At 74.1% G+C, this 56,692-nt stretch carries 48 protein-coding genes and 4 pseudogenes (1 of these 52 cut by a window edge); 30 read left to right on the forward strand and 22 right to left on the reverse strand.

The window, feature by feature from the left end:
- Positions 1 to 197, reverse strand: a pseudogene (locus ABZ340_RS22105) (aldehyde dehydrogenase); the annotation flags it as partial.
- A 430-nt stretch (positions 198 to 627) separates the two neighbouring features.
- On the opposite strand from ABZ340_RS22105, the gene ABZ340_RS22110 reads away from it, so the two are divergent.
- Positions 628 to 2,025, forward strand: coding sequence for an MFS transporter (locus ABZ340_RS22110; protein ID WP_358783511.1), 1,398 nt, complete (start codon positions 628 to 630; stop codon positions 2,023 to 2,025).
- Between the two features lie 92 nt (positions 2,026 to 2,117).
- Here ABZ340_RS22110 and ABZ340_RS22115 read toward each other — a convergent pair whose 3' ends face one another.
- Positions 2,118 to 3,410, reverse strand: coding sequence for an amidohydrolase (locus tag ABZ340_RS22115; RefSeq protein ID WP_358783512.1), 1,293 nt, complete (start codon positions 3,408 to 3,410; stop codon positions 2,118 to 2,120).
- Between the two features lie 265 nt (positions 3,411 to 3,675).
- Between ABZ340_RS22115 and ABZ340_RS22120 the strand changes: the two genes are divergently transcribed.
- Positions 3,676 to 3,990: an SMR family transporter gene (locus tag ABZ340_RS22120; protein WP_358783513.1), complete on the forward strand. Its 315-nt coding sequence runs from the start codon at positions 3,676 to 3,678 to the stop codon at positions 3,988 to 3,990.
- Positions 3,991 to 4,085: 95 nt separating this feature from the next.
- Here ABZ340_RS22120 and ABZ340_RS22125 read toward each other — a convergent pair whose 3' ends face one another.
- The 11 genes from ABZ340_RS22125 to ABZ340_RS22175 form a co-directional block, all read right to left on the reverse strand.
- On the reverse strand, positions 4,086 to 4,964 hold the full coding sequence (locus tag ABZ340_RS22125) for an SGNH/GDSL hydrolase family protein (protein ID WP_358783514.1): 879 nt from the start codon (positions 4,962 to 4,964) through the stop codon (positions 4,086 to 4,088).
- Positions 4,965 to 5,258: 294 nt separating this feature from the next.
- Entirely contained in the window at positions 5,259 to 6,164 is a 906-nt protein-coding gene (locus ABZ340_RS22130; protein WP_358783515.1) for a glutathione S-transferase C-terminal domain-containing protein, read from the reverse strand.
- A 420-nt stretch (positions 6,165 to 6,584) separates the two neighbouring features.
- On the reverse strand, positions 6,585 to 7,043 hold the full coding sequence (locus tag ABZ340_RS22135) for an Rrf2 family transcriptional regulator (protein WP_358783516.1): 459 nt from the start codon (positions 7,041 to 7,043) through the stop codon (positions 6,585 to 6,587).
- A gap of 79 nt (positions 7,044 to 7,122) precedes the next feature.
- On the reverse strand, positions 7,123 to 8,340 hold the full coding sequence (locus tag ABZ340_RS22140) for an acyl-CoA dehydrogenase family protein (protein ID WP_358783517.1): 1,218 nt from the start codon (positions 8,338 to 8,340) through the stop codon (positions 7,123 to 7,125).
- Positions 8,341 to 8,498: 158 nt separating this feature from the next.
- Positions 8,499 to 9,656 carry an LLM class flavin-dependent oxidoreductase gene (locus ABZ340_RS22145; protein WP_358783518.1) on the reverse strand — a complete coding sequence of 386 codons (1,158 nt, stop codon included), beginning with the start codon at positions 9,654 to 9,656 and terminating at the stop codon, positions 8,499 to 8,501.
- A 76-nt stretch (positions 9,657 to 9,732) separates the two neighbouring features.
- On the reverse strand, positions 9,733 to 10,290 hold the full coding sequence (ssuE, locus tag ABZ340_RS22150; RefSeq protein ID WP_358783519.1) for an NADPH-dependent FMN reductase: 558 nt from the start codon (positions 10,288 to 10,290) through the stop codon (positions 9,733 to 9,735).
- A 108-nt stretch (positions 10,291 to 10,398) separates the two neighbouring features.
- Positions 10,399 to 11,466: an LLM class flavin-dependent oxidoreductase gene (locus ABZ340_RS22155; RefSeq protein ID WP_358783520.1), complete on the reverse strand. Its 1,068-nt coding sequence runs from the start codon at positions 11,464 to 11,466 to the stop codon at positions 10,399 to 10,401.
- A gap of 225 nt (positions 11,467 to 11,691) precedes the next feature.
- Positions 11,692 to 12,456, reverse strand: a complete 765-nt coding sequence (locus ABZ340_RS22160) for an amino acid ABC transporter ATP-binding protein (protein WP_358783521.1) — start codon at positions 12,454 to 12,456, stop codon at positions 11,692 to 11,694.
- A 106-nt stretch (positions 12,457 to 12,562) separates the two neighbouring features.
- On the reverse strand, positions 12,563 to 13,537 hold the full coding sequence (locus ABZ340_RS22165; protein ID WP_358783522.1) for an ABC transporter substrate-binding protein: 975 nt from the start codon (positions 13,535 to 13,537) through the stop codon (positions 12,563 to 12,565).
- A complete protein-coding gene (locus ABZ340_RS22170) occupies positions 13,534 to 13,674 on the reverse strand; it encodes a hypothetical protein (protein WP_358783523.1) in 141 nt (46 codons plus the stop codon). Before ABZ340_RS22170 ends, ABZ340_RS22165 begins: the two co-directional genes overlap by 4 nt.
- Positions 13,671 to 14,798 carry an LLM class flavin-dependent oxidoreductase gene (locus tag ABZ340_RS22175; protein WP_358783524.1) on the reverse strand — a complete coding sequence of 376 codons (1,128 nt, stop codon included), beginning with the start codon at positions 14,796 to 14,798 and terminating at the stop codon, positions 13,671 to 13,673. Before ABZ340_RS22175 ends, ABZ340_RS22170 begins: the two co-directional genes overlap by 4 nt.
- Before the next feature lie 693 nt (positions 14,799 to 15,491).
- Between ABZ340_RS22175 and ABZ340_RS22180 the strand changes: the two genes are divergently transcribed.
- The 16 genes from ABZ340_RS22180 (at position 15,492) to ABZ340_RS22255 (ending at position 32,695) form a co-directional block, all read left to right on the forward strand.
- Positions 15,492 to 16,493, forward strand: coding sequence for an amino acid ABC transporter permease (locus ABZ340_RS22180; RefSeq protein ID WP_358783525.1), 1,002 nt, complete (start codon positions 15,492 to 15,494; stop codon positions 16,491 to 16,493).
- Positions 16,490 to 18,508 carry an FAD/NAD(P)-binding protein gene (locus tag ABZ340_RS22185; protein ID WP_358783526.1) on the forward strand — a complete coding sequence of 673 codons (2,019 nt, stop codon included), beginning with the start codon at positions 16,490 to 16,492 and terminating at the stop codon, positions 18,506 to 18,508. The genes ABZ340_RS22180 and ABZ340_RS22185 overlap by 4 nt, the downstream gene beginning before the upstream one ends.
- 646 nt (positions 18,509 to 19,154) lie before the next feature.
- Complete coding sequence (locus tag ABZ340_RS22190) at positions 19,155 to 19,313, forward strand: hypothetical protein (protein WP_358783527.1); 159 nt, start codon at positions 19,155 to 19,157, stop codon at positions 19,311 to 19,313.
- Between the two features lie 301 nt (positions 19,314 to 19,614).
- A complete protein-coding gene (locus tag ABZ340_RS22195; protein WP_358783528.1) occupies positions 19,615 to 20,124 on the forward strand; it encodes a DUF6624 domain-containing protein in 510 nt (169 codons plus the stop codon).
- 133 nt (positions 20,125 to 20,257) lie between these two features.
- Complete coding sequence (locus ABZ340_RS22200; protein WP_358783529.1) at positions 20,258 to 20,554, forward strand: GlsB/YeaQ/YmgE family stress response membrane protein; 297 nt, start codon at positions 20,258 to 20,260, stop codon at positions 20,552 to 20,554.
- Positions 20,555 to 21,351: 797 nt separating this feature from the next.
- Complete coding sequence (locus tag ABZ340_RS22205) at positions 21,352 to 22,824, forward strand: anthranilate synthase component I family protein (protein WP_358783530.1); 1,473 nt, start codon at positions 21,352 to 21,354, stop codon at positions 22,822 to 22,824.
- Positions 22,821 to 23,405 (forward strand): aminodeoxychorismate/anthranilate synthase component II, encoded by a 585-nt coding sequence (locus ABZ340_RS22210; RefSeq protein WP_358783531.1) that lies wholly within the window; start codon positions 22,821 to 22,823, stop codon positions 23,403 to 23,405. Before ABZ340_RS22205 ends, ABZ340_RS22210 begins: the two co-directional genes overlap by 4 nt.
- 43 nt (positions 23,406 to 23,448) lie before the next feature.
- Positions 23,449 to 24,168: an SDR family oxidoreductase gene (locus tag ABZ340_RS22215; RefSeq protein ID WP_358783532.1), complete on the forward strand. Its 720-nt coding sequence runs from the start codon at positions 23,449 to 23,451 to the stop codon at positions 24,166 to 24,168.
- Positions 24,169 to 24,499: 331 nt separating this feature from the next.
- On the forward strand, positions 24,500 to 25,921 hold the full coding sequence (locus ABZ340_RS22220; protein WP_358783533.1) for a phenylacetate--CoA ligase family protein: 1,422 nt from the start codon (positions 24,500 to 24,502) through the stop codon (positions 25,919 to 25,921).
- Positions 25,911 to 26,543: a hypothetical protein gene (locus tag ABZ340_RS22225; RefSeq protein ID WP_358783534.1), complete on the forward strand. Its 633-nt coding sequence runs from the start codon at positions 25,911 to 25,913 to the stop codon at positions 26,541 to 26,543. The genes ABZ340_RS22220 and ABZ340_RS22225 overlap by 11 nt, the downstream gene beginning before the upstream one ends.
- Positions 26,544 to 26,573: 30 nt before the next feature.
- On the forward strand, positions 26,574 to 27,860 hold the full coding sequence (locus ABZ340_RS22230; RefSeq protein WP_358783535.1) for an amidohydrolase family protein: 1,287 nt from the start codon (positions 26,574 to 26,576) through the stop codon (positions 27,858 to 27,860).
- A complete protein-coding gene (locus ABZ340_RS22235; RefSeq protein WP_358783536.1) occupies positions 27,857 to 29,056 on the forward strand; it encodes an MFS transporter in 1,200 nt (399 codons plus the stop codon). Before ABZ340_RS22230 ends, ABZ340_RS22235 begins: the two co-directional genes overlap by 4 nt.
- A gap of 24 nt (positions 29,057 to 29,080) precedes the next feature.
- On the forward strand, positions 29,081 to 29,740 hold the full coding sequence (locus tag ABZ340_RS22240) for a flavodoxin family protein (protein WP_358783537.1): 660 nt from the start codon (positions 29,081 to 29,083) through the stop codon (positions 29,738 to 29,740).
- A gap of 136 nt (positions 29,741 to 29,876) precedes the next feature.
- On the forward strand, positions 29,877 to 30,515 hold the full coding sequence (locus ABZ340_RS22245) for a hypothetical protein (RefSeq protein ID WP_358783538.1): 639 nt from the start codon (positions 29,877 to 29,879) through the stop codon (positions 30,513 to 30,515).
- Positions 30,512 to 31,201, forward strand: coding sequence for a hypothetical protein (locus ABZ340_RS22250; RefSeq protein WP_358783539.1), 690 nt, complete (start codon positions 30,512 to 30,514; stop codon positions 31,199 to 31,201). The genes ABZ340_RS22245 and ABZ340_RS22250 overlap by 4 nt, the downstream gene beginning before the upstream one ends.
- Before the next feature lie 150 nt (positions 31,202 to 31,351).
- Positions 31,352 to 32,695: a hypothetical protein gene (locus tag ABZ340_RS22255; RefSeq protein WP_358783540.1), complete on the forward strand. Its 1,344-nt coding sequence runs from the start codon at positions 31,352 to 31,354 to the stop codon at positions 32,693 to 32,695.
- Between the two features lie 57 nt (positions 32,696 to 32,752).
- Here ABZ340_RS22255 and ABZ340_RS22260 read toward each other — a convergent pair whose 3' ends face one another.
- On the reverse strand, positions 32,753 to 34,168 hold the full coding sequence (locus ABZ340_RS22260) for a PLP-dependent aminotransferase family protein (protein ID WP_358783541.1): 1,416 nt from the start codon (positions 34,166 to 34,168) through the stop codon (positions 32,753 to 32,755).
- 130 nt (positions 34,169 to 34,298) lie between these two features.
- Here ABZ340_RS22260 and trpD point away from each other — a divergent pair, with 130 nt between their 5' ends.
- From trpD to ABZ340_RS22300, 8 genes are all read left to right on the forward strand, one after another.
- The gene (gene trpD, locus ABZ340_RS22265) at positions 34,299 to 35,372 is read left to right on the forward strand and encodes an anthranilate phosphoribosyltransferase (RefSeq protein WP_358783542.1); all 1,074 of its coding nucleotides are present in this window, start codon (positions 34,299 to 34,301) and stop codon (positions 35,370 to 35,372) included.
- A gap of 67 nt (positions 35,373 to 35,439) precedes the next feature.
- Positions 35,440 to 36,696, forward strand: a complete 1,257-nt coding sequence (locus ABZ340_RS22270) for an ATP-grasp domain-containing protein (RefSeq protein WP_358783543.1) — start codon at positions 35,440 to 35,442, stop codon at positions 36,694 to 36,696.
- A gap of 2 nt (positions 36,697 to 36,698) precedes the next feature.
- Positions 36,699 to 37,952, forward strand: coding sequence for an MFS transporter (locus ABZ340_RS22275; RefSeq protein ID WP_358783544.1), 1,254 nt, complete (start codon positions 36,699 to 36,701; stop codon positions 37,950 to 37,952).
- Between the two features lie 6 nt (positions 37,953 to 37,958).
- Complete coding sequence (locus ABZ340_RS22280; protein WP_358783545.1) at positions 37,959 to 41,159, forward strand: amidohydrolase family protein; 3,201 nt, start codon at positions 37,959 to 37,961, stop codon at positions 41,157 to 41,159.
- Positions 41,160 to 41,166: 7 nt separating this feature from the next.
- Positions 41,167 to 41,475: a chorismate mutase gene (locus tag ABZ340_RS22285; protein WP_358783546.1), complete on the forward strand. Its 309-nt coding sequence runs from the start codon at positions 41,167 to 41,169 to the stop codon at positions 41,473 to 41,475.
- A gap of 212 nt (positions 41,476 to 41,687) precedes the next feature.
- Entirely contained in the window at positions 41,688 to 44,585 is a 2,898-nt protein-coding gene (locus ABZ340_RS22290) for a SpoIIE family protein phosphatase (RefSeq protein ID WP_358783547.1), read from the forward strand.
- 263 nt (positions 44,586 to 44,848) lie between these two features.
- A complete protein-coding gene (locus ABZ340_RS22295; protein WP_358783548.1) occupies positions 44,849 to 45,460 on the forward strand; it encodes a DinB family protein in 612 nt (203 codons plus the stop codon).
- Positions 45,461 to 45,555: 95 nt separating this feature from the next.
- Positions 45,556 to 46,134 (forward strand): DUF6328 family protein, encoded by a 579-nt coding sequence (locus ABZ340_RS22300; protein WP_358783549.1) that lies wholly within the window; start codon positions 45,556 to 45,558, stop codon positions 46,132 to 46,134.
- A gap of 259 nt (positions 46,135 to 46,393) precedes the next feature.
- Here ABZ340_RS22300 and ABZ340_RS22305 read toward each other — a convergent pair whose 3' ends face one another.
- The 4 genes and pseudogenes from ABZ340_RS22305 to ABZ340_RS22320 form a co-directional block, all read right to left on the reverse strand.
- A complete protein-coding gene (locus tag ABZ340_RS22305; protein WP_358783550.1) occupies positions 46,394 to 47,617 on the reverse strand; it encodes a PP2C family protein-serine/threonine phosphatase in 1,224 nt (407 codons plus the stop codon).
- A gap of 628 nt (positions 47,618 to 48,245) precedes the next feature.
- Complete coding sequence (locus tag ABZ340_RS22310) at positions 48,246 to 48,626, reverse strand: VOC family protein (protein ID WP_358783551.1); 381 nt, start codon at positions 48,624 to 48,626, stop codon at positions 48,246 to 48,248.
- Positions 48,627 to 48,800: 174 nt separating this feature from the next.
- Positions 48,801 to 48,932 (reverse strand): annotated as a pseudogene (locus ABZ340_RS22315) (LysE family translocator); the annotation flags it as partial.
- Entirely contained in the window at positions 48,926 to 50,098 is a 1,173-nt protein-coding gene (locus tag ABZ340_RS22320) for a diaminopropionate ammonia-lyase (protein ID WP_358783552.1), read from the reverse strand. The gene ABZ340_RS22320 and the pseudogene ABZ340_RS22315, both read right to left, overlap by 7 nt.
- A 109-nt stretch (positions 50,099 to 50,207) precedes the next feature.
- Here ABZ340_RS22320 and ABZ340_RS22325 point away from each other — a divergent pair.
- Positions 50,208 to 50,903 (forward strand): annotated as a pseudogene (locus tag ABZ340_RS22325) (LysR substrate-binding domain-containing protein); the annotation flags it as partial.
- A gap of 76 nt (positions 50,904 to 50,979) precedes the next feature.
- Here ABZ340_RS22325 and ABZ340_RS22330 read toward each other — a convergent pair.
- Both ABZ340_RS22330 and ABZ340_RS22335 read right to left on the reverse strand, forming a co-directional pair.
- A pseudogene (locus tag ABZ340_RS22330) lies at positions 50,980 to 51,477 on the reverse strand (helix-turn-helix domain-containing protein); the annotation flags it as partial.
- Between the two features lie 291 nt (positions 51,478 to 51,768).
- Positions 51,769 to 52,734: a pirin family protein gene (locus tag ABZ340_RS22335; RefSeq protein WP_358783553.1), complete on the reverse strand. Its 966-nt coding sequence runs from the start codon at positions 52,732 to 52,734 to the stop codon at positions 51,769 to 51,771.
- Positions 52,735 to 53,050: 316 nt separating this feature from the next.
- Here ABZ340_RS22335 and ABZ340_RS22340 point away from each other — a divergent pair, with 316 nt between their 5' ends.
- The gene (locus tag ABZ340_RS22340) at positions 53,051 to 53,725 is read left to right on the forward strand and encodes a peptide deformylase (protein ID WP_358783554.1); all 675 of its coding nucleotides are present in this window, start codon (positions 53,051 to 53,053) and stop codon (positions 53,723 to 53,725) included.
- Positions 53,726 to 53,872: 147 nt separating this feature from the next.
- Here ABZ340_RS22340 and ABZ340_RS22345 read toward each other — a convergent pair whose 3' ends face one another.
- Positions 53,873 to 55,306 carry an NAD(P)/FAD-dependent oxidoreductase gene (locus ABZ340_RS22345; RefSeq protein WP_358783555.1) on the reverse strand — a complete coding sequence of 478 codons (1,434 nt, stop codon included), beginning with the start codon at positions 55,304 to 55,306 and terminating at the stop codon, positions 53,873 to 53,875.
- Positions 55,307 to 55,425: 119 nt separating this feature from the next.
- Between ABZ340_RS22345 and trxA the strand changes: the two genes are divergently transcribed.
- Positions 55,426 to 55,854 carry a thioredoxin gene (gene trxA / locus ABZ340_RS22350; RefSeq protein WP_358783556.1) on the forward strand — a complete coding sequence of 143 codons (429 nt, stop codon included), beginning with the start codon at positions 55,426 to 55,428 and terminating at the stop codon, positions 55,852 to 55,854.
- Positions 55,855 to 55,893: 39 nt separating this feature from the next.
- On the opposite strand, the gene ABZ340_RS22355 is transcribed toward trxA, so the two are convergent.
- Positions 55,894 to 56,556, reverse strand: coding sequence for a helix-turn-helix domain-containing protein (locus ABZ340_RS22355; protein ID WP_358783557.1), 663 nt, complete (start codon positions 56,554 to 56,556; stop codon positions 55,894 to 55,896).
- Positions 56,557 to 56,675: 119 nt separating this feature from the next.
- Here ABZ340_RS22355 and ABZ340_RS22360 point away from each other — a divergent pair, with 119 nt between their 5' ends.
- Positions 56,676 to 56,692 carry the 5' portion of an NAD(P)H-dependent oxidoreductase gene (locus ABZ340_RS22360; RefSeq protein ID WP_358783558.1) on the forward strand. 547 nt of this gene lie beyond the right edge of the window, so 17 of the gene's 564 nt are visible here — the first part of the coding sequence; it begins with the start codon at positions 56,676 to 56,678; its stop codon lies off the right edge, out of view.

A 56,692-nucleotide genomic window follows, 5' to 3' on the forward strand; every position in this document is an offset into this window, starting at 1 on the left:
GCTTCGGGCAGGGCGGAGGCGGCGGCTTGGTGGGCGGCCGGGTCGGTGCGGGCCGCCTCGGCGACCTCCTCCGGGGTGACGGCGTGCACCGTGGCCAGGCAGCGGCCGGTGGCCGGGTCGGAGGTCTGCGCCGGGGCGCCGCCACCGCGCCGCCACCGGCCCGCAACGAGCGCTTCGTCCGGGGGAGTTCGGAGCATACGGGCCTCCTGAGCGGATCGCACGGGGGAACTGCTTGACTAAGCGCTAGAAATCTAAGGGCTTAAATATCTGCGGCGCAAGAGGCCGAACGCGCCCACTTCTCCGAGCAATCGCTGTTTCAGCCCTTGACGCGATCCTGTCGGTGGGAGATACAACTTAAGCGCTTAGAAGCCAAGCGCTTACCTGACGTTCCCCTCGCTTCCGGCCCGCCTCCTCTCCCCCGCTCCCCGCGCCCCATGCCCCGTCCGGGCCCTCGTCCCACCGCCCCGGCCGCCTCCGTCCCGCCGCCCCCGGCGGCCTCCGCCCCACCACCCCGGCGGCCTCCGCCCCACCGATCCCGGCGGCCTCCGCCCCACCACCCCGGCGGCCTCCGCCCCACCGATCCCGTGCTTCACGTCCCCCGCCCCCTGCGACCAGCGGAGTACCAGCATGACGACCGAAGCCGTACCCGACAGCTCCCTGCGAGCGTCCATAGCCGCCCGCTTCGAACGGCTGCCCCTGTCCCGCTGGCACGTCACCGTGCGGCTGGTCGTGGGCGCGGTGACGTTCTTCGAGGCGTTCGACCAGCTGCTGATCGCCTACGCCCTGCCCGGACTGCGCGGCGAATGGGGGCTGTCCACGTCCGCCTCGACGCTGCTGCTGACCGCCGGCTCGATCGGCATGCTCGTCGGCGCCCTGCTCTCGGGGCGTGTCGCCGACCGCATCGGACGCGTCCGGGTCATCGCCCTGTGCGTGGCCGTGTCCAGCCTCGCCAACCTGGGCCTGGCCTTCGCACCCTCGCCGGAGGTCTTCATGGCGCTGCGGTTCGTGCAGGGCCTGGCCATCGGCGGCGAGGTGCCGGTGGCGGCCACCTTCATCGCCGAGATCACCCGCAGCCACCGACGGGGCCGTTTCGTCCTCCTGTACGAGCTGGTCTTCCCGGCCGGCCTGACCGTGGGCGCCCTGGCCGCCGCCTGGCTGGTGCCGGTGCTCGGCTGGCGGTGGATGTACGCGCTGGCCGCCGTGCCCGGCGTCCTCGCCGTCGTCGTGCAGCGCGTGGTGCCCGAGTCGCCGCGCTGGCTCGCGGACCGCGGCCGGTCCACGGAGGCCGCCGCCGTGATGACGCGGATCGAGACCGCCGTCGAACGGGCGACGGGTGCCCCGCTGCCGCCCGCCCCCGCGGCACCGCCCGTCCCCGCGGCACCGCCCGAGCCTTCGGCCCCCGCCGCCCGCTCCGGCCTGCGCGGCCTGTTCGGCGGGCGCTACCGGCGCCGCACCCTGGTCGTCGGCGCCCTGTGGTTCACCGGATACTTCGTCAACTACGGCATCACCTCCTGGCTGCCGACCATCTACCAGAACCGGTACGGCCTCTCGCTGGCCGACGCCCTGCTGTACTCCACGGTCACCTCCTGCGCCGGACTGCTCGGCTGCCTCGTCGCCGCCCTCACCGTCGACCGCGCCGGCCGCCGCCGCGTGATCACCGGCTGCCTCGGCGGCGCGACGGCCGTCCTGCTGCTCCTCGCCTTCCTCGGGGCCGGCACGGCCCTCCAGGTGCTGGTCTGGACCTCGGTCGCCGCCGTGTTCTTCTTCGGCTCCAACATCTGCCTCTACGTCTACACGCCCGAGCTGTTCCCGACCCGGATGCGGGCCCTGGGCAGCAGCGTCGGCGGGGCGCTCAACCGGGCCGGGGTGATCCTGGGCCCCATCGTCGTCGGCGCGGTCTACACCGGCGGCGGCATCGGGACGGTGTTCCTGACCCTCGGCGCCGTCTCCCTCGCGGGCGCCGTCGTCGCGGGCGTCGGCGCGGAGGAGACCGCGGGGCGGCGGCTGGAGGAGGTGTCGCCGTAGTCCAGTAGCCCCGTGTCCCCGTGTCCCCGTGGCCCTCTGTCCCCGTGGCCCCGTGTCCCCGCAGCTCCCTACGGCAGGGGCGGCAGGGATGGTCAGCCGGTGGCGAGAATTCCGGCGAGGTGGTCCGCCGCGACGTGCGCGTGCAGGCGCACCCCCGTGACGAGGGTGTCGTCGTCGGCGTAGAAGCGGGGGTTGTGGTTGACGACGAGGCCCCGGCCGCCGGGGACGGGCACCGGGGCGCCGTCCGCGTCGAGGGTGACGTCCTGGACGCCGAGGACCACGTACAGCCCGCCGAAACGGTTCACGAACTCCGAGACGTCGTCGTAGGCGAGCGTGGCCGTCGTTTCCCGGACCCGCTCCTCGCCGACGACCCGCCGGAGCGTGGGCAGCGCGGCCTCCACCCACTCCCCCCTGTTGTGCACGGCGGGCACGTCCTGGAGGAAGTCCACGCTCGCGGCGCAGCCGTACGCCCGCGCGGTGTGCTCGGCCAGCGTCACGAGGTGGTCGCGCACCCCGTCCATGGCGGACTCGGCGGCGCAGCGGATGGTGCCCCACAGGGTCACCCGCTCGCCGATGACGTTGAAGCGGCCGACGTCCTCCAGGTGCCCGATGGTGACGGTGACCGGCTGGAAGGCGTCGGTCCTGCGGTAGAGCTGGCCGATGCCGGTGAGGACCGCGCCGGCGGCGGGCATCGGGTCCACGCCCTGCCACGGTGTGGAGCCGTGCACCTGCTCACCGCGGATCACGATCCGGATCAGGCAGGAGGCGCCGAACTGGTTGCCGGTCCGGTAGCCGACGTACCCCTTCGGATACGGCGTGACGTGCATGCCGAAGACCATGGTCGGCTCCGGATCGGCGAACACGCCCTGGCGGAGCATCTCCCGCGCGCCGCCCGGCTCGTCGACGGGTGGCCCCTCCTCGGCGGGCTGGAAGACGAACAGCACGGTGCCGGGCAGGTGCTCCCGCACCCCGGACAGGACGGTGGCGGCGCCCATCAGCATGGCGGTGTGGCAGTCGTGCCCGCAGGCGTGCGAGACGGGGAACGGTCCCCCGGGGTACTCCTCGTCGACCACCGTGGAGGCGAAGTCGACGCCGCTGTCGTCCGGTACGGGCAGCGCGTCGGTGTCGGCCCGCAGCGTGATCACCCGCGTGCCCGGCCCGCCGCCCCGCAGAACGCCGGCCACCCCGTGTCCGGCGATGCCGGTGCGCACCTCGTCCAGGCCCAGCGACCGCAGATGGCCGGCGACCAGCTCGGCGGTGCGGGCCTCCCGGTTGGACAGCTCGGGGTGGCGGTGGAGGTCCCGGCGCCAGGCGACCACCTGCCCGGCGACCTCGGCCGCGCGCCGGTCCAGTTCCGCGCGGAGCGCGTCGATGTCGGTGGTCATGTCGGCCCGCCTCTCCCTGTGCCGTGCGCGGACCCACCGTAAGCCGGGCCGCGCGCATTCTCCCGCCGGGTGCGGCGGGCGGGGGGCCGTAGCCCGGTCGGCGCAGGCCCAGGCGGGGAGGCCCGGGTCGCGGTGTTACGTTCGGAAGACGGCCGCCGCCGCACCGGCGGTCTCTCGGGGCCCGGCCCCGTGCCGCTCGCGCCGCCCGTGCCGGAGGAACGTCGGCGCGGCACCACTGCCGCAACTCTCCGCGGAGGTACGCCGCATGGCGTGGATCGTCCTGTTCGTCTCCGGGATCATGGAAACCGTCTGGGCGTCGGCCATGGACGCCTCCCACGGGTTCACCCGGCCGCGGCCGGTCGTCCTGTTCGTCGTCGCCCTGGCGCTGAGCATGCTCGGCCTGGCCTACGCCATGCGCTCCATCCCCATCGGCACGTCCTACGCCATCTGGGTCGGCATCGGAGCCGTGGGCACCGCCGTGTACGGCATGGTGTTCCACCACGACTCCGCCTCCGTCGCACGCCTGCTGTGCCTGGCCGCCATCATCGGCGGGGTGGTGGGGCTGAAGTTCCTGCACTGACCCCGGCCGGCGCGTCGGCGAGGAGGGGCAGGAGGCGGTGGGGGCACGGGGGGCCGCACCGTCCCACCGCCCCTTGCGTGTGGCATGTCCGGTGTTCAGCCGGCGGCGGCCAGGACGGCGTCGGCCATCGCCCGTTCACCGGCCGCGTTGGGGTGGAAGGCCGCGGCGGCGTTGCTGCCGAGCGGTTCCATCCAGCGCGTCCCGGCCGGCTTGCACACGTCGTGGCCGACGGACTTGGCGTAGGTGTCGACGTAGACGGCGCCGTGTGCGGCCGCCTGGCCGGCGATCATGGCGTTGAGGCGCTTGTGGGTGTCGCGCAGCCAGGGGGCGTCGCCCTTGGCGATCGAGACGACGGAGGGGCAGTTGGTGCCGTCGTCGGGGAGGATCGCGGGGTAGCCGGTGATCAGGACCTTGGCCTGGGGCGCGCGCTGCCGGATGCCGTCGAGGGTGGCGGCGATCCTGGGGGCGGTGGCGGCGATGGTGGCGGCGAGCTGGTCGGTGCCGTTGCGGGTGTAGCTGTTCTTGCAGGGCGAGCCGGAGGGGTTGAACAGGCCGAGGGTGACGCAGCGGACGATGATGCCGGCGAAACCGATGTCGTTGCCGCCGATGGTGACGGTGACCAGGCCGGTGTCCGCGGTCAGTGCGTCGAACTGCGGGGGCGCGCTCGCGTTCTGGGCGGTCGTCATGTGGACGGTGGTCGCGCCGCCGCAGGTGACGTCGCGGTGGGCGGCGGGGCCGAGGGCGGCGGTGACCAGGGAGGGGTAGTTGCGGTTCGAGCGCGCGCAGGCGGAGTCGGTCTGGTCGGGCACGCCGGCCGCCGAGGCGTAGGAGTCGCCCAGGGCGACGTACCGGCCGACCGCCCGGCCGTCGGCGGCGAGCGCGGGGCCGGCGCCGGCGGTGGCGGCCAGGGCGGCGGCGGTGACCGTGAGGACGAGGGCGGCTCTGGTGGTGCTGCTCGATACGACTGATCGCATGTCGGTGCCTCTCGTGGAGGAAGGGGGAGACGCCTGCCGCTGAGCATGCCGATCGCGGGGAGAGCCGGCAGGCGTGCGGGGACTGACGGCAGGCCGGTCCGACGGCCTGTCATCACACCGTTCTGATCGCGCAGTTACTGAGCAGTTCTACTGAAACGTAATATGCAAACGGCGCCTTGGAGCGTCAAGCCGTCCGGCAGAGATCGAGCACGTTCGCCCCTCCCCCCGAGCCCTCCCAAGCCCCCGGGCCCTCCCCAGGCCCCGCCAGGCGGCCCGGGGAGGGCCGGCCACCCCTCAGACTGCCTCGGCCCGGGCCCGGTCGCGGGTGTGTCCCGCCCAGTCCACGATCGCCAGGGCCGCTCCGGCCGCCTCCAGCCCCCGGCAGTGGGCGTGGTGCCTGCGGGCCATGCCGTCGAGGTCGAGGTGCGGCCCGAAGGCGGGGTGGGCCGCCAGCCGCCGCGCGTAGGCCCACAGGCGCGGATGAGCGGTGAGGCGGTGCACCGCGGCGGCGTCCAGGTGCAGGCGGTGCACGACGTCCAGCTGGACCAGGGTCACCCACAACCACACGTCGGCGGCGGTCATGTGGTCGCCCAGCACGTACTCCTGGGAGGCCAGCCGCCACTCCAGCGAGTGCAGGACGCGCAGCAGGGCGTCGAGGGCGGCCCCGCGCGCGGCGCCGTCGGCGCCGGCCTGCCCCGCGCGCTGGGCGGCCTCGTCGATGCCGTGCGCGCACAGGCGCGCGACGGCCTCGATCTCCGCTTCCGCGCCGCGCGGGTACAGCACCGGGCGTCCGCCGTCCCTCGCGCCGAAGCGCCGCGCCAGGTCGCACAGGATGTCCGGGGCGTGGTTGCTGACGATCCGTCCGGTCCACTCGTCGCTGAGGACGGGTGCCGCGGCCGGCCCGGGACGGCGGTGGGCGCCGGCCTCGTACAGCGGACGCAGCGCCGCGTGTCCGCCGCCGGGCTCGTCGGGCACGGCGGGCAGCCGCGTCACCGGCAGGACGCCGTCGAGGCCGAGCAGGCTGTGCGTGACGGCGAGGGCCAGACAGTGCGGGCCGGCCGGCGACAGGTGGAGGCGGTAGCGGCGGGGCACGGCGTAGTGACCGCTGCGGGCGTCGGGGCCGATCCTGCCCCGGAACGCGGGCGGCGGCGAGAGCGACGGCACGGCGGACGGCGGTGCGGCGGACGTGACGGACGACATGTGTCTCCCCGGGTGCGTTCTGGGTCTCGGACGGGTGACGGGCGGAGGAGGGCGGGCACGGCGCCGGGCGCACGGCCGGCGCCGGGCGACCGGCGGGTGGCGGGCGACCGGTCGGCGCCGGGCGACCGGCGGGCGGCGGCAAGGGCGCCGGGGCGGACGCCGGTTCAGCGCAGAGGGCCGGCGGCGCTGCAGACACGCAGCAGATCGATGTGGAGCCGGGACGTGAGAAGGGGAGACGGGCGAGGCGTGCGCGCCGCACGCTCGTCGGCCGGCTCCAGGCGTCCCATGTTTTCCCACCGATTCGCTAGGGATTCCGCTCCGAGTGTCGGCCGGGCTCCGGACTTCGTCAAGGGAGCGGGGCGTCCGGATCTCCCGGGCGGCGGGCGGGACAACCGGCGCGTCCCGCCCGCCGCCCAGGGCTCAGGGGTTCGTCCATGCCTCCGGGTCCGCGGCGAGGTCCACGACCTCGTCGGGCAGCTCGGCCGCGGCCACGTCGGCCAGGGTGACCTCGCCCAGGACCTTGCGGACGTTGGCGCGCACCGCGATCCACAGCGGCAGCAGCGACCGGGCCGGGCCGGTGTAGGACAGCTCGGGCGGGCGCACGCCCCGCACCGACACCAGCGGCCCGTCGGCCGCGCGGATCACGTCCGCGATCGCGATGGTGTCCGCCGGACGGGCCAGCCGGTAGCCGCCGTTGCCGCCGCGCCGGCTCACCACCAGTCCGCCCCGGCGCAGATCGCCGAGGATGCCCTCCAGGAACTTGTGCGGGATGCCCTGGGCCGAGGCGATCGTCTCGGCCTTGAGGGAGGTGTCGTCCCCCGCCGCCGCCAGCTCCAGCGCGGCGCGCACCGCATAATCCGCCTTGGCCGAGATTCGCATGCCGCGATTATCCGCCACGCCCCGCTCCGCCCGGCACCCGCGCCCACCGACCGCTGTCCGCTGTCCGCTGTCCGCCGCGTCAGCAGGGCAGGGTGAACGGAGGGTGGGCGCCGTCGAGGAAGTACTCCCCGAGCTCGCGCAGCCGGTGGGCGCCCGGCACCCGCAGCAGGTGCGTGCGGGCGTCGCGCCAGAAGCGGTCGAATCCGTGCCGGACGAAGGCGGCGCGCGGGCCGACGGCGTCCAGGGCGCCGGTGGTGACCTCCCGCACGGCGCGGAAGGCCGCGGCCTCGGCCGCGCTCGCCAGCACGGTGATCTCCGCGCACTCCTCGTCGTCGAGGTCCTCGCCCCGCGCGAGGCCGCGCTCCAGCGCCCGGACCGCCTGGTCGGCGAGGGCGGAGGCGGCGCGGGCGGCGACGACGAGCTCCCCGTAGGCGTTGAGCACGTACGGGTCCTGCGACGGGCCGCCCGGCCACGGCGGCCGGGGGCACGGCAGCCAGGGCGCGTGCGCGGCCCGGCGGTACTCGCGGGCCTCGGCGAGCAGTCCCTCGGCGACGCCCAGGCAGAACTGGACGGAGAACAGGCGCGCGGCGGGCGCGGCCAGGCAGGCGAAGGGCGACAGGACCCCCTCGTCCGGGGAGAGCGAGCCGAGCACGTCGTCGGCCGCGACCGGCACGGAGTCGAACTCCACGCTGTCCCCGGCCGCCAGCCGCTGGCCGAAGGTGTCGCCGTCGTTGCCGAACGCCACGCCGGGGCGGGCGGGGTCGACCAGGACGGCCAGGGGCTCGCCGGTACCGGCTCGGGCCGCGCGGACGACCAGCCGGTCGGCGACGCGGGCGGCCACGGTGGGGCCGCGGCGGCCGGCCAGCACATAGCCGTCCCGTACGGGGGTCAGCACGAGCGGCGGTTCGTGGGAGGCGAGGCCGCCGCCCCAGCACCACCGTCCCACCGCCGACTCCCGCGCCACGCGCGCGGCGACGGCGGGACCGGCGAAGAAGCGGGCGCTGGAGGACAGGAAGTAGTGGCTGCCGAGCAGGTGGCCGAGGGCGCCGTCGGCCGCCGCGATGGTGCGGACGACCGTGTACGCGGTCCGCCAGCCGGCGCCCGGCCCGCCGTGCTCGGCCGGCACCAGCAGGGTCAGCAGCCCCGCCTCGCGCAGCCGCGCGACCTCCTCCACCGGCGTCTTCCCGGCCTGTTCGCGCTCGACGGCGTCGGTGGCCAGGTCATCCGCCATCTCCTGGGCGATGAGCGGCCAGTCGGGCGGGGTCGCCCGGTCGTCGTCCTGCGGTGCGGTGGTCATGGCGGTCTTCCTTCGGGAGCCGTGGAGAACCCGGTCGACGGGCGTCATGCTCACGCAGTGCGCCGACCGGCGTCAACACTTTCCTAGTCAACCGATAGGAAAACTAGGGATGGTGGGGCACGTCGGCCGAATCACGCCGGTGGCGTGGCGCGTTGGCGTCAGCGGGAGACGTCCGCCGGGGTCCCGGACGCGACGGGCCCCTCGGCCGGTGTGCGGTACGGAGGCGCCCACAGGCCCCGTTCCCGGAGCCTGGGCAGGACTCCCTCGCCGAACCGGTACGCCTCCTCCAGATGCGGGTAGCCGGAGAGGACGAACTCGTCGATGCCGAGCCGGTGGTACTCGATGATCCGCTCGGCGACCTCGTCGTGGCTGCCGACCAGCGCCGTGCCCGCGCCGCCCCGCACCAGCCCGATGCCGGCCCACAGGTTGGGGTGGATCTCCAGGTCGTCCCGGCTTCCGCCGCCGTGCAGGGCGAGCATGCGCCGCTGCCCCTCCGACTCGCTGCGGGCCAGACGGGCCTGCACCGCCCGCACCGTCTCCGGGTCGAAGGCGTCGCGCAGCCGTCTCGCCTCGTCCCAGGCCTGCCCGGCGGTGTCCCGGGTGATGACGTGCAGCCGGACACCGAAGCGGAGCGTGCGGCCGTGCCCGGCGGCCAGGTCCCGGATCCAGGCGACCTTCCCGGCGACGGCCGCGGGCGGCTCGCCCCAGGTGAGGTAGACGTCGGCGTGGCGTGCGGCGACCTCGCCGGCGGCGGGTGAGGAGCCGCCGAAGTACACCCGCGGCACCGGGTCGGGCAGCCGGGCCAGCGCGGCCCGCTCGACCCGGAGGTGGTCGCCCCGCAGATCGACGGTCCCGCCCTCCCACAACCGCCGGACGATGTGCAGGAATTCGCCGGTACGGCGGTAGCGGGCGTCCTTGTCGAGGAAGTCGCCGTAGGCGCGCTGTTCCTGGCTCTCGCCGCCCGTGACCACGTTGAGCAGGAGCCGTCCGCCGGTCTGGCGCTGGAAGGTGGAGGCCATCTGCGCGGCGAGCGTGGGCGAGAGGAGGCCGGGGCGGAACGCGACGAGGAACTTCAGCCGTTCGGTGTTCCGGCTGACCATCGCGGTGGTCAGCCAGGCGTCCTCGCACCAGGCGCCGGTGGGTGTGAGTACGCCGGTGAAGCCGAGGTCCTCGGCGGCGCGGGCGACCTGGGAGAGGTAGGCGACCGTCGGCGGGCGGTCCCGTCCGGAGGCGGTGACCGCGGCACCGTGGCCGCCGCCGACGACGTCGCGGCTGTCGCCGTTGGTGGGCAGGAACCAGTGGAAGGTGAGGGACACGTCGGGTCTCCGATCGGCGGGGTTCGTCAGAGCGGGCCCGTGCTGCCGAGGGCACCGGCGGCCACGGTCACGGCGCTCATCCGGTGGCCGCCAGCAGGGCCGGCCGGCCGCCGAGGGCGAGGGAGAACCGGTCGGTGACCTCGGCCAGGGCCTCGGCGGAACCCGGCGCGACGGTCAGGGTGCCGTCGTCGGCCACCGTGATGTCCCGGTCGAGCGTGAACCAGCCCGGGACGATGTGCGCGGCGCCCATGGAACTCAGCACGGGACGCAGCGCGTAGTCGATGGCCAGGACGTGGGCGGTGGTGCCGCCGGTGGCCAGCGGCAGGACCGTCTTGCCCGCCAGCGCGTACTGCGGGAGCAGGTCGAGCAGCGCCTTCAGCAGGCCGGAGTAGGCGGCCTTGTAGACGGGGGTGCCGATCACGACGCCGTCGGCCCGGGCGAACAGGGCGGTGGCCTCGGTGATCGCCGGGTGCCGGACGTCGGCGGCGAGCAGTGCCTCGGCGGGGAGGGTGCGGACGTCCAGCGGCACCACCTCGTGCCCCTGCGCGGTGAGCCGGTGGTCGAGGTGGCGCAGCAGGCGCGCGGTGCGGGAGGTGGCGGAGGGGCTGCCGGAGACGGACAGGACACGGGCCATGGCGGAGACCTTTCGGCTACGGCGCGGACGGGGCGGGGGGTCGGGTGCGGACGGGGGGCGGGTACGGACGGGAGGTACGGGCTCGGGGGTGCCGGCCGGGCCGCCCGCTCACGGTTCCCGCCACAGCGTGGTGGGGGCCTCCCTCCGGACCACCGGGGCGATCTCCTCGGCGAAGCGGGCCAGCTGGTCGATCTGCTCCGGCAGGGACAGGCCCGAGGTGTCGACGGTGACGGACTGCAGGTCGTGCCCGTAGGAGGCGTGGAAGCCGAGGATCTTGTCGATGATCTGCTGCGGGCTGCCGATGAGGTGCGGGCCGTGCGCGACGGCGTCCTCGACGGTGCGGAACGGGGTGTTGTAGCCGGGCCTGCCCTCCAAGTGGGGCCGGTGGGTCTGGCGGACCCGTGCCTCGTAGTAGTCCTTGAACCGGGCCACCGCCTCCCGGGTGCTGTCCGCGACGAACAGCCCTCCGGACCCGGCGCCGACGTACGCGGTGCGCGGATCGTGGCCGTACGCCTCGAAACGCTCCCGGTAGTGGCCGATCAGCCGGGCGTACGCTTCGCGGGGCTGGACGGCGTTGGCGCTGAAGAGGGGATCGCCGTACCGGGCGGCCAGTTCCGGGGAGTTGAGGCTGGTGGCCGATCCGTGCCAGACGCGGGGCGGGCGTGGGCCGTACGGGCGGGGGACGACGGTGGCGTCCTTCAGCGGCGGGCGGAACCTGCCCTCCCAGGAGACCCCCTCCTCCCGCCAGAGCCGGCGCAGCAGCTCGTACTTCTCGGCCTGGTACTCCCATTGCAGGTCCTCGTCCAGGCCGAACAGGTCGAAGTGGCCCGCCTCCGCGCCCTTGCCGACGACCAGCTCGATACGGCCCCGGGAGAGCTGGTCGAGGGTCGCGTAGTCCTCGGCGACCCGCACCGGGTCGAGGATCGCGAGCACGGTGACGCCGGTCAGCAGCCGGATGCGGGTGGTCCGGGCGGCCACGGCGCCGAGCAGGACCGTGGGACTGGAGGACAGGAACGGGCCGGCGTGCCGCTCGCCGACGGCGTAGGCGTCGAAGCCCAGCCGCTCGGCGGCGACGGCGGTCTCCACGACCTCCGCGATCCGGTCGGCGGCGGAGCCGAGCTCCCCGGTCAGCGGGTGGGGTGCGTGGCCGACGATGGTCAGGACCTGGAATCTCATCGCTGTCTCCTCTGTCTCCTCGCTGTTTCCTCGGGCTCCCCCGCAGCGGTCGGGTGCCGGTCCTCGGCAGGCCGGGCGGGAGGGGGGCGGAGGCGGGGGTGCGCACGGTCGCGGTGCCGTGACGGACGGGGGGCGGGGCGGGACACGGTGGTTCTCCTTGCGTGGCGGGAAGGTGAGGAGTGGCCGGAGGAGTCAGTGCAGTCAGAGGAGGAGGAGTCAGAGGAGTCAGAGGACCTTGGAGAGGAAGGCGCGGGTGCGTTCGTGCCGGGGGGTGTCGAGGACGGCCGCGGGCGGCCCCTGTTCCACGACGACGCCGCCGTCCATGAACACCACCGTGTCGGCGGCCTCGCGGGCGAAGCCGATCTCGTGGGTGACGACGATCATGGTGGTCCCGGTGCGGGCCAGGTCCTTGATGACGTCGAGGACCTCGCCGACCAATTCCGGGTCGAGCGCCGAGGTGGGCTCGTCGAAGAGCAGCACCTTGGGTTCGAGGGCGAGCGCGCGGGCGATGGCGACACGCTGCTGCTGGCCGCCGGAGAGCTGCCGCGGATAGGCACCGGCCTTGTCGGCGAGGCCCACCCGGGCGAGGAGCCGGCGAGCCGCCGCCTCCGCCTCCTTGCGCGGCCGGCGCAGCGCGGAGACGGGCGCCTCGACGAGGTTGTCCAGCACGGTCAGATGGGGGAAGAGGTTGAAGTTCTGGAAGACGAACCCGATCCGGGTGCGCTGCCGCAGAACCTCCTTCTCCTTCAGCTCGTACAGCTTGCCGCCGGCGCGGCGGTAGCCGACGAGCTCCCCGTCGACGCCGATCCAGCCGCGGTCGACCTTCTCCAGGTGGTTGATGGTGCGCAGCAGCGTGGACTTCCCCGACCCGGACGGGCCGAGGACGACGGTGACCTCGCCGGCGCGGACCGTCAGGTCGACGCCGCGCAGCACCTGCAGCGGACCGAAGCTCTTGTGGACGCCGCGGACGTCCACCATCACCTGGCTCATCGGGGCTCTCCCAGCGGTTTCGGAGGGACGACGGCCGCCGCCCGGCGGGCGGGGACGGTGTCGGGTGGCGCGGTGGCGGCGGTGAGGCGCATCGGTGTGTTCCTGCTCAGGCGGCGGGGGCGTGCTCGGGCGGGTTGATCTCGGAGGCGTCGATCGCGGAGGCGGTGGTGCCCCACTTGGCGAGGATGCGGGCGTAGGTGCCGTCCTCGATCAGGTGGTTGACGGCGGCCTGGAACGCCTTGGTGAGCGGGGAGCCCTTCTTGAAGGCGAATCCGACGTCGAGGCGGTGGTACTCGCCGAGGAAGGTGGTGCGGGAGGCGGGCTGTGCGGCCTGGTGGCGCAGCCCGTTGATGGTCGACATGACCACGTCGACGCGGCCCTGCTGGAGCGCGGTGAGCGTCGCCCCGTTCTCCGAGTAGACCTTCACGTCGTACGGCTTCTTGCCCTCCTCGGCGCACTCCCCCTTCCGCGCGGTGAGGGTCGCCTCGAAGGTGGTGCCGGCGCCGGTGCCGATGGTCAGTCCGCACAGCTGGGTGAGGCGGGTGACCTTCGTGCCCAGCGCGGTGTTGCCCGTGCGCACCGCGAAGCCCTGGCCGTCGTTGATGTAGGTGACGAAGTCGATCGTCTTCAGGCGTTCGGTGGTGACGCCGAAGTTGCCGGTGCCGACGTCGTACTTGCCGCTGCCGAGGGCGGGCAGGATCGTCTCGAAGGAGGCGTCCTGGCGTTCCGGCTTCACTCCGAGGACCTTGGCGACCGCGTTCGCGAGGTCGATGTCCTGGCCGGCGGGCGCCTCGCCGGGGCCGTTCGGGTAGTAGGCCCCCGGTGGGGTCCCGATCGCGCTGCCGATCCGCAGCGTGCCCGCCGCCCGCACGTCGGCGGGCAGCAGGGCCGCGACGGAGTCCACCGTGCGGACGGCGGCGACCGGGTCGCCGGACGGCGCGGGCGAGGCGGCGGCACCGACCGCCGCCGTCCCGCCGCTCGCGCCAAAACCGCAGGCGGTCAGCGCGAGAAGCGGCAGCAGGGGCAGCAGCGTCCGGACGGCCGCGCGGCGCGGACGGGAGACGGGGGTGCTGGGGTTCACAGGTCCGTTGCCTTTCCGGTGGGTGCCGCCGCGGCGGGGAGGTGCTTCTCGAAGGGCAGCGGGCCGCTGGTCTGGGGGTCGGCCCGCGTGTCGGACAGGGGTGTGCAGCCGGTGGCCAGGTACAGGGCGGGGGTCATCCGTGCACCGCCGCGAGGGGCTCGCCGGCGCGCGCGGCCCGCTCGGCGTCGCGCTTGGCGACCTCTTCGCGGACGATCGGGATGACGTGGCGGCCGAAGTCGATGGCGTCGCCGAGCAGGTCGTAGCCGCGGGCGGAGAGGATGTCGACGCCGAGGTCGTAGTAGTCCAGCAGCGCCTGGGCGACCGTCTCCGGGGTGCCCACCAGGGCGTTGGAGTTGCCGGCGCCTCCGGTCGCGGCGGCGGTCGGGGTCCACAGGGCGCGGTCGTAGCGCTCCCCCGCCTCGGCGATGGCCAGCAGCCGCTGCGAGCCGGTGTTCTCCGGTGCCCCGGACCGGTGGTGCCGTACGAGCCCCTCCGTACGCCGTTCCCGGATGGCGCCGACCGTGCGGTGCGCCTTCTCCCAGGCCAGTTCCTCGGTCGGGGCGATGATGGGGCGGAAGGCGACCTGGATGCGCGGCACGTCGGTGCGGCCCGCGGCCCGCGCGGCGGCCTTCACGGCCTCGATCTGCTCGGCGGTCTTCTCCAGGGGCTCGCCCCACAGGCAGTAGATGTCGGCCTCGGCGCCTCCGGCGGCGTACGCGGCGGGGGACGAACCGCCGAACGAGACACCCGGGCGGGGCTGCTGGACGGGGAAGACGTCGCTGACGAAGTCGTGGAACCGGTAGTACGCGCCCTCGTGGTCGAAGGGCTCGTGGGTGGTCCAGATCTTCTTGACGATGCGGATGTACTCGCGGGTGCGGGCGTAGCGCTCGTCCTTGGTGAGGGTGTCGCCCTCGCGGCCCTGCTCGTGGTCGTTGCCGCCGGTGATGAAGTGGACGGTCAGCCGGCCCTCGCTGATCTGGTCGAGGGTGGCGAACGTCTTGGCGGCGAAGGTGGGATAGGAGACGTTGGGCCGGTGGGCGAGGAGGATCTGGAGGCGGTCCAGCCGGCTCGCGACGTACGCGGCGGCCGGGGCGGGGTCGGGCGAGCCGGAACCGTAGGCGAACAGCACCCGGTCCCAGCCGTGGTCCTCGTGGGCCCGGGCGAGCCGCAGGGTGTACTCCTTGTCGAAGGCGGGGCCGGAGCGGGGGGTGGTTTCGGAGCCGTCGTTGGTGGCGGCGATGCCGAGGAACTCCACGGGCATGGAAGGGCCTTTCCTCACGTCCTGATGGCTGCGGACGAGCGCGTCGCCGGTGAGTGGGCACGACGAACTGCCGCAGCAAAAAGGAGAGTTGACGTAACGTCAGACAGATGCCGATGGGCGAGGCAAGCGTGACGACGCCGGGGCGCCGGAAGAACAGGGGTGCGGCGGCAGCGCGCGGTGAGGACTCGGCCCGCGACGGGGTCACCGAGGGAGGGAAGGGCCGGTCAGACGGCCCGCTGCCGAGTCAGACGCGACACGCGGCGGACCACACCCGACCGAAGTCGATGTGGTCGCGCGAGACCAAGCGCTGCTGGGCGTTCATGCGAACAATTGAGCAGGACAACGGGCCCGCCGTCAACCAGTGCCCGTATGCCGGACCCCGACGCACGTGGTTCCGCCCGGTGCCGGTGACCCGGTTCTGTTCCCGGTTCCGCCCGGTGCCGGCACACCGGTCCCGCTCCCGATCCCGCCCGGTGTTGACAGACCGGTCCCGTGCCCGCCTACGATCGGCGCGGACGGGCTCCGCCGTGCGCGGCGCCCTCTTCGGCCGCGTTGAGGGACGCGGCAGCGTGTGACGACGCCGGAATCCCCGGGCCACCGCGTGTCCTCGCGGAGCACCTCAGCCGTGCTCGCGTGCGCATGCCGTCCCGGCGCTCACTCCACGCCCGCGACTCCCTCCCCCGGAGACCCCCGATGGTCACCTCTTCCGACACCGCCCCCGCCCCGCCCGCCCTGCGCCCGGAACCGGGCCCTTCGGACGCCCTGCCGCCGATCGTGCCCCGCCGGCGCGTCGGCCGCCTGCTGTCGGCCGCCGCCGGGCTGCTGTTCCTCGCGATGGCCGTCCACTCCGTCGTCCGCAACGACGCGTTCCAGTGGGACGTGGTCGGCCGGTACTTCACCACCGCCGCCGTCGTGGACGGCCTGCTGCTGACCCTGTGGCTGACCGCCGCGGTGATGGTCCTCGGCTTCCTGCTCGGCACGCCGCTCGCGGTGATGCGGCTGTCCGCCAACCCGGTGCTGCGCGCGCTCGCCTGGGGGTACGTGTGGATCTTCCGCTCGACCCCGCTGCTGGTGCAGCTGCTGTTCTGGTTCAACATCGGCGCCCTGTACCCGACGCTCGGGCTCGGCGTCCCGTTCGGCCCGCAGTTCGTCACCGTCCAGACGGTGAACCTGCTCGGCCCCACCCTCACCGCCGTCATCGGCCTGACCCTGCACGAGGCCGCCTACGCCGCCGAGGTGGTGCGCGGCGGCATCCTCTCGGTGGACGCCGGGCAGACCGAGGCCGCCCAGGCCCTCGGCCTGAGCCGGTCGCGCACCCTGCGCCGGATCGTCGTCCCCCAGGCGATGCGGTCCATCGTGCCGACCGCCGGCAACATGCTGATCGGCACGTTGAAGGGCACCAGCATCGTCAGCGTGCTGGCCGTGCACGACCTGCTCTACTCGGTGCAGTTGGTCTACAACCAGACCTACCAGGTCATCCCGCTGCTGATGGTGGCCACCCTGTGGTACGTCGCCGTCACCACCGTGCTGAGCGCGGGGCAGTTCTACGTGGAGCGGTACTACGCCCGCGGGACCTCGCGCGCCCTGCCGCCCACGCCCCTGCAGCGGCTGCGCGGGCACCTGGCCGCCGCGGGGACCCGGCTGCGTGCGGCGACCGCCGCCGACGCCCGTCCGACGATCGGCGGTGACCGGTGAGCGGTGCCACTCCCCCGGCCGTCCTGGTCGTCGTCGGTGCCGGTCCGCGCGCCACCGGCCTGCTGGAGCGCATCGCCGCCAATGCCCCCGAACTATGGGACGAGGACCGGGAGCTGGTGATCCACCTGGTGGATCCTCACCCGCCCGGCCCGGGACGGATCTGGCGGCACGACCAGTCGCCGCTGCTGCGCATGAACTCCATGGCGGAGGACGTCACCCTGTTCACCGACGAGTCCTCCACCCTGGAGGGCCCGGTACGGCCCGGCCCGTCGCTGGCCGAGTGGGCCGCCCAGTTCTCCGGCCGCGGCCCGCGCCACGAGCCGTACGAGGAGCCCGCCGACCCGGAGGTGCTCGCCGAGCTGCGGACGCTCACCGGGACCGACTTCCCCACCCGCCGCGCCCAGAGCGCCTACCTGGACTGGGTGTTCCGCAGAGTCCTGGCCGACCTGCCGCCTTCCGTCACCGTCGTCCGGCACCGCGCCACCGCAACCGCCGTCACCGGTCCCGCGGACGGTCCGCAGCGCGTGCGCCTGGCCGGCCGCGCCGCCCCGCTCACCGCCGACCTGGTGGTCCTCGCCCAGGGGCACCTGGGTTCCGCGCCCGCCCCCGGGCACCGGACCCTGGCCGCCTTCGCCCGCCGGCACGGCCGCTTCCATCTGCCGCCGGCGTTCACCGCCGACGCCGACCTGTCGGGCCTGCGGCCCGGCGAGCACGTCGTCGTGCGCGGCTTCGGGCTGGCCTTCGTCGATCTGATGGTGCTGCTCACCGAGGGCCGCGGCGGCACCTACCGCACGGAGCCCGACGGCGGCCTCACCTATCTGCCGTCCGGGCAAGAACCCGTCCTGCACGTCGGGTCGCGGCGCGGGGTGCCCTACCACGCCAAGACCGGTTACCGGCTCCGGGGCCCGCGGCCCTTGCTGCCGCGCCACTTCGGCCCCGCCGCCGTCGACGCGCTGCTCGCCGAGGACCGCCCGCTGGACCTGCGGCGCGACGTGTGGCCGCTGATGGCGAAGGAGATCGGGTTCGGGTACTACCACGAGCTGTTCCACGCCCATCCCGGGCGCACGGCCCTGTCCTGGCCGGAGTTCAGCGCCGCCTACGACCGTCTGGACTGGCACTCCGACGGCATGGCCGCCCTCGTCGCCGCGGCCGTGCCCGACCCGGCGGACCGGCTGGACCTCGCGGCCCTGGACCGTCCCCTGGACGGTCTCGTCTTCCCCGATGCGGACGCCTTCCAGGACCATCTGCGCGACCACATCGCGCGGGACGTCGCCCGCCGTGAGGACCCGCAGTTCAGCGCCGACCTCGGGGCGTTCCTCGCGCTGCTCTCCGTGTACGGCGTGCTGCCCCGCCTGGTCGCCGCGGGCCGGCTGACCGCACGCTCCGTCGCCGAGGACCTCGACGGCTGGTGGCACGGCTTCTTCGGCTTCCTCGCCTCCGGTCCGCCCGGGTTCCGCCTGCGCCGGCTGCTGGCGCTGTCCCGGGCCGGGGTCGTCCGCTTCACCGGGGCGGACCTCCGCATCGGCACGGACGAGGCCACCGGCACGTTCACCGCGACCAGTCCCACCGTCCCCGGCCACACCGTCCGCGCCACCGCCCTGATCGAGGCCTACGTCCCGGCCCCCTCCCTCGACCGCACGGAGGACCCTCTCCTGCGGCGCCTGCACCGGGCAGGCGCGCTCACCGAGGAGGTCGTCGCCGACGCCGCCCACACCCACCGCACCGGTCTGCTCGCCGTCTCCCCCGCCGACGGACGCGTCCTCGACCCGTCGCTCGGCGGCCCCCACCCCCGCCGTATCGCCCTCGGCGCCCCCACCAGCAGCCGGGCCGTCGCCGCCTTCGCCCGCCCCCGCACCGACGCCCCGGCCTTCCGCCAGAACGACGCGGTGGCCCGCGCCCTGCTGCGGGAACTGGCCGCGGCGGACCGGACGTCCGCTCCGGCCGGCGGCACCGGCCCGTCCGTCCCCGGGGCGCGGCGCGCGGCGTCACCGCCCGCCGCCGTGCCGGCTCCGTGATGTCCGGCACCCCGCGTACGGGGCAGGGAGACCAGCGGTCGAGGTGGTGCCGGTGAGCGTCTGTCCGGCACCCCGCGCACGGGCCGGGGCCCGTGCCGGGTGTCACCGCCGGCGGCTGTCCCGCGGTGCCGGCCGGGCGCGGGGCGTCCACCGGGAGAACCGCCGAAGACCGTACAGGAGCGGGACCTCCGGGTGAACCTGCTGGTGACCACCGTGCCGGGGACGACGGTGTGGCTGCCGACGGTGGGCAGCTCGGCGGCCCGGCACTCGGCCACCGCGAAGGCGTCCCCAAGCAGCCGGGGCAGCCCGGAGAGCCCGAACGGTTTCCACGGCACCGTCACGAACCGGTCGGCTACCGGGGTGGCGAAGGTCTCGGCGGCGTCCCGGGCTCAGGCGTGCAGCAGGTCCACCGCGAAACCGCCACCTGCGCGCGGCTGTTCTGGCTGATGTGCACCCCGGCCGACAAGAACAAGACGTACTGCATGCCGCCCGCCCGCGACATGACCGCGCCGCAAGCACGGCTCCTGCCGGCCTGCCTGCGGCAGGACGAGGCCGGCCGCCGGCCGGCACGTGCCCCGGCGCGATCACCACGCGCGTCCGGCTCCACGAGGCCCCGAGGGAGGCGGCTGCCGTCGCACTCGCCGTCATGCTCCCGTACCTGTACGCCGGGTGGTCGATCCCGCTGTACGGCGCGGGCCGGGAGCTGGTGCGGCGCGGGGAGTGGACCGCGCGGCGGCTCCGCCTGGCGTGCGGGGACGGCGGCGAGACCCTCGTCAACGGCATCCGCGGCAGCCGCACGGCCTGAGCCCGGACCTCGCCGGGGACGCCGGCGGCCCGCCCCGCTCCGGGACGACGGGCGGCCGTACCCGTACCAGTCGCTCAGCGACCTGTACACGGGGGTCCGGGCGGGCATCGCCACGGTGCCCGCCCTCTTCCCGGCGCGGAGGCGGCCGGCCGCCGGGCGAAGGCCATCGGTGCGGGACGGATCCATTATCCCGGTGCGCGAAGGCCCCTGTCACCGTTCTCCGGGATGATCTTGGATCCGGTTCGCGCCTTTAGTGTTGACGCCCGGTGGCTCAACGCACGTATGGACCAGGGAGTCGAGAGTGACGCATGACGACGTCGCCGCGCTGGCGGCGGAACTCGTGGACATGGCCGCGGCCGATCACCGGTGCGCGGTCCACGCGAACAGCGACGATCCCGCCGAGCAGTTGGCGTGGCGCCGGCTGACCGCACGGCACGGTGACCGGCTCGGCGAGATCATGGAGGAGTACGGCTGGCCGACGGCGGACCTGGTCGGCGAGGAGGCCGCGCGTGCGGCATGGCTCATCGCCCAGCACGCCGACCGGCAGCTCGACGTCCAGCGACGCGCCCTCCATCTGATGCAGCAGGCGGTGTCCGCGGGCACGGCCGACCCACGCGCGCTGGCCTTCCTGCGTGACCGCACGCTGGTCAACGAGGGCCGCAAGCAGGTCTACGGCACACAGATCGCCGGCGTGAAGGACGGGGCGCCCGTTCCGTGGCCCTGCGAAGAGCCGGAGCGCGTGGACGCCTTGCGCGCGGAGGTCGGCATCGAGCCCTTCGACGAGTACGTCGCCAAGTTCTCGACGACCTGACGCCCCGGCCCGGCGGTCGTTCCGCTGCCGGGTCCGCCGGTGCCGGTTCGGGTCCGGCCGGCCGGGACCGCAGTTTGGCGACGCGTTCCTTGGAAACACGTCCGGCGAACCGACAGCAAGGAGAAACTCTGCCATGGGCATCATCGCTTGGATAGTGATCGGTCTGCTCGCCGGGGCCATCGCCAAGGCCCTCATGCCGGGTAAGGACCCGGGCGGAATCATCGTCACCATGCTCATCGGTATCGCCGGAGGTCTCCTCGGCGGCTTCCTCGGCAAGGTGATCTTCGGAGTCGACTCGATCGACGGCTTCTTCGATCTGTCCACCTGGATCGCGGCCATCGTCGGGTCCGTCATCCTCCTGGCCCTGTACCGGCTGGTCACCGGCCGCCGCCACGGACACGGTCACCGGCGCGGGCACGCCCACGCATGACCGGCCGGAGCAGCCGGCGCGGCCGGGTGCGCGGCACCGTGAAGTGAACGAGACCTGCGTGTGCCCCCGCCTTCGGGCGGGGGCACACGCAGGTCTCGGCGCTGAACGCCTTCCGCCCTTCTCCCGTCGGCCGGCCGACCATGCCGTTCGGGCTCGACCGAGCGAAGGGCGGGGAGCATCCCCGCGACGTGGGCGGCCGTCCCCCCGCCGACGCGGGTCGTGACCGGCGGGTCGGCGCTGCTCGGCGGGCGGGCGCGGCGGGCGTGCGGATTCCGGCCGGCGGCCGGTCACGGGCGAGGTGCGGGCGCGTCGTCCCGGGCCGTCGCCGCCGGCGTTCCCGCCCCGTAGCCGCTGAGGCATGGCGCGCGGGTCCGATGCCTGTGCCGGGATCCACGAGTCGCGCTCGGGTCGTACCCCGTTCGCCGGCCCCGGGACGTCCTCGCGGATCCGGGCACGCCAGGTGAAGTGGTGCCCCGTGGAACACGGTTGCGGACGGCGCACGGGAGCGGGGACCGGTCCGGCGGCCCCGCCGGCGGGGAACCGGTCCGCACGAGGCGCGTCCGCGCCGGAACCCGCCCTTCCGCCCCGCCCCCGGATGCCAAGAATGGTCCCCTCCCCAGCCACCCAAGTGGTATGGACCGTGACGTGCCCGGTTTGGTGAAGTCCCTCGTAGGAAATTCCGCCCGCCGCGGTCATGGCGGGCACAGGGGGAAAGGCTCTCTTCGGTGTCCTTGTTGTCAGTACCGCGTACGACCGGGCGTGGGGAAACCCAGCAAGCCGGGGGTCTCAGGGTCCGGGTGGAGTCCACCGCCCACGGTCCCAGCAACCCCCTGCACGTCTACGAGGCGTTGTCCCGCACCCGCCCGCAGGGCGACGTGTACCTGCTGGAGAGCCTGGACGGGCCGGAGCAGGACCGGCTCTCGGCCGCCGTCGGCTGGGGCCTTCTGGCGGAAGTGCGCGTCTACGCCGACCGGGTGGAGCTCACCGCGGGTCCGGAACTCACCGACGTCCTCACCGGCGCCCTGGCGGCCGGCCCGGGGCGCCCCGCGGCCGACGGGTCCGGTACCCGGGTGTGGGACGTGACCGGACCGGACGAGGTCTGGCGGTTCCTGCGCCGGGTGCAGGGCGCCTTCGACGTGGACACCGACGTGCCCGCCGACACCTTCGCCTTCGGCTTCCTCACCACGCTGTCCTACGAGGCCGCGTGGAGCATGGAGCGGTTGCCGCAGAGCCAGGACGAGGCCGGCCTGCCGCGCTGCACCCTCGGCCTCTTCCGGGAGACCCTCTGGTACGACGTGCCCGCCGGCACGGTCCGGCACCTCGCCGCACGGTCCGCCGCATGGCGGCCGGACACCGGCAGGCCCCTGGCGGACGTCCTCGCCGAGGCCGCGGCCGCACCCGCCGGTGAGGCGGATGTGCCCCCGGCGCCGGTACCGCGGTCCGTGCGCGACACCGTGGACGAGGAGACCTTCGCCAAGCGGGTGGACCGCTGCCTGCGCCACATCCGGGTCGGCGACAGCTACCAGATCCAGATCGGCCACCGCATCGACGTCGAGACCGACCTGACGCCCGGTCAGGTCTACCGCAGACTGCGCCACCGCAACCCCTCCCCGTACATGTACCTGGTGCCGTGGGCCGGCCGCACCGTGATCGGGGCGAGCCCCGAGCTGTTCGTCCGGATCGAGAACGACACCCTCTCCATGCGCCCGATCGCGGGCACCGCGCCGCGCGCCGCCGACCCGGCCGAGGACGCCCGGCGCGTCGCCGGGCTGCGGGCCAGCGTCAAGGAGCAGGCGGAGCACGTCATGCTCGTCGACCTGTGCCGCAACGACATCGGACGGGTCTGCGTGCCCGGCACGCTCGACGTCACCTCGATGATGGAGGTGGAGCCGTTCGCCTACGTGCACCACCTGGTGTCGACCGTGACCGGACGGATCACCGGTGCCACGGACGTCTGGTCGGCCGTCTGTGCCACCTTCCCGGCGGGCACCATGACCGGCGCGCCCAAGCTGCGCGCCATGGAGATCATCAACGAGATCGAGGACGACACCCGGGGCATCTACGCCGGAGCGCTCGGAGTCGTCGACGTGCGCGGCTTCGCGATGCTCGCCCTGTGCATCCGCACCGCCGTCCACGACGGCCGGCGCTACTCCACCCAGGCGTCGGCCGGTATCGTCGCCGACTCCACCCCCGCCGGGGAATGGCGGGAGACCCTGGCCAAGATGAGCGCCACCTACTGGGCGTTGACCGGTGAGGAACTGCTGCCGTGAAAATCCTGCTCGTCGACGCCTACGACAGCTTCAGCCACATCATCGACCAGTACCTGCTGATGCTCGGCGCGCAGACCGAGGTGGTCCGCTCGCGGACCCGCTCGGTCGAGGAGCTCCGGGCGACCGCGCCCGACGCCGTGGTGCTCGGCCCGGGCCCCGGCCACCCGGCCGACTCCGGGCACGTGGAACTGGTGCACGCCTTCGCGGGCAGAGTGCCCCTGCTCGGCGTGTGCCTGGGCCACCAGGCGATCGGCCTGGCCTACGGCGGGAGGATCGCCGTCGCGCAGAACCTGATGCACGGCAAGACCAGCCCGGTGACGCACGACGGGGCGGGAGTCTTCACCGGGGTGGCGGCACCGCTGACGGTGACCCGCTACCACTCGCTGATCGTCACCGACCCGCCGCCGGCGGACCTGCTGGTGTCGGCGACCTCGCTCGACGACGGCTACGTCATGGGGCTGCGGCACCGCACCCTGCCGGTCGAGGGGGTGCAGTTCCATCCCGAGAGTGTGATGACCGAGGACGGGCTGCGGCTCTTCGGCAACTTCCTGGACCAGGCACGCACCACGGCGGTCCACTGACCGCCGGCACCGCACACGGCAGTATCCACGGGGGGAAACGGAAGTGAGCACGACCAGGGGAACACCGCCGCCGGTGGCCGTCGTCACCGGCGGCGCGGGAGGCATAGGACGCGCGGTCACGGCCGCGCTGGCCGGCGCGGGGCACCGGGTGGTGTCCGTGGACCGGACCGCCGAGGCCGATCCCACGGCCCACGCGGCGCTCGTCGCCGACCTCGGCGACCCGGAGGCGGTCGCCGCGCTCTTCCGGCGGATCGAGGAGACGTACGGGCTGCCCGGCACGCTGGTCAACAACGCCGGAATCTACGAGGCCAGGGACTTCCTGGACTACACGCCGGAGCACTACCGGCGCGTCCTCGACGTCAACGTCGGCGCCGCCTTCTTCGCCACGCAGGCGCTGGCCCGCGCGCTGATCGCGGCCGGCCGCCCCGGCAGCGTGGTCAACGTCGCCTCCATCAGCGGCCAGTCGGGCAGCCCCGACACGGCCTACGGAACCTCCAAGGGCGCGCTGATCGCGCTGACCCGCAGTCTCGGCCGGTCCCTCGCTCCGCACGGCATCCGCGTCAACGCCGTGGCGCCCGGCCTGGTCGACACCCCGATGGCCGCCCGCGTGCCCGCCGAGCGCGCCGCGGAGTACCGTGCCCGCATCCCGCTGGGCAGATTCGGCGCCGTCGGCGAGGTGGCCTCCGCGATCCGCTACCTGGCCGGCGCGGACGCCGGTTACGTCACCGCGAGCGTCCTGGACGTCAACGGCGGACTGCGCTGAGCGTCCGTCCCTGAGCGCACGGCGCCGGACACCGTTGTCCGGCCCTGAGCACACAGCACCGGACACCGTTGTCCGGCCCTGAGCGCACAACACCGGACACCGTTGTCCGGCCGCGGCGCTCCCGTCATCCCGCACACGGCTCGCACCGCCCCGCGGCACGTCCGCGCCGGGAACCCGCCGAGCCGCCCATCACCAATGCCGCCGGGCCGTCCGCCGGGAAAGCCCTCCCGCCGTACACGGCCGTACACGGCCGCCGCGCGGCCCCGCACCCGGCCCGGCCGCCCCTCGTCTCCACGGCACGTGCGTGAAGCGACAGAAAGGACCCCTGCCCATGTGGCTGCCCACCCAGGGCCCCGCAGCCGAGTTCACCACTCGCTACCTCGCCCTCCACCAGGCCTTCTACGCCCGCACCCTCACCCAGCGGGAACTCGACGACTGGCGCTCCCGCCAGCTGCGCACCGTCCTGGCCCAGGTCCTGGACGGATCGCCCTTCTACGCCCGCCACCTGAGCGGAGTGGACCTGGACGCCGTGACCCCGGCGACCCTGGCCCGCCTGCCCTTCACCACCAAGGCCCATCTGCGCAGCGAGATGCTCGACGTGCTCAGCCGCCCGCTGGCCGAGGCGGTCTTCTTCTACGAGACCACCGGCACCACCGGTCCCGCCACCCCCTGCCCCCGCGACGGCCGCGAGGTCGTCGCGAGCAACGCCCACGTCACCGAGTCCTGGGCGTCGATCTTCCGGCACCACTTCGGCGACCACCGGCCGCGCATCGGGCTGATGGGGCCCACCGAGGTCCACTCCTTCGGCGACACCCTCGGCGACGTCGCCCGCAACACCGGTTCGATGAACGCCAAGATATGGCCCTACTCCCCCGTGATCGGTTTCCCCAAGGCCCTCCAGCTGATGAGGGATCTCGAACTGGAGGTCGTCTGCTGCACGCCCGGGGTCGCGCTGACCCTGGCCAAGGCCGCCGAGCACTACGGCTACGACCTGCGCCGCGACTTCGCGCTCAAGCTGCTCTTCGTGACCGGCGAGATGTGCACCCCCGCGCTGGCCCGCAATCTGGAGTCCGTGTGGGGAGCCGACGTCTACAACATCCTCTACGGCTCCCAGGAGGCGTTCGTCATCGCGACGGCCTGCCGGAACAAGCGGATGCACCTGTCCCAGACGAACTACCTCGTCGAGGTCGTGGATCCGGAGACCGGCGACTCCCACGGCCCGCACGGCAGCGGCGAACTGACCGTGACCATGCTGGTGGACGGGGTCAAGCCGCTCGTGCGGTACCGCACCGGCGACGCCGTCGTCGTCGAACCCTCCGACTGCGGCTGCGAGATGCCCGGCGACGTCGTACGCGTCGTCGGCCGCACCCTGGACCGGCTGGAGCTGGGAGGCCGGCTGTTCACCGCGGGACAGGTCGAGACCGCCGTGCTGACCGGGGTGACCGGCTCCGCCGGGTACCAGGTCGTCATCGACCGGGACGACGACGGGCGCGACCGGCTCACCGTCCGCCTCGAACTGCTCGAGGACCTGGTGGAGGACCCGGCCGCGCTCGCCGCCCAGGTTCGCGAGCGGGCCGCCGAGGCGCTCGGGGTACCGGTGAGGACCGAACTCAGCGACGGCCTCGACCCGATCGTCAGCACGGGCGCCTTCGTCAGCTGGAAGGCCGCCCGGATCGTCGACCGGCGCACCGCGCCCGACCACGAGACCGAGGTCGCCCGGAAGATGGCGGCACACCGCGGCTATGAGCGCTGACACCGCACGGCGGCTCGCCGAGGAGTACGGCGCGCGCTGGAACAGCCTGACCGAGCGCTGGTCCCGCCGGCCCGGCAGCACCCTGGGCACGCTCGGCCCGTCCGGCACCTCCAGCCACCTCGCCGCGGGCCCGCTCGTGGAGCGCCACGGCCTGCGCGTCCAGCTCTTCGACACCTTCGACGACGTCCTGGCGGCGCTGGTCGGCCGGAAGGTCGAGTACGCGCTCGTCCCCAGCGCCTACCAGGGCCTGACCCGGTTCCACTGGCACCGCGACCTGCGGCTGGTGGCGTTCTTCCCGCAGGCGACCCCCGAGTACGGGATCGCGGCCCCGCCGGACACCGCGCCGCCGCAGGGCGGCGGGCCGGTCAGCGTGGCGGCCATGTGGGAGGTCCGGCGGATCTACGCCGAGGTCGTGCCCGCCGCGCTGAGCGAGCGGGAGGTCCGCTGGATCGACGCCGACTCCACTCAGCACGCCGCCGAGATCCTGGCCGCGGGCGGCGCCGACCTGGCCGTCACCAACGCGCCGGGCGTCCGCGCCCACGGCCTGAGCTGGGTCGCCCGCAGGCCCGGCGCCGAAATCGTCTGGACGGTCTTCGGCCACGCCGAACCGTCCTTCCGGTGAAGCACCGAAGAAGGAACGGAAGGTTCATCCATGCCCCGCAAGACACTGCTGCACCGCGCCACCGTCCAGGAGGGACTGGGCAAGGCGTCGGTGCCCCGCCGCAGCGTGCTGATCGACGGCGACCGCATCGAGGCGGTGCTGCCCGAGGACCTCGCCCCGCTGCACTCACCCGACGTGGACGTCGTCGACCTCGACGGCCGCACCGTGATGCCCGGCATGACGCTCGGGCACACGCACATCGCCTACCTGGACGTCCTCGACGGACGGGAGATGCTGTTCAAGTACTCCGTGCCCGAGGTCACCCTCGGCGCCGCCGAGAACGCCACGCGCCTGCTCTCCCTCGGCTACACGGCCTTCGTGGGCGCCGGCTCGGTCGCCGGCATCGACATGGCACTGCGCAAGGCCGTCGACTCCGGCCGGCTGCGCGGCCCCCGGATCACCCCGTGCAGCCGGGACCTGATGGTGTCCGGGCCGCCCGAGCGGCGCAACCCGGAGGTGAAGAAGCGCATCCCGACCGACCTGATGCGGCTCGCCGACACCCCCGAGGAGATGGCCGAGTACGTGGCCACGGAGATCGCCCAGGGTGCCGAGATCGTCAAGGTCTTCTCCTCGGGCGACGACACCTTCCCCAACGGGCGCTCCCACGAACTGCTGTTCACCCCGGAGGAGCTGAAGATCGCCAGCCGCACCGCGCACGAGCACGGCGCCCGCATCCGCGCCCACTCGCGCGGTCTGGCCGGCATCCGCAACGCCATCGCCGCCGACGTCGACGTGATCGACCACGCCACGTACGCGGACGACGCGGCGCTGGAGGCCATCGCCGAGCGCGGCATCTTCGTCGTACCGAGCCTGTTCCAGCCGCACAAGCTGCTGACCACCGGGACCCGGCACGGCAAGACCACCGACTACCTGGAGTCCCTGGAGTTCCAGGCGGAGATCGACAACACCCTGCGGATCCTGCCGCTGATGGTCGAGATGGGCATTCCGGTCGTGGCGGGCGACGACTTCGGTTTCGCGTGGACCCCGCACGGCACCTACGCGGAGGAGCTGGAGCTGTACGTGACCATGGCGGGCATCCCCGCCCCCACGGTGCTCACCTGGGCCACCGCCAACGGCGCGCGCCTGGCGGGCCGGGGGGACGACGCGGGCACCGTCCAGGCCGGCCGTCTGGCGGACCTCGTCATCACCGGCGACGACCCGGCCGAGGACATCACGGTGCTCAGCCGGCCGGGCGGCATCGAGGCGGTCCTGCTCGGCGGCGACACCGTCGCGGGCAGCCTCGACGCCTGCCGCGCCCCGGCGGAAGCGGTCCGGTGACCGGCGCCCGGAACCGGCTGCCCGTCCTGCCGCTGCTCGCCGTCGGAGCCTTCGCCATCGGCACGGACACCTTCGTGGTCGCCGGCGTGCTCCCGGAGGTCGCCGGCGACCTGCGGGTCAGCCCCGCCGACGCCGGCTGGATCAGCACCCTGTTCGCCCTCGCCTACGCCGTCTTCGCGCCGGTGCTCGGCGCGTTCACCGGCGCCTGGGAGCGGCGCGCCGTCCTCGTGGTGTCCCTGACCGGCTTCGCCGTGGGCAACGCCGCCTCCGCCCTGGCCCCCGGCCTCGGCTGGCTGCTGGCCGCCCGGGTGTTCACCGCCGCCTGCGCCGCGCTCTACGTTCCCGCGGCCTCCGCCTCCGCCGGCGCGCTGTCGGCACCCGAACAGCGGGGGAAGGCCCTCGCGGTCGTCCTCGGCGGGCTGTCCGCCGCGACCGTCGCCGGTGTGCCCTTCGGTACCTGGGTCGCCGCCGACCTGGGCTGGCGCTCCACGTTCTGGCTGCTCGCCGGGCTGGGCGTGCTGTGCGCGGCCGCCGTGGCCGCGGGCCTGCCCCAGGTGCGGCTGCCCGCGGCCCCGGGTCTGGCCGCGCGGCTCGCCCCGGTGCGGGACCCGCGCGTGCTGCTCACGGTGGGCACCACGCTGCTGTTCATGACCGGCGGTTACCTGGCGCTGACCTACATCGGGCTGGTCCTCGGTCCCGTCACCGACGGCGACGGTTCGGCCCTCGCCCTGCTCCTGCTGGCGTTCGGCGTCACCGCCGTCGCGGGCACGGCGCTGGGCGGCCGCGCCACGGACCGGTACGGCGCGGGCCCCGTGCTCGCCGTCTCCGTCGCCGGACTCGCCGCGGTCCTTCTCACCCTGCCGCTGACCCGTACCACGGGCGTCGGCGCCGTCGTGGCGATGGCGCTGTGGGGGCTGACCGCGATGGCGACCCAGCCGCCCCAGCAGCACCGCCTGTTCGGCATCGCGCCGACGTCCGGACCGCTGCTGCTGTCGCTGAACTCCTCGGCCACCTTCCTCGGCATCTCGCTGGGCGGCTTCCTCGGCGGGCAGGTGGTGCGCACCGGCGGCACCGGCGGGCCGGACGCCCTCGGGGTGGCCGGCGGCTGCCTGGCCGCGCTCTCCCTGGTGACCGCCTTCGCCGTGGCCCGCGTCCGGACCCCCGAGGAGCCGGTGCTCGTCGCCGACACCCGCTGACCCGCCGACACGCTGGGGGACACCTTGCAGGAACAACGACCCGTCGTCCTGGGCATATGCGGCTCCGAGCGGGCCGGCGGGAACACCGATCTGGCACTGGAGCACGCGGCCGGGCTGGTGGAGTCCCGGGGCGCCGCGTTCCGGACGATCCACCTGCGCGACCACCGCATCTCACCGTGCAGCCCGTGCGGTGACTGCAACTACCGCGACGACCCGTGCGCGCTGCCCGACGCGATGCCGCGGATCGTCGAGGAGATGAAGCGCGCCGACGGCATCATCTACGCGACCCCCGTGCACGGCTTCGGTCTCGCCCACCTCATGCAGATCTTCATCGAGCGGGCGGGGGTCGGGTTCCTGCGCTTCGACCGGCCGCTCGCCAACAAGGTGGGCGGGATCATCGTCACGGGCCGCCGCTACAGCGAGGGTTCCGTGCACAACCAGCTCGTGGACAACCTGCTGCTGAACCGGATGATCCTGGTCGGCAGCGGCTTCCCCGCGCTGCTGCGCAACACCGCCCGGGCGCCCGGACTGGCCGACGCGGAGGGCCTGGAGGCGGTGGAACGGATGGTGGAGCGGATGCTCGACATGATCCTGCTGCTGCGGCGCCACGAGGACGTCACCGGGGAACCCGTGCTGCCGCCGCACGACCGCAACGAACGCGCCGGGCGGGTGCGTACCCACTGAGGGGCCGGCACCGTCCGCTTCGTGAGAGTGGTACGGGTCCCCCGGCCGTCAGTGGCCTTGGGACGCGGCCGACCCGCCTGCTGGAATCACCGACCGGAACACGCACGGCAAGGAAAAACAGGAGAACGCCTTGAACATGCCGGCCTTGAGCGCGGGCACCAAACCGTCCGGAGCGGAGGACCTCACCCGCTTCGCCGCCGTCGCCGCAGCGGTCGACCCCGCTGCCCTCACCGACCGGCTCGCCCGGCGGCGCCGAGAGCTCGCGGAGGACCCCGGGGACGCCTACGACCGCGCGGCGCGGGTCGCGCAGGTCTATGCCCGGTGGTTCGGCGCGCACGGCCTCACCTGTCCTCTGCCGGGCCAGATCGCCTCGGCCCGCCGCAAGGGCCTGCCCGCGATCGGCCCCGCCGTCGACGCCCTGCTGTACGGCGAGCTGACCACGGGTGTGCTGATGGGGGTCCAGGACGCCGACGCCGTCGACGGCGGACTGCACTTCGACTGGGCCGCGCAGGGCGAGACCTTCGCGGGGTTCCGCTCCACCGTCGTCTGCTCCCAGGACGAGCCCGTGGTCCGCGACGGCACCGCCATCGTCGCCTCGGTGCTGCGGGGCCCCGACCGCCGCACCAGCGTCACCGGCTCCTCCCGCCACCTGGTGTTCACCGTCTACGACGCGCCCGGGCTGGACGCCGAGGACTTCGAGGCCGGGGTGCGGGTCCTGACCGGCCTCCTCCGGGAAGCCGGATCGGTCCCCGAAGTACAGGAGGTGGCACTGTGAACACACCGGCCGGCCGCACGGCGTCCTCACCCTGCCCGGACCCGTCCCGCGGTCCCCTGCCCAGCAGGCATCAGCGCCGCATCCTCGTCTGCGCCGGGCCCTCCCCCACCGGACGGTCCGGCCTGCACCGGGCCACGGCCCGCTGGCAGCGCCAGTACATCGGCGGGGTCTTCGTCCGGGTCCCCGCGACCACCGCGGAACAGCACCGTGTCGTCGCCGAGTTCACCGCCGCCGGCTGCTCGCCGCAGACCACGCACTTCTACCGCCCCGCCGACCTGACGGCCCTGCGCCCGCTGGCCCACCGGATCGCCGCCCTGCCCGCCGGGAGCACCGGCGACCCGGTCGCCACCGCCGAGCTGCTCGTCCTGGGCGCGACCGACGTCGTCGGCCCGTACCCGGCGCGGGATCTGGCGGCGGCGCGTGCCGTGGCCGGATTCGTCAACGTCCGCCTCGGCGAGGACTGGCTGGTCCGGCCCGAGGCGACCCCGGTCCCGGTGACGGCCCGGCCGGCCGGTGAGCAGGCCCACCGGGCCCTCGCGCCGGACGAGCTGGACGACCACTTCGCCGACACGGCGCGGGCGCTGGCGGCCGAGGCCGAAAGCCGCCTGGAGATACTCGACCGGCTGCCGTACGACGCCGACGCCGACGCCGGGCCCTACGCGGTCGCCGGTCCGTGCCGCGGGTGAGCGCGGCGACCGTACCCGTCACGGGCCCGGAAAGATCCGTCCGACCGTACCCGTCATCGACCCGAACCGGGGACCCGGCCGACCGAGCCGACCACAGGATCCAGTGATACGGACAGGGGCGCCCCCGGGGCGCCCGGGGGGACTTCTGCCATGCGCACCACCGCCATACTGCGTGCCGTACTCGACTTCGACATAGCGCACTACATCGACCACGCGCGCGGCGTGGGCCGCGACCGGCTCGACCCCGCGCTGCGGGCCTGGATGGCCGAGGCATACGAGGACGTGACCCTTGTCCTCGCACTCGACGGGGACCGGCTCGGCAGCCAGGAGCGCGCGGTGCTGCGCCTGGCCGAACTCGTCTTCCAGGCGGAGTGGAAACTCGCCCTCCCCGAGGGGGAGAGCCCCCAGCAGGTGGAGGCCCGGGGCGGCGGGCCGCTGGACCGGCGCGGCAAGCGCTACCAGCCCTACGGCAACGTCCGGCTGCTCAACCACGTGCTCGGCACCCGCCGGCACGCCCCGGACAGCGCCGTGGAGCGCGCCTGCTGGCAGGCGGTGCGGGCCATCGCGTCCGGCTGGCGGGCCTACGAGCAGCGCACCCTGGACGGCACCGAGACGTGGGCGCAGGACGCCCTGCCCGATCCGGCGCAGCTGGCCGAGCGCGTCGAACGGCTCGGCTCGCTGGTGTCGCTGACCGCCGGCCACGCGCCGGCGCTGCGGCCCGCCTCGGCCACCCCGCCCCGCCACTGGCACGACTACCTGCCGCCCCACGGGAGCGCGGACGTCCTGGAGCACCTGACCGTACTGCCGCAGACCACCCAGCACGACGAGGTCACCTTCCTGCGCGTGATCCACCTCGTCGAAGCCACCACCTGGGGCGTGCTGGCCCGGGTGATGTCCGCGGCCGAGTGGCTGCGCGCCACACGGTGGGAGTACGCGGCCGAGTGCCTCGACCGGGCCGCGGCCCTGGCCGCCGCGCAGACGCAGGCCCTGCTCACGATGCGCCGGACCATGCCCGTGGAGCACTTCCACGGCTTCCGGGCCGCGACCGGCGACGCCAGCGCCGTCCAGGCATTTCCCACCCAGCTGCTCCACATCCACCTGCTGGGCGTCCACCCCGAAAAGGTCGAGGCCCTGCACGAGGCCACCGAGAACGCCTACGTCCTGCTGCACCAGAACCCGGACTTCGAGCCGCTGCGGGATCTGCTGCACCGGGTGCCCGGCGAGGCGGCGGGCCGGCGGGTGCTGGACGCCGCCCACCGCCTCGACCAGGAGCTCTACGCCTGGCGGAAGATCCACTACGGGGTGGCCGTGCGCTACCTGCCGCAGCAGGCCACCGGCTCGGGCGGCACCGCGGGCGCCCCCTACCTGCGCAGCTTCTACCAGGACCGCCTGTTCGACGCCGACCGCACCCTGCTGCCGCAGCACCGCAGCGCCCCGACGGCCGCGCCCAGCGCCTGGGTCCGGGCCCGCCCGGCCCTGTCCCCGTTCAATTGAGTTCGATTGAGTCCGATCGAATCGGCCGAGTCCGACCGACCGGGAGGCCACCCGTGCTCAGGAGGCCCGGCAGGCTCCGCCGTGCTGCTGTTCGTAGGCCTGCCCGATCCTGCTGATCGCCTCCTCGATGCCCGACCGGCCCAGGGCCGTGTACCCCAGTACCAGCCCGGGCCGGGCGGTGTGCGGCCGGTCGTGGAAGATCCGGCCGCCCTTGATCAGGACGGACAGCCGCAGCGCACGCTCCACCAGCGCCTCCTCGTCGACGTCCTCCGGCAGTACCGCGTACGCGTGCAGCCCGGCGACCGGGCCGACCAGGGTGGCGGCGGGCAGACAGCGCTCCACGGCACGCATCAACGCGCCGTGCTGCGCGCGGTAACGGGTCCGCATCCTGCGCAGGTGCGCGTCCAGCATCCCGCTGCTCAGGAAGTCCGCGAACGCCAGCTGCATCAGGCCGTCGCAGCCCAGGTCCCGGCGCACCCGCACCCGTTCCATCAGCGCGGTCAGCCGTGGCGGCAGCACCATCCAGCCCAGCCGCAGCCCCGGCGCGAGGAGTTTGCTCGCCGTCCCCGCGTAGATGACCCGGTCCGGTCCGGTCGGCTGCAGCGCGAGGTGCCGGCCCCGCTGTTCCAGCCACAGCCCGCCGTCGTAGTCGTCCTCGATGATCCAGCCGCCGGTGTCCCGGGCCCAGCGCACCAGCTCCTCCCGGCGCTGCGACGACATGGGCACCCCCAGCGGGAACTGGTGCGAGGGCGTCACCAGGACGGCCCGCACCCCGCTCGCGTACAGCGGCTCGATCTCCAGCCCGTCCGGCCCCACCGGCACCGCCACCGTCCGGACGCCGTTCTCCTCGATGAACTGCCGTTGCCGGTCGTGACTGGGGTCCTCCACCGCGAGCCGGTCGATCTCCAGTTCGCGCAGCGCGGCGCAGACGAGTCCCAGGGCGTGCGCGAACCCGCCGGTCACCATGGTGTCGTCGGGACTGCCGAGTACTCCCCGCACCCGCCCGAGATAGGAGACCAGCTCGGTGCGCAGCCGGTCGACGCCGAGCAGCGGCGGATAGCCGAGTCCCTGCCAGCGGGCCGACTCCACCGCCCGCTGGTAGGAGGCGGTCCACTCGCGGTGGGGGAACGTCGCCGGGTTCGGCGTGCCCGGCAGCAGGTTGAAGCGCACCCGCGGGATCGCCCGGTCGACCAGTACCACGGGCTTCCTGATCCGGGTGTCCGCGTGCGCCGCCACCCTGGTCCCCGAGCCGCGCACCGACTCCAGCAGCCCCTCACCGGTGAGTTTCTCGTAGGCCTCCACCACCACGCTGCGCGAGACCCGCAGGTCCTTCGCCAGCTGACGGCTGGACGGCAGCCTGGTGCCCGGGGTCAGCAGCCCTCGTTCCACCTGCTGCCGCAGCTGGTCGGCGATCTGCGCACCGAGCGGCACCGGACCGTCCCGCACCACTTCGAGCATGACGTGCCACGTCATATCCTCCCCCTTGTCCCGCTGTTCCGCAGTCCTCGCGCGCCGCCAATGTACAAGCGGTTCCGGATTGGTCCGGTGCCGGACTTCTCAACTGGTCTGGTGCCCCTTCTCCCGGCTCGGAAGACTACGGGCCGTGACAGTCCGCGAAACCACGAGAACCTGGCCGGACCTGCTCGGCGCGCTGCTGGAGGGGCACGACCTGGAGTCGTCCGACACCGCCTGGGCGATGGAACAGGTGATGACCGGGGCCGCCACCTCCGTCCAGCTGGCGGGGCTCCTCGTCGCCCTGCGCGCCAAGGGCGAGACGGCCGCCGAGGTGCTCGGCCTGACCGAGGCCATGCGCGCCCTCGCCCTGCCCGTCGACATACCCGGCCACACCGTCGACGTGGTGGGGACCGGCGGCGACCGGGCCGGCACGGTCAACATCTCCACCATGGCCGCCGTCGTGGCCGCCGCGGCCGGGGCACGGGTCGTCAAGCACGGCAACCGGGCCGCCTCCTCCGCCTCCGGCTCCGCCGACGTCCTGGAAGCGCTCGGCGTCCGGCTGGACCTGACGCCCGATCAGGTCGCCCAGGTCGGCACCGAACTCGGCATCACCTTCTGCTTCGCCCAGCAGTTCCACCCCGCGCTGCGGCACGCCGCGCCGGCCCGGCGTGAACTGGGCGTCCCCACGGTGCTCAACCTGCTCGGTCCGCTGACCAACCCGGCCCGGCCGGCCGCCCTCGCCGTCGGCGTGGCCTTCCCCGACCGTGCCCCGCTGCTCGCCCGCGTCTTCGCGCGGCGCGGCGACAGCGCACTCGTCTTCCACGGCGAGGACGGACTCGACGAACTCACCGTCACCACCACCTCCCGCGTGTGGAGCGTGCACGGCGGCGAGGTGCGCGAAAGCGTCTTCGACCCGCGGGACGTCGGGATCGGCCTCGCCCCGGTCGACGCGCTGCGCGGCGGCGACGCCCGGCACAACGCGCAGGTCGCCCGCGCCGTGTTCGCCGGCCAGAGCGGCCCCGTCCGGGACGTGGTGCTGCTCTCGGCTGCCGCGGCGCTCACGGCACTCGCCGCCGTGACCGACCCGGAGGTGGCCCGCCGTCCCCTGGCCGAGCGGATCGCAGGAGAGCTGGACCGGGCGGCCACGGCCATCGACTCCGGGGCGGCCACCGACCTGATCGGCCGCTGGGCCGAGATCTCCGCCAAGCTGGCGGCGGCCTGACCGCACGGCCGCCACCGGCCCGCCGCCCCTTCCGGCCCGCAGCCCCACCCACCGAAAGGCGCCGCCGATGCCCTCCCTCTCCCTGCCTTCGCCCTCCGCCCCGCTGCTGGTCCTGATCAGCCCCATGGACCAGGAGACCCGCGGCCACCTGCTGGAGTCCGTGGCCCGCGAGTACCGGATCTGGCTGTTCTCCGACCGCGAGGCCGGCTGGGAGTCGCCGTTCATCACCGGCCACACCCGGGTGGACACACTGGACGCCGAGGCCATGATCCGCGCCGCCCGCCCCGTCAGCGCCGACGCGATCCTGTGCTGGGACGAGACCCGTATCCTGCCCGCCGCCCGGGTCGCCCGCGCCCTGGGTCTGCCCGGCCTGTCCCCGGAAGCGGTGCTGACGTGCCGGGACAAGCACCTGACCCGGCTCGCAGTCGCGAAGGCCGGCGGGCCGCAGGCCCGCTCCACCGCCGTGTCCACCCTGGGGGAGGCGTACGCGGCGGCGGCCGCGACGGGCTACCCCGTGGTGGTCAAGCCGCGCGCGCTGGTCGGCAGCACGGGGACCCGGATGGCCCGCACCCGTGAGGAACTCGCCGGGATCTTCCCCGAGATCCGCGGCACGACCATGTCCGAGGTCCGCGAGCGTTTCGAGCGGCCCGTCCTGATCGAGGAGTATCTCGACGGACCGGAGATCAGCGTCGACTCCCTGATCTGGGACGGCGAGGTCACCCCGCTCTTCGTCGCCCGCAAGGAGCTCAGCCCTCCGCCCAGTTTCGAGGAGGTCGGCCACAGCGTCGCGGCGGCCGACCCCCTGCTCACGGACGCGGCGCTGCTGCGCGCGCTGACCACGGTGCACGCGGCCGTCGGCATCACCCGCGGCTGGACCCACTCGGAGTGGCGCCTGACCGCCCGCGGCCCGGCCCTGATCGAGGTCAACGCGCGCAGCGGCGGCGACTTCATCTCCTACCTCGGCCTGCTCGCCACCGGCTGGGACGCCGGCTCCGCCGCCGCCCGCCTGGCCCTCGGGCAGCGCCCCCAGCCGGGCACCGCCCTGCACGGCGCCGCCGCCGTCCGCTTCCTGTACCCCGAGGTGGAGACCGTCGTCGGGCAGGTCACCATCGACCGGGACCGGCTGCCCGCCGGCATCGCCGTCGCCCGTGTCATGGCCCGGCCCGGCCATGTCCTGGAGCTGCCGCCCGCCTCGCACACCGGCCGCTACGCCATGCTGGTCGCCACCGCCGACACCGCCGACGCCTGCCGGCGGATCCTGGACGCCGCCGAGCCGGCCGTCCGCCTGGAACCGGCGGCGGCACCGGTCGTCGTACCGCGGTGAGTGTGGAGGAGACGGCCCGCAGCACCGGTGACGAGGCGGCCGGTATAGCGCTGACCTGGCGGGAAGCGCCGCTCCCGGTGAAGGCGGTGATCGCCGGGATCATGGTGAACCGGCTCGGCGGCTTCCTCCAGGTCTTCCTCGTGCTCTTCATGGTCGCGCGCGGGTTCCCCGAGGTGCAGGCCGGGTTCGCGCTCGCCGCGCACGGCGCGGGCGCGGTCGCGGGCATCCTCCTCGGCGGCTGGCTCATCGGCCGGATCGGCGTCCGCCTGTCCATCGTGGCGTCGATGGCGCTCAACGCGGCGCTCACGGCCGCGGTGCTGTACGCGTCGTCGTACCCGGTGATGCTGCTGCTGGCGGCGGGCACGGGGGCGGCGAGCCAGGTCTACCGGCCCGCGTCGGCGGAACTCGTCAGCAGGATGACCGGCGAGCAGCGCCGTGTCATGGTGTTCGCGATGTACCGGCTCGCCACCAACATCGGCACCACCGCGGCCCCGCTCGTCGGCGCCGCGCTCCTCACTCACTCGTACGCGCTGCTCTTCTGGGGGGAGGCCGTGGCCGCTCTCGCCGTCGCCGTCCTCGGGCGCCTGCTGCTGCCGGCCGACCGCCCCGCGGCCCCGCCCCGGGCGGCCGGGACGCCGCCGCCCCGCCCGAAGAGGGCGACCGGTTACCGCGCGGTGCTGCACGACCGTTCCTTCGTGCTGTTCCTCGCCGCCATCCTCGGCTTCTCCGCCGTCTACACCCAGTACCTGTCGACCCTGCCGCTCGCGGTGCGCGCGCACGGCTTCGACACCTTCGTGTACGGCGGTCTGGTCGCCGTCAACGGCGTCATCGTCATCCTGTGCGAGCTGGCGGTGACCCGGAAGGTACAGCGCTGGCCCGCCCGGACGGCCGCCATCGCCGGCATCCTGGCCGTCGGCGCCGGCCTCACCGCCTACGCGCTGCCGCTGGGCGTCGCCGGTCTCGTCGCCGCGACGGTCGTGTGGTCCGTCGGCGAGATCGTCGGTTCCCCGACCATGACCGCCTATCCCGCGCTGGCCGCCGCCCCCGAGAACCGCAGCCGGTACCTCGGTGCCTCCCAGGCCATGTTCGGCGTCGGCTCGGCCGTGGGCCCCGCCGCGGGCGTCGCGGCCTGGGCCCTGATGGGCGACGCCGTCTGGCTGCTGTGCGGAGCCGTCGCCGCCGTCGCCGCCGTCGCCGCCTACCACGGGATGCCCGCGCCTGCGGAGCAGGCCCCCCGCCCCGACCAGGAGAAGTGAGTTTCCATGCCCCCAGCTCTGCCCCGCAGACAGTTCCTGAAGGCCACCTCGGGAACGGCTCTGTCCGGCGCGCTGCTCGCCGACGGGCTCGCCGCGTCCGCCGCCGCGGCGCCCCGCCCGTCGGACCCGGCCGCCGCGGTCCCCGGCGAAACGGTGCGCCTGCGGTTCACCGACGCCACCAACGGCGCCGCCACCGCCGCCCCGGGAGGCGACCGGGTCGTCGCCGAGGTGCAGGGCGTGCTGTGGTCGGTGCCCGGGGACGGCTCGGCCGCCACCGCGCTCACCCCGCCCGACCTGGAGCCCAGCCGGCCGGTGTTCTCGCCCGACGGGCGGCAGCTCGCGATGAGCGCCTACCGTGACGGCGCGTTCCACCTGTGGGTCATGCTCGCGGACGGCTCGGGGCTGCGGCGCCTCACCGACGGCCCCTTCGACGACCGCGCGCCCGCCTGGTCCCCCGACGGCCGGACCCTCGCCTTCTGCTCCGAACGCGGGGGCGATCCGGTCCACGGCAGCCCGTACCGGATCTGGACGGTCTCCGTCCGCGACGGCGCCCTGCGCCAGGTCACCGGGCTCCCCGGGCAGGACGGGCCCGTCCAGGACGGCCCCTGGGAGGACTTCGACCCGGTCTGGTCCGCCGACGGCTCCCGGCTGCTGTTCGTCCGCGCCGGATACAGCCCTCCCGCGCTCACCGCGCGAACGATTCTCTCGGTCGCCCTCGACGGCACCGGGACGCGGACGGAACACACCGCCGCCGAGGGCAACCTGCTGGCTCCCGCCGTCTCCCCGGCCGGGCGCCTGGCGTGGCTGCGCAGCATCCCCGGTCCGCCCAAGACCGAGGCCATCGCGCTGTTCGTGGACGGCCGGCAGGTCGCCCTCGACGACGAGCTGGCGCCCGCGCCGCCGCGCTGGATCGACGACGAACAGCTGCTCGTCACCGTGGGCGGCCGGTTCCGGGTGATCCGCCCGCACCGCGACGGCACGGGCCGGGAACTCCCCTTCCACGCGGCCCTGGAGATCTCCCGGCCCGGCTACACGGTCAAGACGTACGCGCTGGAGGCCGAGCGGTCCCGGCCGGTGCGCGGCATCCACCTGCCCAGCCCCTCCCCCGACGGCCGCAGCGTGGCCTTCGCCGCGCTGAACGCCCTGTGGGTGGTGGGCATCGAGGGCGGCACCCCGCGCAAGATCCGGCAGAACGCGCCCACCTCGTACGTCCAGGGCCCGGTGTGGACCCCGGACGGCCGGGCCCTCGTCTACACCGACGACCGGGAGGGGCTGAACACCGTACGCCGGCGTGATCTGGCCGACGGCACCGAGAGCGTCCTCGCCCCGGGCGGCCGGGTCCACGCGGTGGTCTCCCCCGACGGCGGCCGGCTGGCCTGCCTGGACATGGCGGGCAACCTTCTGCTGCGCGACCTGGCCACCGGCGAGGAGCGGACGCTCGCCGCCCCGCTCGGCGGCGGCGGTCTGCCCGGGCGCCCCAGCTGGTCGCCGGACGGCCGCTACCTCGCCCTGTGCGACCGCAACCGGCTCAACCTCCGCTTCCGCGAGGGCCACAACATCATCCGCGTCGTCGACACCCGTACCGGCGCGGACCGCCGGTACGGGCTCGCCCCGCACGCCTCGCTCTCCGACCGCTACGCCTCCGGTCCCGTCTGGTCACCCGACGGCCGGGCCATGGCCTGCGTCGGCGAGTCCGCGCTGTGGCTGCTGCCGGTCACCCCCGACGGCACCCCCGACGGCGAGGCCCGCCGCCTGACCGACGAGCCCGCCGACCACCCTGCCTGGTGCGGCGACTCCCGTACCCTGCTCTACCAGTCCAGCGGCCGGCTGCGGCTGCTGACCCTGGCCGACGACGGCACACCGGCCGGGCCCGCGCGCACCGTGCCCGTCACCCTCCACTACCGCCGTCCCACCCCCGTCGACACCGTCGTCCACGCCGGCCTGCTGTGGGACGGCACCGGCTCCGCGCCCCGCGCGGACGTGGACATCCTCATCCGCGACGGCCGGATCACCGGGGTCGAACCGCACCGGCCGGGCCGCGCCGCCGCGCGTACGGTGGACGCCTCCGCCGGTACCGTGCTGCCCGGCCTGTGGGACGCGCACGTCCACCCCTGGCAGTACACCTACGGCGCCCGGCAGGGCGCCCTCCAGCTCGCGTACGGCATCACCACCGCCGTCTCGCTGGGCGGCTTCGCCTACGAACAGGTCCGGCTGCGCGAGGACATCGCGGCCGGCCGGCTCGCCGCGCCCCGTCTGCTGGCCACCGGCGAGCTGCTCGACGGCTCCCGCGTCGGTTACAGCATGGGCCGCGCCCACCGCACCGACGAGGGGTTCACCCGCTCGCTGGCCCGCGCCCGGGAACTGGACTGGGACTTCGTCAAGACGTACGTCCGGGCCCCCTTCCGGCACATGGCCCAGGCCGCCCGCCACGCGCACGAACGGCTCGGCGTGCCGAGCGGCAGCCACCTGTGCGCCGCCGGCATCCACGCCGGGCAGGACCTCACCACCCACCTGCTGTCCACCGACCGCGCCGAGTACGGCCACGGTGCGAGCGCCGAGGGCTACACCCACCAGGACACGCTGGAGATCTACAACCGGGGCCGCTTCCACCTGATCGCCACCCCGTTCACCGCCATGCCGCTGATCGGCGCGCACCCGGAGGTGGCCGAGGACGGCCGGGTGACCGGGATGATGCCCCCCTGGGACGTGTCCCTCGTCCGGGGCATCGCGGACCGGCCCCCGACCGCCCTGGAACTGGCCGTCCTGGAACGGGAGATCGACGCCTACCGCCGGGTCGTGCGCGGCGGCGGGCAGCTGCTCCTGGGGACCGACGCCCCGCTGTCCCCGGTGGGCCTCCAGCTCCACCTGGCCCTGCGCGCCCTGCACCGCTACGGTCTGACGCCCGCCGAGGCCCTGACCACGGTGACCCGCACCCCGGCCCGGGTCTTCGGGGTGGACCGCCACCTCGGCACGGTGGAGGCGGGCAAGCTGGCCGACCTGACGCTCGTCGACGGCGACCCCTTCGAGGACTTCGGCGCCCTGATCCGCACCAGCGGCGTCGTCCGGGGCGGGGTGCTGCACGAACGGCGCGCTCTCGAAGCGGCGTTCAGCCCTCCGGCGGCACGGACGGCGCCGGAGCGGGGCTGGAGCGCGGTCACCGAGCAGATGGTCAGGGACGGCTGCTGCGAGGACCACCGCGTGGAATGATGACGGCATGCCGAGCCCCACACCTCCCTCACTCGCCGACATCCGTGCCCTGATCGACACGCTCGACGGGGAGCTGGTCGACCTGCTCGCCCGGCGGCAGAGGCTGGTGCGTGCGGCGGCGGCCCTCAAGACGGACGAACAGGCCGTGCGGGCCCCGGACCGGGCCGAGCGCGTCATCGCCGCGGCCCGGCTGCGGGCGGAGTCCGCCGGCCTGGCGCCCGAGGTCGCCGAGGCCGTGTGGCGGGCCATGGTCGGGGCGTTCATCGAGCTGGAGCTGACCGAGCACCGCCGGACCACGGCCGCCGACCGCGCCTGAGCCACGCCGCCCGGCCACGGCCCGGGAAACCGGGCGGGCGCCGCTCGCGCCGTTCACCGTGGCCGCGCCCGCCGGCCGGTGCCGGCTGCGGCCCCGCGGCCCGTCCGCCGTGGTGCCTCCGGAGACGGGCCGGGCCCCTCCGTTCCCGAAACGCTCGCGGCCGAGCGCCCACACCGGAGCGGATGTCCTATTTGCCCGATTATCCTGGTTCCGTGGAGTCGTATCCAACATCTTCGGGCAGCGATCACGGCGACCGGACGCTGCCGGTCACCGGAGTGCGCCCGGAGATCCTCGCGTCCTGGCAGCGCTCGCAGTCCCTCGGCATCGACCGCGAGCAGGCGGCCCTGCCGATCGAGGACGACCTGGACGCCGACTCCCCGCTGGTCAGGGCCGCCGCGCCGGTGCTGGACCGCCTGTACGAACGGTTCTCGGGCATACCGGTGACCGTGGCGCTGGCCGACTCACGGGCGCACATCGTGGACCGGTGGGGCGACCCGGCGGGACTGAGGCTGATGGACGCCGCCTCCCTGGTGCCGGGCGCCAATGTCGACGAGCAGTACATGGGGACCAGCAGCGTCAGCATGGCGCTGAGCACCAGGTCGCCGTTTGTGGTCGTCGGCCACGAACACTTCCTGCACGATCTCAAGCAGCTGACCTGCATGGCCGCGCCGGTGCGCGACCCGGTGGGCGGCACCGTGCGGGGCGCGGTCAACCTCTCCGTGCCCCGGGAGCTGGCCGACCCCGGCATGGCCCTGGTCCTGCAGGACGCCACCGAACGCATCGAGGAGCGCCTGCTGGAGCTGAGCACGGCCCGCGAGCTCGAGCTCATGCGCTCCTTCCGCCAGGCCAGGGAGCGCGGTGGGCATGCCGAGCTGGAGCTCGGCTCGGGAGAGCTGTCCCGGTTCGGCGGACCGGCGCCCCGCCTGGCCGCGCAGGAGCGGCTGATCCTGCTGGAGCGTGCCGTCGAGCTGATCTCCTCACCGGATGAGACCTTCGCCGAGGTGCCCCTCGCGGGCAGCCGCACGGCCGTGCTGCGCCGCCGGGAGCTGCACCACGGCGACGCGGACGGCGCGGCGGTCGAGGTCAGCTTCGAGGAGACCCGCGGCGCGGGCGCACCGGGCCCGGCCACCGCGATCGCCCCCGACGGCCGTCATGTGCCGCTCCTGAGACGTCCCGCCGAGACGGCGCAGACGGACGCCCCCGGCACGACGTCCCAGGCGCAGGCGGACGCCCCCGGCACGACGTCCCAGGCGCAGGCGGACGCCCCCGGCACGACGTCCCAGGCGCAGCCGCGCCCCGCCGGACCGGCCGACGCGTGGCTGCTGCTGGTGGGCGAGCCCGGCGTCGGCCGGCTCGCCGCCGAGGCGCGTGGGCGGCTGTCCCTGCTGAACGAGGCGGGCATCCGGCTCGGCACCACCCTGGACATGCGGCGCACCGCCGAGGAACTGGCCCGGATCGCCGTGCCGCGCTTCGCCGACCTGGTCGTCGTCGACCTGGTGGAGGGCGTCCTGGCGGGCGAAGAGCCACCGCCCGGACGGCTGCCCCCCGACGCGGCACTGCGCCGGGTGGCCGCCTGGGCGGGCGAGGACTCCCGCGACGCCCCGGCCGGCGGCGTGGACGAGCCGGCCGGCTACCCCGCCGGCACGCCCCAGGCCCGGTGCCTGGAGACCGGGCAGCCGGTCACGGACTCGGTGGTGACCGCCGCCCTGGCCGGGCACCCGGCCGGCCGGGTGCACCCCGTCGGCCTGCTCGGCGAGGGCGTGCACTCCTACCTGGGCGCCCCGCTGTCCGCGCGGGGATCCGTCCTCGGCCTGGCGGGGTTCTACCGCCGCGGCAGGGCGAGGCCGTACGAGCAGGACGACCTGACGCTGGCGGGCGAGCTGGCGGCCCGTGCCGCGATCAGTGTGGACAACGCCCGCCGCTACCGCCGGGAGCACCGCGCCTCCCTCACCCTGCAGCGCAGCCTGCTGCCGCACGCCCTGCCCCGGCTGAGCACCGTCGAACTCGCCTCCCGCTACCTGCCCGCGGACGTCAGGGCGGGGGTGGGCGGGGACTGGTTCGACGCGATCCCGCTGTCCGGCCTGCGCGTGGCGCTGGTCGTCGGGGACGTGCCCGGGAACGGCCTGCAGGCGGCGGCCACCATGGGCCGGCTGCGTACGGCGGTGCGGACGCTGGCCGGGCTGGACCTGCTGCCCGAGGAGGTGCTGGCCCATCTGGACGACCTGGTCAGCCGCGGCCCCGACGAATCGGCCGACGAGCAGGACCCCGCGACCGGGGCGACCTGCCTGTACGCGATCTACGATCCGGTCTCCTGCCGGTGCACGGCCGCCCGGGCCGGTCACCCGCCGCCCGCTGTGCTGAAGCCGGGCGGGGAGGCGGAGCTGATCGACCTCCCCGCCGGCCCACCGCTCGGGCTCGGCGGGATCCAGCCGTACGAGTCCGCCGCCGTCGACCTGCCCGCGGGCAGCCTGCTGACGATGTACACCGACGGGCTGCTCAAGGAGAGCCGCGGCTACGGGGACACCGACGCGCGCACCGGGCAGCTGCTGGCCTCGCTGAACCGCGCCGGTCCCGCGCTGGAGGACATCTGCGACCGGGTCGCGGACACCCTCCCGTCCGGCGGCCCGCACGACGACGTGGCTCTCCTGCTGGCCCGTGTGCGCGCGCTGCCCGAGGACCGGGTGGCGTCCTGGGAGTTCCCGTCCGATCCCTCGGCCGTGGCGCGGGCCAGGGCGCTCACCCGTGCGCAGCTCGCCGCTTGGGGCATGCCGGAGCTGGATTTCAGCACCGGGCTGGTGGTCAGCGAACTGGTCACCAACGCCGTGCGGTACGGCGGCCAGGGGCCGGTGGGCCTGCGGTTGCTGCGCGACGACTCGCTGATCTGCGAGGTCTCCGACCGCAGCAACACCTCTCCGCGCATCCGGCGGGCGGCCACGACCGAGGAGGGCGGGCGCGGCCTGTTCCTCGTGGCGCAGTACACCAAGAGCTGGGGTGCCCGCTACATGCCGCAGGGCAAGACGGTGTGGGCCGAGCAGATTCCTCAGCCGGAGCAGCCTGCGCCGGAGACGGACGAGCAGGCACTGCTGGCCATGTTCGACGACTCCGGCTGACCCACCGGCCGGCACCACGGCCGGGACCGCTCGGCACACGCCGGCGTACGGATCACCGCCGGCCGCCGCGCCTGCCCGAACCGGCTGCCCCAGCCGCTGATCGGCACCCGCCCGTCTGCGCCGCCTCCTCGGCGCAGCTCGCACCCGCGCCCCGTCGCCTCCGTGGCCGGCGGGCGGTACGCAGCAGTGGTGGGCGGCGTCGGCAGAGGATCTGATGCGCCGCCCGTGGTGGACAGAGATCACACGAACGGCAGACTGTCCCCATGACCTCACCGGATCCCAAGGCTGATCTCCGTTTTTACCTGCAGTCCGCCCGTGACGCCCTGCTGTGGAAGCTCGAAGGGCTCTCGGAGTACGACATCCGCCGCCCGTCGACGCCGACCGGCACCAACCTTCTCGGCCTGGTGAAGCACGCGGCCGGCGTGGAGCTGGGCTATCTCGGCGACACCTTCGGACGGCCGTCCGGCGAACCGTTGCCCTGGCTGGAGGACGGTGCCGAGCCCAACGCGGACATGTGGGCCACCGCCGACGAGTCACGCGCGTACATCGTGGGGCTCTACCACCGGGCGTGGGCCCACGCGGACGCGACGCTCGACGCGCTGGCGCTGGACACGGTCGGCAGGGTGCCGTGGTGGCCCGACGGCAAGGACGAGGTGACGTTGCAACATGCGGTGGTGCGTGTGATCGCCGACACGCACCGGCACGCCGGCCACGCCGACATCATCCGGGAACTCATGGACGGTGCCGTGGGGATGAACAAGGGCAACGACAGCATGGCGCCGGGCGACTCGGCATGGTGGGAGGACCACCGGAACCGGCTGGAGCAGGCAGCTCGGGAAGCCGGCCGACGCGCGGCTTCGGACCAGGCCGGCTGAGACAGCCCGGGACGGGATGGCCCTCCCTCCGTTCCGGACCTGCATGGAAGGGACCCGGACGGGGCAATCGGTCTGCCTGGGATGCGGAGGATGCCATGACGATGACGGAGCAACCGGTCGAGCCGGCGGAAAAGGACAACGCCCGCTGCACGCGTCACGACAGCCCCAGCCCGCAAACGGGTGCCGAAACACCGGAGACAGCGCGTGAGCGGGTCAACCGCCGCTGGAACGAGGTCCTGCAGGAGACACGCGTCACCCAGACGGGCGTGCAGATCCTCTTCGGATTCCTGCTCAGTGTGGCCTTCACCCCGCTGTTCCGGGAGCTGGAGACGTTCGACCGCGTCGTCTACGTGACCACCGTGGTGCTCGGCGCGGCGGCCACGGGATCGCTCATCGCACCCGTCTCCCTCCACCGCTTCCTGTCCGGTCAGCGCATGAAGGACGAGGTGGTGGAGGCAGCCTGCCGCTTGATGATGTGCGGCATGGTCCTCCTGGCGCTGACCATCGGCTGCACACTCCTGCTGATCCTCCGTGTCGTGATCCCCGGCGTCCTCGCCGAAGTGCTCGTCGGCGGGGTCATGCTGTGGTTCGGCCTCTGCTGGTACGCGCTGCCGCTGCGCCTGCGACGCCGCGCCGCCCGGCGCTCCGGCACCGATGACGCGCAGCGCACCTGAGCGCGAGAGGGACAAGGCGCCGTGACCGGAACGCCACGGCCGCGCACCCCTCCACGGCACAGCGCGCGGTCGGGCGGTCCGCACCTGACGCACCTCCGGCCGGGGAAGGGCCGTCACTTCCGGACATCGCCGGGAAGGCGAACCGCGTGGGAGGGCGGCTGCCTCGAAGCGGCCGTCGCTTGTCACCGGCCCGTGGGCCGGACCGGCCGGTGGCCGCCACCGGTCCGGCCCACGCGTGCCGGTCCACTCGTGCCGCGGGTCATGGGGTCAGCTCCTGCTGGTGGCCGCCGCGCCACTCGGTGAGCAGGACGGTGGCGTCGTCGTCGAGTCCGCCCTCGTGGTGCTCCAGTACGGCGGCCATCAGCCGGCGCAGGGTCTCGTGCAGGGTGTGCCGGCCGGAGTGGTGGCGGAGGATGAAGTCGACGAACCGGTCCCGGCCGAACTGTCTGCCGCGAAAGTCGCGGGCCTCGACGGCGCCGTCGGTGTACAGCAGCAGACGGTCCCCGGGTTCCAGCTGCTCGGTGCACTCGGTCACCGGCAGGCCGAGGTCGGTGCCCATCGGGCCCGCCGGCGGGCAGGCCAGCTCGGTGGTCCACCGGTTGCCGCGGATGAGGAGCGGCAGGTGGTGGCCGCGGTTGATCCACGTCAGCCGTCCGCTCGCCATGTCCAGGCTGGCCAGGACGCCGGTGACGTAGCGGCTGGTGCCGAACTGCTGGACCAGGACGTCCTCCACCTGCCGGCTGGTCTGTGTCAGCGACGCGCCCTGGCGGCGGGCGTTGCGGCAGGCGGCCACGGCGACGTTGGCGGTGATGCCGGCGGTGGTGTCGTGCCCCATGGCGTCGAAGACGCTCAGGTGCAGGGTGCTGCCGGCCACGGCGTAGTCGAAGGCGTCACCGCCGACCTGGTAGGCGGGTTCCATCACCGCGCCCACGGTGACGTCGTGTCCGGCGTAGGCGGGCGGAGGCATGAGGTTCCACTGCATCTCCGCGGCCACGTTCATCGGCTCGGTGCGCACCAGGCGGGCGTAGGAGTCGCTGAAAGAGCGTTTGCTCAGCAGAAGCAGGGCCGTCATGGACGCCAGCTCGCGCAGCACCTGACGGGTCGGTTCGTCGTCGGTGTCGGTATCGGCCCGCAGCACCCCCAGGCGCTCCACGCCGTCGGTGACGGCCACCCACCACCGTCGCCGGCCGGCACGATCGCCTGGCGTGCCGGGTTCGGCGAGCAGGTCCACCCGCTGATAGGCCTGGCCGGGCAGGCTGCCCTGAACCGTGAACTCCAGGCCGCCGTCCTTCGCGTCCGGCTCCTCGTCCGGGAGCCGGCGCAGCACCCTCTCGCGGATGTCCACGACGAAGACAGCCGTGTCGTGCACCCCCGCCGAGGCGGCGTGCCGGGCGATCAGACCGGAAAGCTGCTCGAACGTGGCGGTATGGCTGTCCTGCATCAGCGCGACAAGCCCCAGCGACGCCGTGACCTTCTCAGCCACGGCCGGCGTCCCTCACCGGACAGGCCCACGGCAGCCCGGCGCTCGGCACGGTGGCACATCTCGGAAGCGGATTCCTCGGCACCGTGTGACAGACCATCGTCACGGCAGGCCCCTTTCCCGGACCATCACCGTCTACCCGTCTGCGGGCCTCGTACACGGCTCGGCGTGCGGCCGGAGCCTCGGGGCCGCACCGCGGGCCCCGGCCAGGCACAGCGCCATGGTCGCCGCCACCAGCCACCCCGCGCGCCCTCGCCCTCACCGGCGGCGTCCTCGCCCTCGCCCTCCTGCCCGCCGCCACCGCCCACCGCCGGTGAACCCCGGACCCCGAGGTCCCCGCGCCCGGTATCACCGCCGAGGTCAGGAGCCAGTCGTCGCCGGCGGTGAGGCGGAGGACGGCTTCGTATCGTCCCGTCGACGAGCTGCCGTCTCGTCCACGCCGGCCGCTCTTCGGTCAGGTCGAGCCGCCTCGTCACCGCCAGGGCGGCCACGAGGTCTCCGGTGTCCGGGTTCTTCCTGGCCGATGAACCCTTTGCCGGAGACATCGTTCGCTCCACGTCACGGCACGTCCGTCACCCTGGGCTCCGAAGCAGACCCTGGGCATCTGGTGCCGTGGCGTGACCGATGAGCATCACAGGGGGTTGAGACGGGCCTTGAGCAGGCAGAACTCATTGCCTTCGGGGTCGGCCAGGACATGCCACTGCTCCTCCCCCGTCTGGCCGATGTCGGCCGGGCGCGCGCCAAGCTTCAGAAGGCGTTCGAGCTCGGCGTCCTGATCGCGGTCGGTGGGGTTGACATCGATGTGCAGCCGGGCCTTCCCCGGCTCCGGCTCGTCCCTGCGGCTGAGGATGATCGTCGGCTGCGGACCACCGAACCCTTCGCGCGGCCCGATCTCCACCGCGTCGTCACCCTCGCGATCGAGCACGACGAAGTCCAGGACCTCGCACCAGAACCGCGCCAGCGCCTCAGGGTCGCGGCACCCGAGCACGAGCTCACTGATACGACATGCCATAACGAAACCTGCTCTCAGCCTGGGAACCGCTGGGGAGGCCCCACACGAACCTCATGGGCTCCCAGCAGCGAAAACGACCCCGTGACCGTACCGGACGAGGCGAGCGCCGTCGAAGTGTTTTCAGGGCCGCCCCCGTTCGGGCAACCGGGCAAGGCGGCTCCGGGTTCTCCTTGTCCCGCCCACGGTCCGCAGCGCGTCCGCGCGGCCGGCCTCGAGGGCGCGTCTGGTCACCACCGCCATGTCCGGGCCCGGCACGAGGGTGAGCAGGCCCAGGACGCCGGTCGCGGCGGCGAGGTGGGTCACCATGCCGCCGGCCTCCGCCCGGTCGCCGGAGACCGGCCCGGCGGCGGGCGGTGACCGGTGGTGGCGTGCGGGTTGGCCGCGGTGCCCTCGGTGCTCAGCAGCACGACCACCGAGGAGGGCCCCAGCCGCAGAGCGGCGCGCCTTCCGTCGGCGCCGGTGCCGGTGAGTGCCGCGCGGAGACCCGCGAGTGCCGCGGCCCCGCAGGGCCCCGAGGAAACCCCCAGAGCGGCGAGGTCGGTGGCGGCCCGGGCACTGGCGTCGTCGTCGACGGCGACCGCGGCGTCCAGACCACCCTGGAGGCAGGGCCAGGCGATGCTCGACGGGGTGCCGCAGTTCAGCCCGGCCATGATGGTCTTCCCCGTGGTGACGCTCACGGGTTCACCGGCCTTGAGGCTCTCCAGCAGACAGGCGGCGGACTCCGGCTCCACCGACAGCAGCGCCGGGGCGCGGCCGGAGGGGCGGCTGCGGTAGTGGGTGACGACGGCCTGGGCCAAGGACCCCACTCCGACGGGTACGGCGACGAGATCGGGGCCTGCGCCGGTGCCTTCGGCGGCCAGCTGCTCGTCGAGCTCGCCGCAGAGGGTGGAGTAGCCCTCGACGATCCACCCGGGGATCCGTTCGTAGCCCGGCCAGGCGGTGTCCTGCACCAGCACGGCGTCCGGCGCGGCGGCCTCTTGCGCCGCCAGCCCCACGGCCTCGTCGTACGGTCCCCGGACCTCGGTGACCCGCGCCCCCTCGCCGACGATGGCGGCCACGGCTTCGGGGTGCACGCCCCGCGGGACGAAGACATGGGCCCGCTGCCCGAGCCGGCGAGCCATACGGGCCACCGCGCGGCCGTGGTTGCCGTCGGTCGCGGTCACCAGGGTGAGCGGGCCCCGCTCCCCGCCGTTCGCGGCCCGGCCGGCAAGGATGCGGTGGATCGCCCAGGACGCACCCAGCGCCTTGAACGCGGGCAGGCCGAGACGGTTCGACTCGTCCTTGGCGAACACCTTGCCGACGCCCAACTCCTCCGCCAACGAGGGGAGTTCCAGCAGCGGACTGGGCGCGTAGCCGGGCAGCGCGGAGTGGAAGTCCCGCACCGCGCGCGGCGGCGGATCACACCGCCAGAGGCGGGCATCGGGGCGCACGGACCACGGCAACGGACGGAGGGAAGAGGCGTTCTCGGACACACGGCCAGCCTCCACCGCCTCCATCGGATCGGTCCAGCGAAAGTTTCCGACCTTTACTCGTCGGAAAAACCGACCATTCCGCTCCATGCCGCCAGGGAGAGCTCCGGGCATGTTCGACCTGCACCGACTGCGGCTGCTGCGGGAACTGAAGCACCGCGGCACGCTCGCCGCCGTCGCCGCCGCCCTGTCGTACGCTCCCTCCTCCGTCTCCCAGCAGCTCTCCCGGCTCGAAGCGGAGGTCGGCGTCCCGCTGCTGGAACCGGTGGGGCGCCGGGTACGGCTGACCGAGCAGGCCGAGATCCTCGTCGCCCACACCGAAGCGGTCCTGGAGCGCCTGGAGCACGCCGAGGCGGAGATCGCCGCCTCCCTCACCGATCTGACGGGCACACTGCGCATCGCCTCGTTCCAGACCGCCGCGCTGACCCTGATCCCCACCGCGCTCACCCTGCTGCGCGACCTGCACCCGCGCCTGCGCGTCCACGTCACGCACATGGAACCGGAAAAGGCGCTCCCCGCCCTGCAGGGCCGCGACTTCGACCTCGTCCTCGCCGAGGAGTACCCCGGCACTCCCAGCCCCCGGCCCGCCGGCCTCGAAGCGGAGGACCTGCTCGACGACCCCCTCCACCTCGCCCTGCCGGCACCGGCCGGCGGGCCGGACGCCGAGTCCCCCATGGCGGCGCTGCGCTCCCTGGCGGACCACCCGTGGGTCATGGAGCCCGAAGGCACAGCCGCACGGCAGTGGGCCACGGCCCTCTGCCGCACCGCCGGCTTCGAACCGGACGTGCGGTTCGAGACCACGGACCTGCTGCTCCACCTCCGCCTCGTCGAGCAGCGGCACGCCGCCGCCTTCCTGCCCGGCCTCGTCCAGGGCGTAGGTCGTCGTGGCCGTGGGCCGCGCGGGGCGCTTCGAGGGCGAAGTGGGCCAGGGCGGTACAGAGGGGATCGTCAGCTCGCAGGCCGCTCTCCTCAGCGATGGCTTGAGCCAGGGCGGCTGTATGGCGCAGCCACATGCTTTGTCCGTAGTCACGCAGGGCCGGCGTGCTGTTCACGAGGTCGAGGAACGCGGTGAAGCGGGCGTCGCTGTCGGCCGCGGCCATGCGGTGGCGCAGCGCGTGCTCGCACAGGGCCGCGGGAATCGACTGGCCTTCGCGACGCTCGCGTACGGCGGCGAGCAGGCGGGCCTCCTGGCCGGTGTCCTCGTCGAAGACGAGGGCCTCCTTGACCGGGAAATGCTTGAACAGCGTGGTGGTGGACACGTCGGCGGCATCGGCGATCTCGCGGATGCCGACGTCGTCGTAGCCGCGCTCCAGGAACAGGCGCATCGCGGCGTCGGCGATCGCCCGGCGGGTGGCGGCCTTCTTGCGTTCGCGGCGCCCCACCGGCGCGGTGCCGGCCCGCGGGCTCAGGCGAGGGCGGCGGCCAGCAGGGCGAAGGCGGCGACCTGGCCCCATACCCCGCACTCCGGACGGGCACCCGCCCTCCAAGTCGGCATCAGGTCAGCGAAAGCTCTGCCCCACGCGCCCGCGGACGGCCCCACCGCGGGATCGCCCAGCACCGCGGCTCAGGCTCGCGGCCCGCTCAGCCGGCCTTCCACGAGCACCCGGAAAGCGGGAGGCAGCACCCGACCGCCTCCCGCCCGGCAATCGCGGAAACCCAGACATTCCCGCAGGTCAACGCACCCGTCCCCGGGGTTTCAGCGGCACCGCCGGCAGCTCGGGGGCGGGCAGCGGAGCACCGTCGTACCCCTTCACCTCGCCGAATCTCGACCCTTCCATCCAGTCCCGGCGGGCCTGTGCGATCTCCTCCTGCGACCGTCCGATCCAGTTCCAGAACATGACCAGCTCCTCCTCGAAGGGCTCGCCGCCGAGGAGCATCAGGCCCGCGTCCGACTCGGCTCGCAGCGGGAGTTCGGTACGGCCGCAGCCGAGGTAGAGCATGGAGCCCGGCAGGACCGGCACGCCGTCCACGTGGGCCTCGCCGGACATGGACAGCACGGCGTACTCGAAGTCCGGCTCGACCGGAAGGCGTACGTCCGCGCCGCGGGCGAGGGCGAGGTCGGCGCCGACGATGGGCGTGTACGCCGTGCCGGGCGAGGTCGCTCCGTCCAGGTCGCCGAGGATCAGCGTGGCGGTCAGGCCGGGGGCGGTGACGGCCGGCAGCTCGGCGTGGTACTCGAAGTGCGGGTCGGTGTGGCGGTGGGCGTCCGGGAGGGCCACCCACAGCTGCGCGCCGTGCAGGAAGCGGGCGTGCGACCTGGGGCTCTCCTCGGAGTGGCTGATCGCGCGGCCGGAGGTCATCAGGCCCAGTTCCCGCGGGCGGATCAGCTGCCGGCTGCCGGTGGAGTCGCGGTGCAGCACCTCGCCGTCGTGCAGCCAGCTCACCGTCTGCAGGCCCATGTGCGGGTGCGGCGGCACCTGCATGCCGGGCTCGTCGGCGATGTCGTCGGGGCCGTAGTGGTCGACGAAACACCAGGCGCCCACCATGCGCCGGCCCAGGTTGGGCAGCAGCCGGCGGACCTCGGTGGACTCACCGAGCCGGACGTGGCGCGGGCTGAGGAGTTCGCGTACGGGCTCGGCCACCACGAAGCCGCGGCCGCCGCACAGGGCGGGGGCCGCCACGCGGTCGAGATTGCTCATGCGCCCAACCTAGCGCCGCCCGGCGCCGCCGTCAGTCCGCCGCCGTCAGTCCGCCGCCGTCAGTCCGCCGCCGTCAGTCCGCGCCGCCCCGGCCGTACGCACGGCGTTGCCTGGGCGGGTGCCGCAGCCCGGCGCCCGGCGCCCGGGGCCCCGGTTCCGGAAGGCGTCGTTCCTTGGAGGCACAGCGGTGCGTGCCGTTCCAGGGGCTCCTGGGGCTTCAGGGGCTTCAGGGGCTTCAGGGGCTTCAGGGGCTTCAGAGGCGGAAGGATCTCCAGGAGGCTCCGGTGGCGGCAAGGGGCCGTGGCATGCTGGGCCGATGGGAACTCCGAGTGATCGCACGCCGCTTGCCGAACAGGTCGAGGAACTCCTCGCCCCCGGCGGCCCGTTGCCCATCGTCGCGGCCGGCGATCCGGTCCTGCGGCGGGGCGCCGAACCCTTCGACGGCCAGCTGGAGCCGGCGCTGCTGGCACGGTTCGTCGAGGCGCTGCGTCTCACGATGCGCGCGGCGCCGGGGGTCGGGCTGGCGGCGCCGCAGGTCGGCGTGGGCCTGCGGATCGCGGTGATCGAGGATCCGGCGCCGGTCCCCCCGGAGGTGCGGGAGGCACGCGGGCGGGTGCCGCAGCCGTTCCGGGTGCTGGTCAATCCGTCGTACGAGCCCGTGGGCACCGCCCGGGCCGCGTTCTTCGAGGGCTGCCTGAGCGTGCCGGGCTGGCAGGCGGTGGTGGCGCGGTACGCGGAGGTACGGCTGCGCGCGCGGGACGAGCACGGGGCGGTGGTGGACGAGGTGTTCGCGGGGTGGCCCGCCCGGATCGTGCAGCACGAGACGGACCACCTCGACGGCACGCTGTACCTGGACCGGGCGGAACTGCGCTCCCTGTCGTCGCATACGGCGATGGCGGAGCGCTGGACACAGCCGACGCCGGCCCGGGCCGCGGCGGAACTGGGATTCGACCTGCCCGAGAGTCCCGGAGGCGGCGCCGGCCGGCGGTGACGAGGCGGCCCTGAGGGGCGTTCGGGGGGGCGTTCGGAGGCGCCGGTGCGGAGCGCCTCCGTTTCCGGTCCGGCGGCCGGATGCCGCCCGGCGCCGGTCGCGGGGCCGGGTGCCACGACGTGCCGGGCGGGGACGGTTCCGTCCGCGTCAGCTGTCCCGGTACGCCTCCAGCAGCCGCAGCCACACCTCGCTGATCGTCGGGTAGGACGGCACGGCGTGCCACAGGCGGTCGACCGGGACCCGTCCGGCGACCGCGATCGTCGCCGAGTGGATGAGCTCGCCGACCCCGGGACCGACGAGGGTCACACCGCGTACGATCTCGTCCTCCAGGTCGACCACCATGCGGGCCCGGCCCCGGTAGCCGTCGCCGTACAGGCCGGCGCCGGCCACCGTCGACAGGTCCACGTCGACGGCGCGGACGCGGTGGCCGGCCTGTTCGGCCTCGGCCAGGGACAGGCCCACGGCGGCCGCCTCCGGGTCGGTGAACACCACCTGCGGGACGGCCGCGTGGTCGGCGGTCGCCGCGTGCGCGCCCCAGGGGTGGGACTCCAGGTCGTCGGTGCCGGAGGCCCGGGCGGCGATCGCGGCGCCGGCGATGCGCGCCTGGTACTTGCCCTGGTGGGTGAGGAGGGCGCGCCGGTTGACGTCTCCGACGGCGTACAGCCAGTCGTGGCCGGGCACCCGCAGGCTGTCGTCGACGTCGAGCCAGGAACCCGGCTCCAGGCCGACGGTCTCCAGGCCGATGTCGTCGGTGCGCGGGGCGCGGCCGGTGGCGAAGAGGATCTCGTCGGCCTCGATCCGGTCACCGCGGTCGGTGACGGCCACGACGGTGCCGTTCTCCCGGCCGACCGACGTCACGGAGGTGCCGGTGCGCACGTCGGCCCCGGCCTCGGTGAGCGCCTCGGCGACCAGTTCGCCGGCGAACGGCTCCATGCGGGCGAGCAGGCCCTTGCCGCGCACGAGCAGGGTGACGCGGGAGCCGAGGGCCTGCCAGGCGGTGGCCATCTCGGCGGCGACCACGCCGCCGCCGACCACGATCAGCCGGCCCGGCACGGCCTTGGCGCTGGTGGCCTCACGGCTGGTCCACGGACGTACGGCGTCGAGTCCCGGCAGGTCGGGCAGGGCGGCGCGGCTGCCGGTGCAGACGGCGACGGCGTGCCGGGCGGTCAGGACGCGCCGCTCGCCGCCGGGGCCGGTCACGGTCACCGTGCGCGGGCCGCTGAGCCGGCCCCGGCCGCGGTGGAGGTCGACACCGACGCCCTCCAGCCACTGCACCTGGCCGTCGTCCTTCCAGTGGGAGGTGTAGGCGTCGCGGTGGGCGAGAACGGCGGGCGCGTCGAGGGGGCCCTGCACCGACTGGCGCAGTCCGGGCACGCGGCGGGCCTCGGCACGGGCGATGACCGGGCGGAGCAGTGCCTTGCTGGGCATGCACGCCCAGTAGGAGCATTCGCCGCCGACCAGTTCGTCCTCCACGATGGCGGTGGACAGCCCGGCGGCGCGGGTGCGGTCGGCGACGTTCTCGCCGACGGGTCCGGCGCCGATCACCACGACGTCGTACGCGTTGGTTTCCGTATCCGTCATGGGGTCAGTCTGGTGGGTGGTGTGCGTGGTGGCCACATGGGTACGTGCGCGGAATACCCGCCCGGTCGGCCCTGTTGTGCCGACGGCTTCGCCCCGACACCAGGAAGAGGGAACACGCCATGAGCAGCACCGTGGAGCTCACCAAGGAGAACTTCGACCGGACGGTCACGGACAACGAGTTCGTCCTGATCGACTTCTGGGCGGAGTGGTGCGGTCCGTGCCGTCAGTTCGCGCCGGTCTACGAAAGGGTGGCCGAGCAGAACCCCGATCTGGTGTTCGGCAAGGTCGACACCGAGGCCCAGCCGGAGCTGGCCGCGGCTTTCAAGATCCAGTCCATTCCCACGCTGATGATCGTGCGGGACCAGATCGCCGTGTTCGCCCAGCCCGGCGCGCTGCCCGAGGCCGCTCTGACGGACGTCATCGGGCAGGCCCGGAAGCTGGACATGGACGAGGTGCGCAAGTCGATCGCCCGGCAGCAGGGTCAGGGACAGGCTCAGGGGCAGAGCGAGCAGGGGCAGAGCGAGGAGAGCGGGCAGTCCGGGCAGTGAGGCCCGTCCGCTCCCGGCCGGCCCGGCCCGGCGGGCCGGTCAGCTCGGCGGACCGGTGCGGGTCACCCGTGCGACCAGGTCCAGCCAGCCCGCCTCCAGGCGGGTCAACGGCATCCGGCACTGCCGGGTGAGGTGGTGGACGAGGACGGGGTCGAGGTAGGCCATCAGTGTGTGGACGAGCAGTTCGGTGTCCGCGTCCGGGAGGGCCTGCCGCAGCAGCAGGGCCACGTGATGGCGCAGGAAGCGGCGGGGCGGGGACGTGAAGCGGCGCTCGGCGCTCGGTTCGGCGGCCAGTTGCAGTTCGAGCTCGTCGGCCGTACGGCGCAGCACCGCGCAGCCGAACGCCCGCAGCCGTTCCACGGGCGGCGCCCCGGGGCCCAGGGGCGGGGGGCCACCGAGGAGCGCGGCCTGGAACTTCTTCTCGGAGTGGTCCAGCAGCGCCATGAGCAGGCCGGTGCGGTCGCCGAAGCGCCGGAACACCGTGCCCTTGCCCACCGAGGCCGCCGCGGCCACCGCCTCCATCGTGACGCCGGCCGCCCCGTGCTCCGCCACCAGCCGCGCGGCGGCCTCCAGTAGCCGGGCCCGGTTGCGCGCGGCGTCGGCACGCAGGCCGGACTCGCCGTCATCGACACCCAGCTGGAGCAACTCGGCCTGGTCGACGTCCTGTTGGGGCTTCGGAAAGGGAGGCAGGGCGGCTGGCATGGAGACAGCGTAAAGCATCGGGAACAAAACTGGACCGCGGTCCGCTTAGAATGATAGAAACTTAAACGGACCGCGGTCCGGATCGTTGCAGCAGTGTTTCGCACACCTGGGAGTTCTTCATGTCCGTTCGCATCCT

Origin of the sequence: Streptomyces sp. NPDC006134 (assembly GCF_040628835.1) — a bacterium.
Taxonomy (GTDB): domain Bacteria; phylum Actinomycetota; class Actinomycetes; order Streptomycetales; family Streptomycetaceae; genus Streptomyces.

Excerpts from the sequence above, each read along its gene's own strand:
- ABZ340_RS22110 (WP_358783511.1), top strand. The coding sequence starts at position 628 with ATGACGACCGAAGCCGTACCCGACAGCTCCCTGCGAGCGTCCATAGCC.
- ABZ340_RS22115 (WP_358783512.1), bottom strand. The coding sequence starts at position 3,410 with ATGACCACCGACATCGACGCGCTCCGCGCGGAACTGGACCGGCGCGCG.
- ABZ340_RS22120 (WP_358783513.1), top strand. The coding sequence starts at position 3,676 with ATGGCGTGGATCGTCCTGTTCGTCTCCGGGATCATGGAAACCGTCTGG.
- ABZ340_RS22125 (WP_358783514.1), bottom strand. The coding sequence starts at position 4,964 with ATGCGATCAGTCGTATCGAGCAGCACCACCAGAGCCGCCCTCGTCCTC.
- ABZ340_RS22130 (WP_358783515.1), bottom strand. The coding sequence starts at position 6,164 with ATGTCGTCCGTCACGTCCGCCGCACCGCCGTCCGCCGTGCCGTCGCTC.
- ABZ340_RS22135 (WP_358783516.1), bottom strand. The coding sequence starts at position 7,043 with ATGCGAATCTCGGCCAAGGCGGATTATGCGGTGCGCGCCGCGCTGGAG.
- ABZ340_RS22140 (WP_358783517.1), bottom strand. The coding sequence starts at position 8,340 with ATGACCACCGCACCGCAGGACGACGACCGGGCGACCCCGCCCGACTGG.
- ssuE (WP_358783519.1), bottom strand. The coding sequence starts at position 10,290 with ATGGCCCGTGTCCTGTCCGTCTCCGGCAGCCCCTCCGCCACCTCCCGC.
- ABZ340_RS22155 (WP_358783520.1), bottom strand. The coding sequence starts at position 11,466 with ATGAGATTCCAGGTCCTGACCATCGTCGGCCACGCACCCCACCCGCTG.
- ABZ340_RS22160 (WP_358783521.1), bottom strand. The coding sequence starts at position 12,456 with ATGAGCCAGGTGATGGTGGACGTCCGCGGCGTCCACAAGAGCTTCGGT.
- ABZ340_RS22170 (WP_358783523.1), bottom strand. The coding sequence starts at position 13,674 with ATGACCCCCGCCCTGTACCTGGCCACCGGCTGCACACCCCTGTCCGAC.
- ABZ340_RS22175 (WP_358783524.1), bottom strand. The coding sequence starts at position 14,798 with ATGCCCGTGGAGTTCCTCGGCATCGCCGCCACCAACGACGGCTCCGAA.
- ABZ340_RS22180 (WP_358783525.1), top strand. The coding sequence starts at position 15,492 with ATGGTCACCTCTTCCGACACCGCCCCCGCCCCGCCCGCCCTGCGCCCG.
- ABZ340_RS22190 (WP_358783527.1), top strand. The coding sequence starts at position 19,155 with ATGCTCCCGTACCTGTACGCCGGGTGGTCGATCCCGCTGTACGGCGCG.
- ABZ340_RS22200 (WP_358783529.1), top strand. The coding sequence starts at position 20,258 with ATGGGCATCATCGCTTGGATAGTGATCGGTCTGCTCGCCGGGGCCATC.
- ABZ340_RS22220 (WP_358783533.1), top strand. The coding sequence starts at position 24,500 with ATGTGGCTGCCCACCCAGGGCCCCGCAGCCGAGTTCACCACTCGCTAC.
- ABZ340_RS22225 (WP_358783534.1), top strand. The coding sequence starts at position 25,911 with ATGAGCGCTGACACCGCACGGCGGCTCGCCGAGGAGTACGGCGCGCGC.
- ABZ340_RS22230 (WP_358783535.1), top strand. The coding sequence starts at position 26,574 with ATGCCCCGCAAGACACTGCTGCACCGCGCCACCGTCCAGGAGGGACTG.
- ABZ340_RS22245 (WP_358783538.1), top strand. The coding sequence starts at position 29,877 with ATGCCGGCCTTGAGCGCGGGCACCAAACCGTCCGGAGCGGAGGACCTC.
- ABZ340_RS22255 (WP_358783540.1), top strand. The coding sequence starts at position 31,352 with ATGCGCACCACCGCCATACTGCGTGCCGTACTCGACTTCGACATAGCG.
- ABZ340_RS22260 (WP_358783541.1), bottom strand. The coding sequence starts at position 34,168 with ATGACGTGGCACGTCATGCTCGAAGTGGTGCGGGACGGTCCGGTGCCG.
- ABZ340_RS22270 (WP_358783543.1), top strand. The coding sequence starts at position 35,440 with ATGCCCTCCCTCTCCCTGCCTTCGCCCTCCGCCCCGCTGCTGGTCCTG.
- ABZ340_RS22280 (WP_358783545.1), top strand. The coding sequence starts at position 37,959 with ATGCCCCCAGCTCTGCCCCGCAGACAGTTCCTGAAGGCCACCTCGGGA.
- ABZ340_RS22285 (WP_358783546.1), top strand. The coding sequence starts at position 41,167 with ATGCCGAGCCCCACACCTCCCTCACTCGCCGACATCCGTGCCCTGATC.
- ABZ340_RS22295 (WP_358783548.1), top strand. The coding sequence starts at position 44,849 with ATGACCTCACCGGATCCCAAGGCTGATCTCCGTTTTTACCTGCAGTCC.
- ABZ340_RS22300 (WP_358783549.1), top strand. The coding sequence starts at position 45,556 with ATGACGATGACGGAGCAACCGGTCGAGCCGGCGGAAAAGGACAACGCC.
- ABZ340_RS22310 (WP_358783551.1), bottom strand. The coding sequence starts at position 48,626 with ATGGCATGTCGTATCAGTGAGCTCGTGCTCGGGTGCCGCGACCCTGAG.
- ABZ340_RS22335 (WP_358783553.1), bottom strand. The coding sequence starts at position 52,734 with ATGAGCAATCTCGACCGCGTGGCGGCCCCCGCCCTGTGCGGCGGCCGC.
- ABZ340_RS22340 (WP_358783554.1), top strand. The coding sequence starts at position 53,051 with ATGGGAACTCCGAGTGATCGCACGCCGCTTGCCGAACAGGTCGAGGAA.
- ABZ340_RS22345 (WP_358783555.1), bottom strand. The coding sequence starts at position 55,306 with ATGACGGATACGGAAACCAACGCGTACGACGTCGTGGTGATCGGCGCC.
- trxA (WP_358783556.1), top strand. The coding sequence starts at position 55,426 with ATGAGCAGCACCGTGGAGCTCACCAAGGAGAACTTCGACCGGACGGTC.
- ABZ340_RS22355 (WP_358783557.1), bottom strand. The coding sequence starts at position 56,556 with ATGCCAGCCGCCCTGCCTCCCTTTCCGAAGCCCCAACAGGACGTCGAC.